52 protein-coding genes, 1 tRNA gene and 2 other annotated features (1 of these 55 running past the window's edge) are annotated in these 57,671 nt (G+C 32.0%); of the genes, 9 read left to right on the top strand and 44 right to left on the bottom strand.

Annotated features, from left to right (window positions below; genetic code table 11):
• The 6 genes from T473_RS0104520 to T473_RS16210 all read right to left on the bottom strand — a co-directional run.
• On the bottom strand, window positions 1-2,153 hold the 5' portion of the coding sequence (locus tag T473_RS0104520; protein WP_024620834.1) for a sensor histidine kinase. Its footprint begins 565 nt before the window's first position; the window shows 2,153 of its 2,718 coding nt (coding positions 1-2,153); its start codon is at window positions 2,151-2,153; its stop codon lies beyond the left edge, outside the window.
• 44 nt (window positions 2,154-2,197) lie between these two features.
• Window positions 2,198-2,758, bottom strand: a complete 561-nt coding sequence (locus T473_RS0104515; RefSeq protein ID WP_024620833.1) for a potassium-transporting ATPase subunit C — start codon at window positions 2,756-2,758, stop codon at window positions 2,198-2,200.
• An 11-nt stretch (window positions 2,759-2,769) separates the two neighbouring features.
• Window positions 2,770-4,446, bottom strand: a complete 1,677-nt coding sequence (kdpB, locus tag T473_RS16215; RefSeq protein WP_334291441.1) for a potassium-transporting ATPase subunit KdpB — start codon at window positions 4,444-4,446, stop codon at window positions 2,770-2,772.
• 62 nt (window positions 4,447-4,508) lie between these two features.
• A complete protein-coding gene (locus T473_RS20220; protein ID WP_330369371.1) occupies window positions 4,509-4,826 on the bottom strand; it encodes a hypothetical protein in 318 nt (105 codons plus the stop codon).
• Window positions 4,827-4,842: 16 nt separating this feature from the next.
• Window positions 4,843-6,528, bottom strand: a complete 1,686-nt coding sequence (gene kdpA, locus T473_RS0104505) for a potassium-transporting ATPase subunit KdpA (RefSeq protein WP_024620832.1) — start codon at window positions 6,526-6,528, stop codon at window positions 4,843-4,845.
• On the bottom strand, window positions 6,525-6,614 hold the full coding sequence (locus T473_RS16210; RefSeq protein WP_038300302.1) for a potassium-transporting ATPase subunit F: 90 nt from the start codon (window positions 6,612-6,614) through the stop codon (window positions 6,525-6,527). The genes kdpA and T473_RS16210 overlap by 4 nt, the downstream gene beginning before the upstream one ends.
• Window positions 6,615-6,989: 375 nt before the next feature.
• Here T473_RS16210 and T473_RS0104495 point away from each other — a divergent pair, with 375 nt between their 5' ends.
• Together T473_RS0104495 and T473_RS0104490 are read left to right on the top strand one after the other, a co-directional pair.
• On the top strand, window positions 6,990-7,439 hold the full coding sequence (locus T473_RS0104495) for a MarR family winged helix-turn-helix transcriptional regulator (protein ID WP_024620831.1): 450 nt from the start codon (window positions 6,990-6,992) through the stop codon (window positions 7,437-7,439).
• A 19-nt stretch (window positions 7,440-7,458) separates the two neighbouring features.
• Window positions 7,459-8,274: a DUF6544 family protein gene (locus T473_RS0104490; RefSeq protein WP_024620830.1), complete on the top strand. Its 816-nt coding sequence runs from the start codon at window positions 7,459-7,461 to the stop codon at window positions 8,272-8,274.
• Window positions 8,275-8,397: 123 nt separating this feature from the next.
• Here the strand turns inward: T473_RS0104490 and T473_RS0104485 are convergent.
• The 12 genes from T473_RS0104485 to T473_RS0104430 form a co-directional block, all read right to left on the bottom strand.
• Window positions 8,398-8,489 (bottom strand) — tRNA-Ser (locus T473_RS0104485).
• 56 nt (window positions 8,490-8,545) lie between these two features.
• Window positions 8,546-8,926: a glycine cleavage system protein GcvH gene (gcvH, locus tag T473_RS0104480; protein ID WP_024620829.1), complete on the bottom strand. Its 381-nt coding sequence runs from the start codon at window positions 8,924-8,926 to the stop codon at window positions 8,546-8,548.
• Window positions 8,927-9,040: 114 nt separating this feature from the next.
• Entirely contained in the window at window positions 9,041-10,420 is a 1,380-nt protein-coding gene (gene lpdA, locus T473_RS0104475) for a dihydrolipoyl dehydrogenase (protein WP_024620828.1), read from the bottom strand.
• Window positions 10,421-10,442: 22 nt separating this feature from the next.
• A complete protein-coding gene (locus T473_RS0104470) occupies window positions 10,443-11,327 on the bottom strand; it encodes a methylenetetrahydrofolate reductase (RefSeq protein ID WP_024620827.1) in 885 nt (294 codons plus the stop codon).
• Window positions 11,328-11,354: 27 nt separating this feature from the next.
• On the bottom strand, window positions 11,355-12,029 hold the full coding sequence (locus tag T473_RS0104465) for a methylenetetrahydrofolate reductase C-terminal domain-containing protein (RefSeq protein ID WP_024620826.1): 675 nt from the start codon (window positions 12,027-12,029) through the stop codon (window positions 11,355-11,357).
• A gap of 147 nt (window positions 12,030-12,176) precedes the next feature.
• Window positions 12,177-13,043 carry a bifunctional 5,10-methylenetetrahydrofolate dehydrogenase/5,10-methenyltetrahydrofolate cyclohydrolase gene (locus tag T473_RS0104460; protein ID WP_024620825.1) on the bottom strand — a complete coding sequence of 289 codons (867 nt, stop codon included), beginning with the start codon at window positions 13,041-13,043 and terminating at the stop codon, window positions 12,177-12,179.
• Between the two features lie 30 nt (window positions 13,044-13,073).
• The gene (locus tag T473_RS0104455; RefSeq protein ID WP_024620824.1) at window positions 13,074-13,706 is read right to left on the bottom strand and encodes a cyclodeaminase/cyclohydrolase family protein; all 633 of its coding nucleotides are present in this window, start codon (window positions 13,704-13,706) and stop codon (window positions 13,074-13,076) included.
• A 116-nt stretch (window positions 13,707-13,822) separates the two neighbouring features.
• Window positions 13,823-15,499 (bottom strand): formate--tetrahydrofolate ligase, encoded by a 1,677-nt coding sequence (locus T473_RS0104450; protein ID WP_024620823.1) that lies wholly within the window; start codon window positions 15,497-15,499, stop codon window positions 13,823-13,825.
• A gap of 478 nt (window positions 15,500-15,977) precedes the next feature.
• Window positions 15,978-16,268 (bottom strand): hypothetical protein, encoded by a 291-nt coding sequence (locus T473_RS0104445; protein WP_024620822.1) that lies wholly within the window; start codon window positions 16,266-16,268, stop codon window positions 15,978-15,980.
• Window positions 16,269-16,403: 135 nt separating this feature from the next.
• Window positions 16,404-17,309, bottom strand: coding sequence for a bifunctional enoyl-CoA hydratase/phosphate acetyltransferase (locus tag T473_RS0104440; protein WP_024620821.1), 906 nt, complete (start codon window positions 17,307-17,309; stop codon window positions 16,404-16,406).
• Window positions 17,310-17,355: 46 nt separating this feature from the next.
• Complete coding sequence (locus T473_RS0104435) at window positions 17,356-18,501, bottom strand: tetratricopeptide repeat protein (RefSeq protein WP_024620820.1); 1,146 nt, start codon at window positions 18,499-18,501, stop codon at window positions 17,356-17,358.
• Window positions 18,502-18,511: 10 nt separating this feature from the next.
• Window positions 18,512-20,296, bottom strand: a complete 1,785-nt coding sequence (locus T473_RS0104430; RefSeq protein ID WP_024620819.1) for a B12-binding domain-containing radical SAM protein — start codon at window positions 20,294-20,296, stop codon at window positions 18,512-18,514.
• Window positions 20,297-20,398: 102 nt separating this feature from the next.
• On the opposite strand from T473_RS0104430, the gene T473_RS0104425 reads away from it, so the two are divergent.
• Complete coding sequence (locus T473_RS0104425) at window positions 20,399-20,608, top strand: hypothetical protein (RefSeq protein ID WP_024620818.1); 210 nt, start codon at window positions 20,399-20,401, stop codon at window positions 20,606-20,608.
• A gap of 3 nt (window positions 20,609-20,611) precedes the next feature.
• Here T473_RS0104425 and T473_RS19020 read toward each other — a convergent pair whose 3' ends face one another.
• From T473_RS19020 to T473_RS0104405, 5 genes are all read right to left on the bottom strand, one after another.
• Window positions 20,612-20,839 (bottom strand): hypothetical protein, encoded by a 228-nt coding sequence (locus T473_RS19020; RefSeq protein WP_242825860.1) that lies wholly within the window; start codon window positions 20,837-20,839, stop codon window positions 20,612-20,614.
• 23 nt (window positions 20,840-20,862) lie between these two features.
• Window positions 20,863-21,537 (bottom strand): hypothetical protein, encoded by a 675-nt coding sequence (locus tag T473_RS16205; protein WP_242825859.1) that lies wholly within the window; start codon window positions 21,535-21,537, stop codon window positions 20,863-20,865.
• A gap of 289 nt (window positions 21,538-21,826) precedes the next feature.
• A complete protein-coding gene (argS, locus tag T473_RS0104415; RefSeq protein ID WP_024620817.1) occupies window positions 21,827-23,527 on the bottom strand; it encodes an arginine--tRNA ligase in 1,701 nt (566 codons plus the stop codon).
• Between the two features lie 160 nt (window positions 23,528-23,687).
• Window positions 23,688-24,131 carry a 2-thiouracil desulfurase family protein gene (locus tag T473_RS0104410; RefSeq protein ID WP_024620816.1) on the bottom strand — a complete coding sequence of 148 codons (444 nt, stop codon included), beginning with the start codon at window positions 24,129-24,131 and terminating at the stop codon, window positions 23,688-23,690.
• Between the two features lie 25 nt (window positions 24,132-24,156).
• On the bottom strand, window positions 24,157-26,535 hold the full coding sequence (locus T473_RS0104405) for an endonuclease MutS2 (protein ID WP_024620815.1): 2,379 nt from the start codon (window positions 26,533-26,535) through the stop codon (window positions 24,157-24,159).
• Between the two features lie 150 nt (window positions 26,536-26,685).
• On the opposite strand from T473_RS0104405, the gene T473_RS0104400 reads away from it, so the two are divergent.
• Window positions 26,686-28,131, top strand: coding sequence for an aminoacyl-histidine dipeptidase (locus T473_RS0104400; RefSeq protein WP_024620814.1), 1,446 nt, complete (start codon window positions 26,686-26,688; stop codon window positions 28,129-28,131).
• A 162-nt stretch (window positions 28,132-28,293) separates the two neighbouring features.
• On the opposite strand, the gene T473_RS0104395 is transcribed toward T473_RS0104400, so the two are convergent.
• From T473_RS0104395 to T473_RS16190, 6 genes are all read right to left on the bottom strand, one after another.
• Window positions 28,294-29,262, bottom strand: a complete 969-nt coding sequence (locus tag T473_RS0104395; RefSeq protein ID WP_029791515.1) for a polyprenyl synthetase family protein — start codon at window positions 29,260-29,262, stop codon at window positions 28,294-28,296.
• Between the two features lie 93 nt (window positions 29,263-29,355).
• A complete protein-coding gene (locus tag T473_RS16200; protein WP_242825858.1) occupies window positions 29,356-31,311 on the bottom strand; it encodes an FAD-dependent oxidoreductase in 1,956 nt (651 codons plus the stop codon).
• Window positions 31,312-31,346: 35 nt separating this feature from the next.
• Window positions 31,347-32,294, bottom strand: a complete 948-nt coding sequence (locus T473_RS0104385; RefSeq protein ID WP_024620812.1) for a 1,4-dihydroxy-2-naphthoate polyprenyltransferase — start codon at window positions 32,292-32,294, stop codon at window positions 31,347-31,349.
• A 74-nt stretch (window positions 32,295-32,368) separates the two neighbouring features.
• Window positions 32,369-33,244 carry a LysR family transcriptional regulator gene (locus T473_RS17155; protein ID WP_024620811.1) on the bottom strand — a complete coding sequence of 292 codons (876 nt, stop codon included), beginning with the start codon at window positions 33,242-33,244 and terminating at the stop codon, window positions 32,369-32,371.
• Between the two features lie 18 nt (window positions 33,245-33,262).
• The gene (locus tag T473_RS0104375; RefSeq protein WP_024620810.1) at window positions 33,263-34,303 is read right to left on the bottom strand and encodes an FAD:protein FMN transferase; all 1,041 of its coding nucleotides are present in this window, start codon (window positions 34,301-34,303) and stop codon (window positions 33,263-33,265) included.
• A 343-nt stretch (window positions 34,304-34,646) separates the two neighbouring features.
• Complete coding sequence (locus tag T473_RS16190) at window positions 34,647-35,153, bottom strand: FMN-binding protein (protein ID WP_024620809.1); 507 nt, start codon at window positions 35,151-35,153, stop codon at window positions 34,647-34,649.
• 230 nt (window positions 35,154-35,383) lie between these two features.
• Here T473_RS16190 and T473_RS0104365 point away from each other — a divergent pair, with 230 nt between their 5' ends.
• Together T473_RS0104365 and T473_RS0104360 are read left to right on the top strand one after the other, a co-directional pair.
• The gene (locus T473_RS0104365; RefSeq protein WP_029791513.1) at window positions 35,384-35,791 is read left to right on the top strand and encodes a NusG domain II-containing protein; all 408 of its coding nucleotides are present in this window, start codon (window positions 35,384-35,386) and stop codon (window positions 35,789-35,791) included.
• A gap of 37 nt (window positions 35,792-35,828) precedes the next feature.
• Window positions 35,829-36,341, top strand: a complete 513-nt coding sequence (locus T473_RS0104360) for a Gx transporter family protein (RefSeq protein WP_242825857.1) — start codon at window positions 35,829-35,831, stop codon at window positions 36,339-36,341.
• A 200-nt stretch (window positions 36,342-36,541) separates the two neighbouring features.
• Here the strand turns inward: T473_RS0104360 and T473_RS0104355 are convergent, their stop codons facing one another.
• The 8 genes from T473_RS0104355 to T473_RS0104315 all read right to left on the bottom strand — a co-directional run bounded on the left by T473_RS0104355 (window position 36,542) and on the right by T473_RS0104315 (window position 47,451).
• Complete coding sequence (locus T473_RS0104355) at window positions 36,542-37,372, bottom strand: nitroreductase family protein (RefSeq protein WP_024620806.1); 831 nt, start codon at window positions 37,370-37,372, stop codon at window positions 36,542-36,544.
• 183 nt (window positions 37,373-37,555) lie between these two features.
• Complete coding sequence (locus tag T473_RS0104345; protein ID WP_029791512.1) at window positions 37,556-39,994, bottom strand: U32 family peptidase; 2,439 nt, start codon at window positions 39,992-39,994, stop codon at window positions 37,556-37,558.
• Between the two features lie 108 nt (window positions 39,995-40,102).
• Window positions 40,103-40,663 carry a cell division protein ZapA gene (locus tag T473_RS0104340; protein WP_024620804.1) on the bottom strand — a complete coding sequence of 187 codons (561 nt, stop codon included), beginning with the start codon at window positions 40,661-40,663 and terminating at the stop codon, window positions 40,103-40,105.
• 23 nt (window positions 40,664-40,686) lie between these two features.
• Window positions 40,687-43,077: a phenylalanine--tRNA ligase subunit beta gene (gene pheT, locus T473_RS0104335; protein WP_024620803.1), complete on the bottom strand. Its 2,391-nt coding sequence runs from the start codon at window positions 43,075-43,077 to the stop codon at window positions 40,687-40,689.
• Between the two features lie 15 nt (window positions 43,078-43,092).
• Window positions 43,093-44,112 carry a phenylalanine--tRNA ligase subunit alpha gene (gene pheS / locus T473_RS0104330; protein WP_024620802.1) on the bottom strand — a complete coding sequence of 340 codons (1,020 nt, stop codon included), beginning with the start codon at window positions 44,110-44,112 and terminating at the stop codon, window positions 43,093-43,095.
• 48 nt (window positions 44,113-44,160) lie between these two features.
• Window positions 44,161-44,386: a binding site (T-box leader), on the bottom strand.
• A 186-nt stretch (window positions 44,387-44,572) separates the two neighbouring features.
• Window positions 44,573-45,367 (bottom strand): TrmH family RNA methyltransferase, encoded by a 795-nt coding sequence (locus T473_RS0104325; RefSeq protein WP_024620801.1) that lies wholly within the window; start codon window positions 45,365-45,367, stop codon window positions 44,573-44,575.
• Between the two features lie 2 nt (window positions 45,368-45,369).
• A complete protein-coding gene (locus T473_RS0104320; RefSeq protein ID WP_024620800.1) occupies window positions 45,370-46,041 on the bottom strand; it encodes a potassium channel family protein in 672 nt (223 codons plus the stop codon).
• 33 nt (window positions 46,042-46,074) lie between these two features.
• Window positions 46,075-47,451, bottom strand: a complete 1,377-nt coding sequence (locus T473_RS0104315; RefSeq protein ID WP_161627535.1) for a TrkH family potassium uptake protein — start codon at window positions 47,449-47,451, stop codon at window positions 46,075-46,077.
• 411 nt (window positions 47,452-47,862) lie between these two features.
• Between T473_RS0104315 and T473_RS0104310 the strand changes: the two genes are divergently transcribed.
• Complete coding sequence (locus T473_RS0104310; RefSeq protein ID WP_024620798.1) at window positions 47,863-48,303, top strand: Lrp/AsnC family transcriptional regulator; 441 nt, start codon at window positions 47,863-47,865, stop codon at window positions 48,301-48,303.
• Window positions 48,304-48,511: 208 nt separating this feature from the next.
• The gene (kynU, locus tag T473_RS0104305; protein ID WP_024620797.1) at window positions 48,512-49,798 is read left to right on the top strand and encodes a kynureninase; all 1,287 of its coding nucleotides are present in this window, start codon (window positions 48,512-48,514) and stop codon (window positions 49,796-49,798) included.
• 64 nt (window positions 49,799-49,862) lie between these two features.
• On the opposite strand, the gene rplT is transcribed toward kynU, so the two are convergent.
• The 3 genes from rplT to infC form a co-directional block, all read right to left on the bottom strand.
• A complete protein-coding gene (rplT, locus tag T473_RS0104300) occupies window positions 49,863-50,219 on the bottom strand; it encodes a 50S ribosomal protein L20 (protein WP_024620796.1) in 357 nt (118 codons plus the stop codon).
• Between the two features lie 65 nt (window positions 50,220-50,284).
• Window positions 50,285-50,479 carry a 50S ribosomal protein L35 gene (gene rpmI, locus T473_RS0104295; RefSeq protein ID WP_024620795.1) on the bottom strand — a complete coding sequence of 65 codons (195 nt, stop codon included), beginning with the start codon at window positions 50,477-50,479 and terminating at the stop codon, window positions 50,285-50,287.
• A 26-nt stretch (window positions 50,480-50,505) separates the two neighbouring features.
• Window positions 50,506-51,066 (bottom strand): translation initiation factor IF-3, encoded by a 561-nt coding sequence (gene infC, locus T473_RS0104290; protein WP_077065769.1) that lies wholly within the window; start codon window positions 51,064-51,066, stop codon window positions 50,506-50,508.
• Window positions 51,067-51,404: 338 nt separating this feature from the next.
• Between infC and T473_RS0104285 the strand changes: the two genes are divergently transcribed.
• Window positions 51,405-52,808 (top strand): ATP-dependent metallopeptidase FtsH/Yme1/Tma family protein, encoded by a 1,404-nt coding sequence (locus T473_RS0104285; protein WP_024620793.1) that lies wholly within the window; start codon window positions 51,405-51,407, stop codon window positions 52,806-52,808.
• 167 nt (window positions 52,809-52,975) lie between these two features.
• Here T473_RS0104285 and T473_RS18440 read toward each other — a convergent pair whose 3' ends face one another.
• The 4 genes from T473_RS18440 to T473_RS0104265 all read right to left on the bottom strand — a co-directional run bounded on the left by T473_RS18440 (window position 52,976) and on the right by T473_RS0104265 (window position 57,394).
• On the bottom strand, window positions 52,976-53,128 hold the full coding sequence (locus T473_RS18440) for a hypothetical protein (RefSeq protein ID WP_161627534.1): 153 nt from the start codon (window positions 53,126-53,128) through the stop codon (window positions 52,976-52,978).
• A gap of 333 nt (window positions 53,129-53,461) precedes the next feature.
• Window positions 53,462-55,381, bottom strand: a complete 1,920-nt coding sequence (gene thrS, locus T473_RS0104275) for a threonine--tRNA ligase (RefSeq protein ID WP_024620792.1) — start codon at window positions 55,379-55,381, stop codon at window positions 53,462-53,464.
• A gap of 53 nt (window positions 55,382-55,434) precedes the next feature.
• Window positions 55,435-55,653 (bottom strand) — a binding site (T-box leader).
• A gap of 144 nt (window positions 55,654-55,797) precedes the next feature.
• Window positions 55,798-56,400, bottom strand: coding sequence for a DUF445 domain-containing protein (locus T473_RS0104270; protein WP_024620791.1), 603 nt, complete (start codon window positions 56,398-56,400; stop codon window positions 55,798-55,800).
• 172 nt (window positions 56,401-56,572) lie between these two features.
• The gene (locus T473_RS0104265) at window positions 56,573-57,394 is read right to left on the bottom strand and encodes a putative sporulation protein YtxC (RefSeq protein ID WP_242825856.1); all 822 of its coding nucleotides are present in this window, start codon (window positions 57,392-57,394) and stop codon (window positions 56,573-56,575) included.
• Window positions 57,395-57,671: the final 277 nt, after the last annotated feature.

The raw sequence follows: 57,671 nt of genomic DNA, 5'->3' as shown, positions 1-57,671 counted from the left end.
AATTTATCATGAGTTTCTTGGTCTAAATTACCATCATTCTCTAAAATAGCTGAGCTTGCGCCGAGTATTCCAGTAAGAGGTGTCCTAAGATCGTGAGATATAGCTCTAAGAAGGTTGCTTCTCATTTTTTCTTTTTCAGAAGCTACAAGTATATCTTTTTGTTCATCAGATAGATTTTGCCTCTCCAATGCCATCGCTAACTGAGATGATATCATTTTTAAAAATAATTTATTATTGTTATTTAATTCTCCATTAATACAGGAAATTCCTATTGTTGCCAGCACTTTACCCTGAGATGTAACCGGCATATAAAAAGCTCCTGCTCCCATCAAAGTATCTGTTCCTGATCCAGCTGATTTGTTATTTACAAATACCCAATGGGCTACTGCTCTTTCATCTTCTTCATTCATAAAGGTGGACTCTAAATCAGAAGCTTCCCTCATTAAATTCCCGATCATCTTATTATTGCTATTGATAGTATATATAACTGCAGACCTTTCGAATATATTTACTATATACTCATTTACTAGTTCAACTATATTCTCTAATCCCCTCGTTGTTAAAAGTTTTTTATTTATTTCATACAATATATCTGTTCGTCTCTCCCTCGCTACCGCTACCTTAGCCTGTGTCTTTATTCTTACTGTAAGTGCACTAGTAATAAGGGCAACTAGTAGCATTATCACAAATGTTAACGGATATCCTACTTTTATTGCATTAAATGTGAAGTATGGTTCTGTAAAGAAAAAGTTAAATATTAGAACACTTAGTATTGAAGAAATAATTCCGTATATGTAACCGGTTGTAATCCTTGAAATGACTAGAACGGATAAAATATACACCATAATTATATTTTGCTCACCTATATCAAACTTTCTTAGCACTATCCCAATTAATGTTGAAAGTATTAGTAAAGCAAATGTCTTTAAATTATCTTGCCATGAAAGCTTAAATTTATAATCATGCTCAGTATTTTTTGTTTTTTCATAAGATTTATTTCTATAAGGCCTGTAAGGTAAGCTTCCTGGTATTATATGAATTTCTATACTAGGTAACAAAGATATTAACTTGTCTTCAAGGTCAATCTCAAACAAGCTCTTTAAAGTCTTTTTATTTCGGCTCTTCCCTATAACTATATTTGTAATCCCTGACAATTTTGCATATTCAGAGATTACTGTAGCAATATCATGTCCCGTTAAGTTAGTTATTTCTGCACCTAACTTTTCAGCTAAATCTATATTTGCTCTAAGTGTTTTTTGTTGTTCAATACTTAAATTTTCACTTCCCATATTTTCTACATATAATGCTGTCCATGGAGCGTGAAAAGCCTCGGCAGCTCTTGCTGTCCACCTTATACATTTTGCGCTAGATGGAGATGGGCCAATACACACCAATAACTTAGTGTTTGCCATTTTTTCTGAGAGTTTTCGCTCATTTTGATTTTCGTTACTTATTCTGTCGGCTACTTTACGTATTGCAATTTCACGGAGTAATTTCAAATTTTCTCTAGTAAAGAAGTTGCTCATAGCAGTTGTAGCACGCTCAGACCTATAAATTTTTCCTTCCTTCAATCGGTGAAGTAACTCATCAGGATCAATATCAATTAATTTAATCTTGTCTGCACGATCAAATACATAATCAGGAACTGTCTCCTGAACATTTATTTTGGTTATATCATCAACTACATTATTTAAACTTTCAATATGTTGAACGTTTATAGTTGTATATACGTCTATTCCCGCATTTAAAAGTTCTTCTATATCTTGATATCTCTTTTTATTTCTTACTCCCTTAGCATTTGTATGTGCAAGTTCATCTACCAAGATAAGTTCTGGTTTCTTTTTTAATGCTTCATTTAAATCAAACTCTTTTAATTCTATATTTCTATAATTAATCTTCTTTGGTTCTAAAGCTGATAGACCATGCAAAAGTTGCATGGTCTCAGGTCTAGTATGCGGTTCAACATATCCTACTAATACGTCTATACCGCATTTTAATTGTTCTTGTGCATCATCAAGCATTGCATAGGTTTTACCTACACCTGCTGCATATCCAAAAAATATTTTTAACCTCCCAGATTTTTTATCATTTCCTTGCTCAAGAATTTCTTCCAAGATATCATCTGGATTAGGGCGATTATCTAAATTTTCCACTGAAGTATCACTTCCTTTGATTAGTATTATATCACAACAAAAGTCTATATTAGATCATCTAGAGATAAGTTAACTTTTAGAACATTTACTGATGGTTCGCCTAAGAATCCAAGCAATCTTCTAGTAGTATATTTATCTATTGTCTCTCTTACCTTATCTTCAGAAAGACCTCTCTCTTTTGATATTCTACTTACTTGAAACTTTGCAGCTTGTAAAGTAATATTAGGGTCAACTCCACTGCCAGAAGCAGTAATTAAATCAATTGGAATTTCTTTTTTATTATTTGGATCAAATTCATGCCACCATTTAATTCTGTTTTTTACTATATTTTTCTGTTCATCACTTACAGGCGATAAATTTGTTGTTCCCATAGGTCTTCCAATTAAATACTCTCTTTTCGTAAATTCTTGGGCTATTAGCTCAGACCCGTAATCCTTTTTTGTACCATCTTTTAGTGTAACTTTTACAATGCTTCCATTTGCTTGCTGCGGAAATAAAACCTGTGCAACACCAGTCACAGCTATTGTATAAATAATCCCACATATTACTGTCATAATAAAAAAACACATAACTGCTGGTCTTAATATTTCATATACTTTTTTCATTTTAATTCACCTCACGCTAAACCACATATAATCAAAATTGTATCTATTAACTTAATCGCTATAAATGGTGTTACAAGACCACCTAAACCGTATATTAATATATTTCTCTGTAATAGTTTTTCTGCAGGAAGTTCTCTATATTTAACTCCCTTAAGTGCCAATGGAATTAAAGCAATTATAATCAAAGTATTGTATATGATTGCCGATAATATTGCACTCTTAGTACTACTTAACCCCATGAGATTTAAAGCCCTTAATTGTGGATATATACTGAAAAATAGTACAGGAATTATAGCAAAATACTTAGCTACATCGTTAGCTACACTAAATGTAGTAAGAGATCCCCTTGTCATTAACAATTGCTTACCAATTCTAACTATATCAATAAGTTTTGTTGGACTAGAATCTAGATCTACCATATTTCCAGCTTCCTTAGCCGCCTGTGTCCCAGAGTTCATAGCAACAGCTACATTAGCCTGAGCTAATGCTGGTGCATCGTTTGTTCCATCGCCAGTCATAGCTACTAGATGCCCTTCTCTTTGATACTCGCGAATTAATTCTAACTTTGCTTCAGGAGTTGCCTCAGCTAGGAAATCATCAACACCAGCTTCAGCTGCAATTGCAGCTGCCGTCATAGGATTGTCACCAGTTATCATTATAGTTTTTATACCCATTTTACGCATATCTTCAAAGCGTTCTTTTACACCCTTTTTTACTATATCTTTTAAATAAACAACTCCTAAAACAACAGTATTTTTTACAACTACCAAAGGAGTTCCTCCTGCCCCTGCAATATGTTTAACTATATCGTCGCACTCTTTAGGATAATCTCCACCCTTGGCTAAAACGTAATTTTTAACAGCTTCTGCAGCTCCCTTACGTATTTCATTACCTTGATAATCTATACCGCTCATTCGTGTTTTTGCTGTAAACTCTACAAAATTTACTTGTAGTTTAGATAGATCACGACCACGTATACCGAATTTATCTTTTGCTAGCACTACGATGCTTCTGCCTTCTGCAGTTTCATCAGCGATTGAAGAGAGTTGTGCTGCATCTGCTAACTCTTCTTCTGATACCCCTGCAACCGATATAAATTCACTTGCTTGTCGGTTACCTAGTGTTATAGTGCCTGTTTTATCTAGCATAAGTACATCGACATCACCGGCTGCTTCTATCGCACGTCCGCTTGTTGCAAGTACATTAGCTTGGTTAAGTCTACTCATTCCTGCTATACCTATTGAAGATAAAAGAGCTCCAATAGTAGTAGGTGCAAGACAAACTAACAAAGCTATTACGTTAGTTACTGAGATTGCAGATCCTGTTCCAGCTTGACTACTTGCAAAACTTGAAAATGGGAGTAGAGTTGCTGTGACAACTATAAAAATTATTGTAAGAGTTACTAATAGTATCTGTAAAGCAACTTCATTAGGAGTTTTCTTTCTAGAAGCCCCTTCAACCATAGTTATCATCTTATCTAAAAAACTCTCTCCAGCCTCAGAACTTACCTCAATAATCAACCAATCTGAAACTAACGTAGTACCACCTGTAACTGCGCTTCTATCCCCACCTGATTCACGTATAACTGGAGCCGATTCTCCTGTAATCGCGCTTTCATCTACAGAAGCCGCACCTTCTATTACATCACCGTCCATTGGAATTTGCTCTCCAGCTTTTACATAAACGATATCACCTTTTTTTAAACTGCTTGATAAAACTTCTGTATAATCATCTATATTTAATCTAGATTTTATTTTTTTGCATTTACATCTTTTCTAGCACTACGTAAGCTATCTGCCTGAGCTCTCCCCCTTCCTTCTGCAATTGCTTCCGCAAAATTAGCAAATAGAACTGTAAACCAAAGTATCAAAGCTATAGCCAAGGTATATCCTGAACCTTCGTCTTTAATCCCCGTAAAAGATAGAAAATATAGGCATGTTGTAAGTATGGCTCCTATATAAACCACCAACATTACAGGATTCTTGACCTGTAGACTAGGTGATAACTTTACAAATGATTGATGTATTGAATCTATTAAAATGTCCTTATTTAAACTTTTTTCTTTCACTTTTTTCACCCCATTATTAATGTGTTATAAAATAATCTGCTATCGGACCTAAAGCTAATGTCGGTAAAAAGCTCAATGCCGCGAATATAAATATAACCCCTATTAAAAGACCCACAAACATTGCATTACTTGTAGATAATGTTCCCTCAGTTGCTGCTACTTGCTTTTTCTTTGCTAGATTGCCTGCAAGATAAATTGTAGCTATCATCGGTATAAAACGAGCAAGCAACATAATAATTCCACCTACTATATTTGTAAATACTGTGTTTGCATTAAATCCTGCAAATGCGCTTCCATTGTTGTTAGCTAGTGAAGAAAATGCGTACAGTATTTCTGAAAATCCATGTGCTCCAGAATTTGAAATCCATTCAGCGACATCTGGTGCCATCACTGCACTTGCAGTCCCTAAAAGCGTAAGTAACGGTGGTGTAAGTACTATTAAACACACCATTTTCATATTGTATGGCTCTATTTTTTTTCCTAGAAACTCAGGTGTTCGACCAACCATAAGTCCAGCTATAAAAACAGTCAACATTACAAAAGCAATAATTCCATATAATCCACTACCAACTCCACCAAATATTATTTCACCTAGCTGCATTAAAAACATAGGTATCATACCACCAAGTGGCGTAAAACTATCGTGCATTGCATTAACTGATCCATTTGAAGCCGCTGTGGTAGCCGTAGCCCAAAGAGATGAGGCTCCTATACCGTGTATGACTTCTTTACCTTCCATATTGCCTGAATTAACTACTCCACTAAATACTGGCCCTGTAAATTGTTCACTAAAAGTAGTAGCGAAAAGCGCAACTACAAAGATTATCATCATTGTGGTAAAAATTGTCCACCCTTGTTTACTGTTCTTAACAGCTTTGCCAAAGGTTATACAAAGCGCTGCTGGTATCAATATTAGGCAAATTGATTCAATAAAGTTTGAAAGTATTGTAGGATTTTCTAGCGGGAATGTTGAATTTGAACCAAAAAAACCACCACCATTTGTACCAAGTTGTTTAATAGCTATCTGACTTGCAGCAGGTCCAAGAGGCACTGTTTTAATGGCTCCACTCTCAAGCGTAATTACATCTTTATAATGTCCGAATGTCTGCACTACCCCTTGTGAAGCAATCAAGATTGCAACTACAAAAGATAGAGGTATTAATACGTATAAAGTTACCTTAGTAATATCCACCCAAAAATTCCCTATTGTATCTTTACTATTTAGTATAAAACCTCTTATCAGTGCAAATAGTACTGCAATACCCGTTGCCGCTGACACAAAGTTTTGTACTGTAAGACCTAGAAATTGTGTTGTATACGACATTGTAGACTCACCGGAGTAAGATTGCCAGTTAGTATTAGATACAAAACTCGCTGCCGTATTGAAAGCTTGATGCCAATTAACGCCATTTAAATCCTGTGGATTAAATGGAACTAACCCCTGCATAATTTGCAAAAGAAATAAAAATATAAATCCAACTACACTAAATGCAACTACAGATACTGCATATTTTTTAGCATTCATTTCATCTTTTCTACATATTCCTATAACCTTATAAATTCCATTTTCCACTGGTTGAACTATACTAGATAGAAATACTTTTTTTCCTATCATAACCTTGTATATATAATTTCCCAGTGGAATTGATAGCCCAACTAAAATAGCTATATAAAATAGCCCTTGTAAAATTGTATAATTCATAGTTCTTCACCTCGAAATAAAACATAAAATAAGTAAATTAATAATGCAAGTCCTGTTAAACCTGCTACTGATAACATAATTCTCATCTCTTCAACTCCTTTCAATTTCCTTTACAAACCTATCTTATCAGGATTTTTATCAAGACAGTGTTCAGAAAAAACTTAGGATATAAAGAAGTTATAAAGATTTTAAATTGCTTGATTTTATTTTCAGACCATTTTAAATTAAACAAGAATTTAAACATTATTTCGAAAATTTGAACAAAAAAACCTAACCGAGATTAGATTAATTTAATATCTCTGTTAGGTTTCTAGTAATTATTTTAAATTTTAAGTTATTTAATTATTACCATAATATATTTAAAATAATTATTATATAGAAATTTTTTATATAGTCGTTGACAAAACGTAATATATTACGTATTATTTAGGTAATATATTACGTTTAAGGAGGAATTCATTTTGATTGAACAAAAAGCTTATATCTTTGGAGGTATATTTATACTAGCAAATAAACTGCAAAATCTTGGCGACAAAATTTTTGATAAGGTAACAACAAAACAATGGCTATTGATTGCCGCTATTTATAAAACATCACAAGAAGATACAACACTTACAAATTTAGCAGAGATAATTGGAAGTAGTCGCCAAAATGTTAAACAACTTGCATTAAATTTAGAAAAAGAAGGTTTGATAGAATTCAAAAACAACAGTAAAGATGCTAGATCACTGCTAGTAATTCCTACTCAATATTGCGATGAAATATTTAAAATGAGAGAGGAAAAAGAAAACGAGTTTGTAGAAGCTGTTTTTAAAGATTTTAATAAAGATGAAATAAAAAACTTTTATGTTTATATGAACAAATTAGCAGTAAATATCTATAATATGGAAAAGAATATAGATGAAAAATAAAAGTTTAAGGAGTATTACTATGAAAATATTTATAACTTTAATTATTATAATTGGTATAGTTATTATTTATTTAAACTTGCCCTACTCTCCAGTAATAAAAGAATACAGTAGACTTGTTGATAATAGCATAAACAGCGCAAGTAAAATAAATAATGTAATAACGCAAAATGATTTGAAAAAACTTCCCATTCAACTACAGAAATATATCGTTAATAACGGTTACATTGATTCAAACAAATATAATCATATAAATTTTTATTGCAAAGATGTGGATTTTGTATTAGATGAAAGCAAACCTAAGATTAAGATCGACTTTACAGTAAATCTATTTGCAGATAACTTAAAAAGATTTGCACTTATTGATTCAAAAATTTACGGTCTCCCATTTCAGGGACTAGATATATATGAAAATCAAAAAGGATTTATGAAAGGCGTTATTGCAAAAAATATAACTTTATTTAATGATAATGCTGATTATATGAATAGAGGAGAGCTAACTACTTACTTGGCAGAAGGAATTCTATTTCCATCAATATTTCTTAATGATAAATTTTCATTTGAAGAGATCGACGATTTCTCAGTTAAAGTTACTGTAAAAGACGGTAATTTAATTGAAGGTGGGATTGCTTATTTTAATAATAAGTACGAAATAACTAAGTTTGTTGTAGATAAAAGATATAATTCCTCTACTAAATCATACGAAAAATGGACTTGTGAATACGGCTTGTATAGGCTAAATAATGGAGTCAAAATACCTACAAGTTTGAAAGCTGTTTGGAATCTTAAAAGTGGCGATTTAATCTATTTTGATACTAATAATATAAATATTTCTTAATAGTACTCATAAGAAAAACAAAGAAACCAAACTACAGTTGAAGTTTGGTTTTATTTATTCCGTAGATATGTAGTTAAATCTAGCATATATAAAACGGTCTGTATCTGTTATTGACTGTCATGTTGGCGGAGAAGGAGGGATTCGAACCCTCGCACCGGTTAACCCAGCCTAATCCCTTAGCAGGGGATCCTCTTGAGCCACTTGAGTACTTCTCCACTTGTTACATGACTAGATTATATCTCATAATTCTTTTTTGGTCAACTTAATATAATTAATCTTCTAAAGTAGCCTTGTAATCATCTGCACTTAGTAGCTCTTCTATCTCTCCTGCATCTGAAACTTTAACTTTAATTATCCAGCTTTCATATGGGTCTTCATTTATGCTTCCCGGCTCGTCTTCTAATACTTCATTTAATTCTATAACTTCTCCGTTTATTGGAGCGATAAGGTCTGATGCTACTTTAGAAGATTCAACAACTCCAAAGTCTTCCCCTATACTTATTTCATCACCAACCTCTGGCATTTCAACAAATAATACCTCTCCTAGTTGATCTTGAGCAAAGTCTGTTATTCCTATATATACTGTCTCGCTATCGATTACTTTCACCCATTCATGGTCGCTTGAATATTTTAAATCCTGTTGTAATTTCATAAATTTACCCCCTAAAATAAATTCAAAATCTAGATATAAGTTTATACTATATTCTATTTAAGCCTCATTATATCATATCATTATGATAATTTTAAGCTTCGTTAATTAATTCTTTTATTTTCCGACAGAGTGTATAGCTTCCCCATTTGCATCATGAAGAGCTTCAATTAATCCTTCAGATAAACTTGGATGAGGATGAATTACATCTCCTACTTGCTGTACGGTTAACCCTAGATGTACCGCTAATGTAAGCTCTGTAAGTAGCTCTGTAGCACTAGCTCCAATTATAGATGCTCCTAAAATTCTGTCGTCTTCTCCAACTATTACTTTTACAAATCCTTGGTATTTACCTATGGTTTGAGCTTTCCCCAGACCTCTAAACTCAAATTTTCCAACTCTATACGGAATTTCTCCTTTAATTAGATCTTTTTCAGTTTTTCCAACAGAAGCTAATTCAGGTTCTGTATAAACACATCTAGGTATAGCTGTATAATTTAGCTCTCTACTTCTTCCTAATGCGTTATCTACAGCTATTTCTCCCTCTTTAGATGCTACATGTGCTAAAAACGGCGTATCTATAATATCTCCTACAGCATATATACCTTCAACACTTGTTTGAAGGTATTTATCTACTATCACTTTTCCACTTTTAGTTTGAATACCGATATCTTCTATGCCACTACCTTCAATGTTAGATTTTCTGCCTACACTTAATAGTACATATTGAGTCTCTATTTTTTTGCCATCAGACAATTCGACTGTTGCATTGTTGTCTTTTACTTCACAGCTAACTATAGAAGTACCAGTAATCATTTTTATTTTATCTCTTTTAAATTGTCTAACAAGCTGTTTTACTATATCTTTATCTTCATTGATAAGAAGTTGGTCTGCCATTTCTACTATAGTAACTTCTGTTCCCATAGATCTAAAAAATTGTCCTATCTCACATCCTATTACTCCACCACCAACAACTACCATTGATTTCGGTAATTCTTTAAGGCTTAACACATCATCACTTGTAATTATAGTCTTGCCATCATACGGAAATATACTTGGTATTACAGGCTTTGATCCTTGTGCAAGTATAATTTTATCCCCCTTGATTATTTCAATATCACCATCTGCTTTTGTGACTTCAACTGTATTTCTATCGATAATCCTTCCATATCCATTGACTAAAGAAACTTTTCTTTTATCTAGTAAAAATTCGACACCTTTTACAAGTTGATCTACTATTTTATCTTTTCTAGAAATAATAGTATTATAGTCTATCGATATATCTCCATCAATATTTATTCCGAAGTCATTGGCATCTAAAACAGTGTTAAGAACATTTGCAGATGCAAGTAATGATTTTGTTGGAATACAACCGAAATTCAAGCAAGTTCCACCCACTTTGTGGTTTTCGATAACTGTCACTTCTACATCAAACATTGAAGCTTTTAGTGCAGCTACGTAACCACCAGGACCTCCGCCTACAATCACTAATTTCATCAAATTACCCCCAAACATATCATTATAGTAAATCTGCATATTTTAATAATTCTGGAATTCTATCTTCTGCCCCAATTGTCATTATATGTATACCGTCACATAGTTTCTCTGATTTTAATTTCTTTATCAATTCAGCAGTAATTTTTAATCCCTCTGTCTTCCAGTTTTCTTTACCAACCGATTCTAATCTTTCTATTTGATCTTCTGGAACAAATATTCCAGGGATCTTTTCATTCAACATTCTTGCCATACGGGGAGATTTTAAAGGCAGCACACCACAAAGTATTTTGTAATCCATATCATTTGTAATCTCTCTAAAGTTTCTCATTACTTCTATGTCAAATACAGCTTGAGTTTGAAAGAATTTCGCTCCTGTAATTATTTTCTTTTTCATCTTCATTATCTGTAGGTTTAAATTTGAATGTCCTGGAGAAATAGCAGCTCCAAAATAAAACTCTGGAGTTCCTTTTAATTCATTACCAGACATGTCAAAACCTGATGTTAATGTTTTTCCTGCTTGTAGTATTCCTACCGAGTCTAAATCAAATACAGCTTTTGCTTGGGGATGATCTCCTAATGATGTGTGATCACCTGTAATCGCCAGTATATTCTCGATACCAAATACTCCTGCTGATAACATTTCCCCTTGTAATGCTATTCTATTTCTGTCTCTTCCTGTCATCTGAAGAATAGGATCTAATCCCATATCTTTTATTACTTTACAGGTTGCTAAGGATGTAGCTCTCATAATTGAAAGCTGAAAATCTGTGATATTAATAGCATCGACTTTTCCACGAAGTATTTCTGCACTTTCCATTACTTTTGTAAAATCGATCCCCTTAGGTGGAGCAATCTCAGCTGTAATTACAAATTTTCCATCTTCTAATAACTTTTCAAATTTACTCATATATCTCACCATGCCCCCAACTAAAATCTACACGTTTTTAGCTGTCCCCCTCTGGTTCCTATTGTCTAAACGTATTCTATTATTCTTTTTAGAGAAATCTTTAGGCCCTCTAACTTCACGTAAGTTATCTAATTGGCCAATAGATTCTAATCTTTCATATATTTTTACCCAAGCACAATCGTTATTTTCATTGACTTCACATTTGGCATTTTGTGATCCGCCACAAGCACCGTTTATAAGTCCCTTTGCACAAGCTGTCATCGGGCATATTCCTCCAGTCCATCCAAGTTCACATTTTCCGCAAGCTCTACAAGCTTCTTCGTATTTTCCAACTCTTTGAACTTCACCTATAAAAAGTGTATTGTTTACTGGATAAACTGGCTTGTTTTTTATAATTTTAGATAGTGTTTGAGTTCCATCACCACACGCCAATGAAAGCACTGCATCAGCTTCTTCTATTTCTTTCTCTATAGACTTCATATCCTTCTTTGTCTTTAGTAAATTACATGCGGGATCTAAAACCAAATGTTTTAGAACTTTTTTATCAAGCCTTTTTAAATTTTCACCCAAATCGTCAATTTCTGTCTCTCCACCGCTATTACAAGCAGCAGCACATTGATTACATCCAACTAATATTAATTTTTCAGATTTCCCAATCATCTCAAGTGTTTCTTTTATATCTTTATTTTCAGATATAATCATATTATCCCCCATGAGCCCCTAGCTTACTGTCAATTTTTAATTTATTCTTTAACCTTTAGTTTATAAATCCTATTTCCACACTATCTGTGTAATCTTTATACTATCTAGTTTAATATGAAGATAATGTTTTAACTGTACTTTATCTGTTTAATTTTGTAATTTATAAGCATTTAGTACATGTTTTGCCAGAATAGATGTAGTAACAGATCCCACACCAGCAGGTACAGGAGTTATAAGAGATGCTTTTAATGCTGCTTTTTCAGTATCTACATCTCCACATAAATTTCCTTCATCATCGACATTTATACCTACATCGATTACGACAGCACCTTCTTTTACATAGCTATCATCAATCATTTTCGCCCTTCCAACCGCAGCAACAAGCACATCTGCATTAGAACATACTTCAGAAAGCTTATCCGTTTTAGAATGGCAGATTGTCACAGTAGCATTTTCATTTAAAAGAAGCATCGATACTGGCTTTCCGACTACTAAAGACCTTCCGACTACTGTAACATTTCTTCCTTTTAATTCTACTTCATAATGTTTTAAAATCTCCACAACAGCTGTAGGTGTGCATGGTGGAAATCCACCATGGTCACATTCTACTACTTTTGCCAAGCTTATTGGGTTGAAGCAGTCTACATCTTTTTGAGGAGATACTTTGTATTTTATTTTATTTTCATCTAAATGTTTTGGAAGAGGTCTAAAACAAAGTATTCCATTTGTTGTATCGTCTTCATTTAATTGATTTAAAGTTTCTATGTATTCTTCTGTCGTTACATCTTCATTTAATACAACAACTTCAGTTTCAATACCTATTTTGCCACATCTGTTTAGCGCTCCTCTTTCATATGACAAATCATCAGGTCGCTCTCCAACTCTTACTATAGCAAGTTTTGGGGATTTTCCTGAACGTTTTATGATTTCTACTTCTTTAATCAAATCTTCACTGATCTTATCAGCTACAGGTTTTCCCTTGATTATTTGCCCTCTTGTTGAATCAAACTTCAATATACACAACTCCTCTTTTACTTCTGGATTCTATTTTATTATTATCGCCTCTACTTTTGTATAAACTTCGTCGCAAATCTTTACACCATCTTCTACTAATTCATATACTTCATTTTCAACTCTATCCACGTATTCAAGATCTTTTATTGAGTTTGTGTTTATAAACACACATAACTTTGCCGATAAAATTGCAGCTCTAAGACATTGAACACCTACTCCAACATCACTTATCAACAATCTAGAGCCCTTATCAACTAATTCTTCATGTAGCTTTATAGATTCATGACATGCTCTTACTATGTTTAAAGGAACTTCACAAGCCATTTTAAGAGTTCTCTCCATAGTTTCCTGCTTTATTTTTTTCCCTTCATCAGTTTCAGTTGGAAGTCCATAAGCTTTTGATAAAGGTAAGAAACACTCTGCATCTTCGTCAATCATCTTAATCAATCTATTTTCAAGTTCTTCTGCTTTTTTCAAAATTTCTTGTAGGCTATCTTCATACTCAGCGTATTTTTTCTTTCCTACAGTTAGGTTAGAAACCATACTGCTAAGCGCTACTCCTATTCCTCCGACTAACGCTGCTACACCCCCACCACCTGGTACTGGCTCTTTTGATGCCAATTGGCTTACGAAGTCTATACAGCTTTTATTCGAGATTTTCATTTAAATCCTCCCACTGAATATTTCATAATGTTTCTAAATTGTCAAAAAATTGTTTATAATATTATATATCTATACTCTCGAATTGTAAATGTAATTTTAAAAAGTTAATAATTGTACTAGAACAATCCAGAAATTACACCTCTTTCATCTACATCGATTTTTTCCGCTGCTGGAACTTTTGGTAATCCAGGCATCTTCATAATTTCACCAGTAAGAGCTACTATAAACCCTGCACCTGCAGAAATATTAACTTGTCTTACTGTGATTCTAAACCCTGTAGGTCTTCCAAGTTGAGTCTGGTCGTCAGTAAGCGAATACTGTGTTTTAGCCATACAGATTGGTATATCGTTAAATCCTAATTTTTCTAAATTTTCAATTTCTTTATTCGCTTCTTTCGTAAAGTCTACTCCATCAGCGCCGTAAATCTTAGTAGCAATCGAATTTATTTTATCTTTTATACTGTCGTTTATATCATATACATAAGAGAAGCTGTTCTCTTCTTCATCAATAAGTCTAAGAACTTCCTTAGCTACTTCAATTCCACCTTCTCCACCCTTTGCCCATACTTCAGATAAAGCTACATTTACGCCTAGCTTTGTACATTTATCTTTTACAAGCTTAAGTTCAGCTTCAGTATCAAGTGGGAATCTATTGATAGCTACTACTGCTGGAATTCCAAATACTTTAGTAATATTTTCTACATGTTTTAGAAGGTTTGGTAGACCTTTTTCAAGAGCGTCTAGATTTTCTTCGTTAAGAGATGCTTTATCTACTCCACCGTTATATTTTAATGCTCTAACTGTAGCTACTATGATAACAGCATCTGGCTTAATATCGGCCATTCTACATTTAATATCTATAAACTTCTCAGCTCCTAAATCTGCTCCAAACCCTGCTTCAGTAACAACATAATCGGCGAAATGCATTGCCATCTTTGTAGCTATTACTGAATTACATCCATGTGCTATATTTGCGAATGGACCACCGTGAACAAATGCAGGTGTTCCCTCTAATGTCTGAACAAGATTTGGTTTAAGTGCATCCTTTAAAAGAGCTGCCATCGGTCCATTAGCTCTAAGTTGACTAGCTGTAACTGGTTCTCCAGAATAGTTGTATCCAATGATTATCTTACCTAATTTTTCTTTAAGATCTGTAATACTATTTGCAAGACAGAAAGAAGCCATTACTTCTGATGCAACTGTTATATCAAATCCATCTTGTCTTGTAACACCATCTATTTTTTTACCCAGACCATCTATAATATTTCTGAGTTGTCTATCGTTCATATCCATACATCTTCTCCAAGTAATTCTCTTTGGATCAATATTTAGAGCATTACCTTGGTGAATGTGGTTGTCTATTAAAGCCGCAAGTAAATTATTTGCAACGCCTATAGCATGGAAATCTCCTGTAAAGTGTAGGTTAATATCCTCCATAGGTATTACTTGTGAATAGCCTCCACCAGCAGCTCCACCCTTAATCCCAAATACAGGTCCTAAAGATGGTTCTCTAAGTGCAACTATTGTATTTTTATCTAATCTAGTTAAAGCGTCTGAAACACCTATAGTTGTTGTAGTTTTTCCTTCTCCAGCTGGAGTAGGGTTTATTGCCGTTGTAAGGATCAGTTTTGCTTTCTTACCTGACCCATTGTTAAGTAAATTGTAGTCTAATTTTGCTTTATATTTTCCGTATAGTTCTATGTCGTCCTCTGAAAGCCCCAACTTTTTACTTATTTCCTTAATATGTACTGGTGTAGCCTCTTGTGCAATCTCTATGTCTGATTTAAATCCCATACCTAATCGCCTCCTAAGCTTAAAATATAAAACTATTATTAGTTCGTATTTACAATTATACTATAATATTTTAAGTTTAAATAGTAATAACTAAACTTTTATTGTATACAAAATACAAAGTATTTTTACCATCTTCTAAGGAATTTTTTAAATTATATTCTTTTTCCGGAAAGTACTTATATAAAATTAGTCTTCTATGCTCATCCCCTGTAAAACTAAGCTATTTGGTGTCGAAAAATTATTTTTGAAAATTCTGATAAATATATGTCAAAAAAGTTATATTAAAAAATTCAAAAGTAAATTATTAAATACATTTGAAATTACAATACAACTTTTCATTTTATTTTTTAAATTTTTAATCATTCTATTTATTTTCTTTATTATTTAAATGTTCGGATTCTAATTTGTAATATCTAGCAAATAAAACTACTGTTGCAATGCCCAATACTATGTATACCTTGATTTCTAAATCATAATACTATTGGTGCCTAAATTTAAATAAATAATAACTAACCTGTCCTAGTTCGCTTTTTTTAATTTCTCCGCCAAATCCAATATACTCTTCAGTATCTTTCTCTCCAAAATGATATATAAGATTCTTTTCTCTTCCCTTATACAATTCATCATTGGATGGAAGATTATCAATTTCATTTTTATCTTTTATTTTTGAAATATTTTCTGTCTGCAACTCAGGTATATAGTTTATCTGATTATATATATCTATTGAAGCAATTTGATCAAACTCACTTTCTCCTAACAATTCATCCAATTTATCTTATAGTGGATATAATTCTATATGGAATTACTGACAAATAAAAAGGTAGTATTAGCGTGTTGTACGACACTTAATACTACCTTTTAAAATATCTTTTTTATCAATCTAAGTTTATAAAATTCGTTTTATTTACTTAGTTGCTATCAAAGCCCCATAAGCTATTGAATACAGCTTAGATTCATGTGAATCAGCCCTCGATGTAAGCACTATAGGTGCCTTAGCCCCCATAACTATTCCAGCCGATTTTGAATCAGCCATATAAGTAAGAGCCTTGCCAATCCCATTTCCGACTTCAATAGTTGGAACTAGTAAAACATCAACATCTCCAGATATTTTACTCTTAAATCCTTTTACCTCGGCAGCTTCTTTCGATACTGCTAAGTCAAATGCAAGAGGACCTTCTACTATGACATCTTTCCCAAATCCTCCATTTGCACAAGCTTGGGCTAGCAAATCTGCATCAACTGTAGCCTGCATCTTAGGATTTACTTTTTCTTTTGCAGCTAAACAAGCTACTTTTACTTTACATACTCCTAGAGCTTTGGCAGCTTTTATTGAGTTTTCAAGTATTTGTTCTTTTTGCTCATAGTTTGGAGCTATATTCATACCTCCATCAGTTATAAGCATTAATTTGTGGTACTCATCTAGCTCGTATATCATTACATGGCTTAGTAGATTATCAGTTCTAAGACCGTATTCTTTATTTAATACTTCTTTTAGCAGAATTGATGTATCTAAAAGCCCCTTCATAACATAGTCTGCCTCGTTCTGAGATACCAATTTAACCGCTATCTCAGCACATTTTTGTAGATCATTTTCATCGATAATTCTTATTCCTGTCAAGTCAAATCCAATTTCTTTAGATATTTTTTCAATTCTGTCATTTTTACCAACTAATATAGGAGTTATAATGCCTCTTTCTACAGCATCCTTTATTGCCATCAAAACTTCTTCGTCGTGTGCCGCTGCTACTGAAAGTATTCCTCTATTCGTTCCTTCAAGTTGCTTAAACATATCATCTAGTTTCTTAATCAATTAAAATCCCCCCTAATATTATTTTATAATATCTGTCAGATTCTACTTATTGTCTGTATTTATTTATTTCATGTAGACAAGCTATTGTTACCTCATCTTCTGGATTTAACTCATGTGCATGTTCTACATAATATATTGCCTCACTTAATTCTCCGTTGTTGAGATATGCCATTCCTAGATTACATAAAATCTCTGGATCTTCTTTTAACTTAGCCGCTTTTTGGAAAAATTCTATTGCTCCATTTAAATTCCCTGTCTGCGCCTCTAAAAGTCCAAGCTCTACCATGGCATCTACTTGCTCTGGCTTTAGTATAAGTATCTTTTCAAAGTATTTTTTTGCATCTTCGATATCCCCAATATCTTTATAGCCAAGTCCTATCATAAATAATAAGTTCCACCAATCAGAATACTCTTCTTCCAAAGGTAATAGCTTTTCAAGTCCTTCTTTCCCTTTTCCTTGGAAAATTAGGTTGTACCCTTGTTCATACTGAACTTTAAAGTCCATCTTTCCTAGGTTTTCTTGAAGCTCAGCATAAAGATCTTCTTCAATACCTAAGCCTATGGCGTTTTCCCAAGTAAGTTTTGACTTTGTATACTGGGCTTGGTTGTAATAATGATAACCTAGATGATAGTATGCAAGAGCAAAGCTTTCGTCTATATCTACAACTTTTTCAAGTTTATCTACAGCTTCTAATAAGAATTTGCCCATAGCCTCTTCTTCAGTATCTTTTTGGTATTGTTTCGCCAATTCTTGGCATACAATTGCGTAATGGTATATTCCATCCAAATCTTCTGGAAACATCGTAATTAATGCCTTTAAATAGATCAAAGCATCTTTATATTCTCCTATCTCGAAGTACTTTCTAGACATATATCCCATGTAAGATTTTAAATCTAGGTCAGTTTTTGATTCGAGTGCCTTCAAGAATTTCTGGTATTCTTTGTTGAGTTTAAAATTACTGTCTATACCCATTATAAAAATCATTGCATCTGCAAGAGACATCGAACTAATTCTGTCTTGCGCAGTGTTCTCTTTTATTCCCTTTACAAGCACTTCATTTTTAATAGGTACATCAATGCCCCCTCGTGGTATTTCATAACCATCTAAATGGAAGTCACTATCGTCTTTTATTGTAATAAAGGCTAGTTCTTCAGCTTTGCCAAGTATATATTTTTCTATTAAAAATTTCATGAAATACCTCCTATATTTGTATGCTGTAAGCCTTGGATTTATCAAATATTTTTTTGTTTCCATACTCAAATAGCACTACATTTCTGTCTTTTATCGCTTCACTGTCTATATTATCTTTTAAATCTATCACATTGTAATCAAATACCTCAAAATGAACATACTTTATTATATTTTTAGCTGGTGTATTTTCATATTTAGGTAGATATTTTTTTAGATTATCTTCTTCTTTTAAGAATATATGACATCTGTTTTTAAAGTCATCTAGCTCTTCTCTTGCAAAGAAATTAGGAATATTTGAACTCTTTCCAAGCGATACATAGTCGTACTTTAGAATATCTCTAAATATATCCTTCTCTATACCTATTTCCTCATAGTAGAAATCAAGTAGTATCTTATACAACTGATTCTTTCCTTGAGCTAAATCAAAATATCCATTTTTATCAAAGTACGTAGCAAAAGCTTCGAAGAATTTAAATGGACTTTCACTGTAAAATTTATTTATAATATACTTCATTGAAAGTAAGAAGTTTTTAGAGTTATAATACCTTTCGAGCACATCCTCTATATCTTTTAATTTAAGTATATCAAAATAACTCATATAATCGTTATAAAGTACCTCATATGGAGGGTAATCTTTATATTTAAAACCATGCTTTTCCGCAGTTTCTCTAATGCCCGTCCCTTTTATCATTTTAAGGAATCCAAGTTGTAGCTGCTCTATATCTAAATTAAATACGTCGTTAAATGAGTTCTCAAAACTATTATAATCTTCATAAGGTAGTCCTGCAATTAAATCAAGGTGTTGGTGAATATTTCTATAGGACTCTACAGTCTTTACAACTTGCGATAATCTCTCAAAATCGTCTCTTCTTCCTACTTCCTCTAGTGTCTTATCATTTGTAGACTGAACTCCTATTTCAAACTGGAACAATCCCTCTTTGCAATCCTTTAAAAACTCGAGCATTTCGTCGTCTATCAAATAGGCTGTTACCTCGAAATGATATGTTGTGTATCCATTGTCATTTTCCATAAGAAACTTCATTATTTCCATCGCTATTTTTCGGTTTGCATTAAATGTTCTATCTATAAATTTTATTTGAGAAACTCTTGCCTCAATAAGTGCCTTTAAATCCTCTTTAATCCTGTCAGTACTAAAGTATCTAAGACCTTTCAAAGTAGATGATAAACAGTACTGACAGTTAAATGGGCATCCCCTAGATGATTCGTAATATACTATCTTATTTTCGTACTCTTCTCTATTTATATTTTTATATGGACTAGGTATAATATCTAAATTTTCAATAAGTTCCATAGGATCATTCATAATTATTTTTTCGCAGTTTTTACCATTAACTTGATTTGGATCTTTTTCTCTATATACAATTCCCTTTACTTCATCTATTTTAAGTTCTCCTTTTAGATGGCGAACTAAATCTCTAAATATTTTTTCACCCTCGCCGTAAAGTATATAATCGACAAAGTCGTATTTCTCCATTGCATTTACACTATCGTAACTAACTTCAGGTCCACCAAGTGCTATCTTTGTATCTTTAGATACTTTTTTTAGATTATCACATAATCTTACTATATCTTCAATATTCCATATATATGTTGAAAATAGTATCACATCGTAATTATGTCTATATAAATCTTTTAAAATATAGTCTAAATCGTTATTTATTGTGTATTCGCGTATTTCTATGTCGGCGATGTCTTTTACAAATTCTTTTAAATACCTTATAGCTAGGTTTGTATGAATAAACTTCGAATTCAAAGTTGTAAGTAATATTTTCAAATTTTTCACCTCTTTTTAAAATTATACTATTTTTTAACGTGTTTATGGGTTAAAATGATATATGTATAAAAAATATTATTATTTTAAGAAAGGAAGTTGATTATGGAATCAATAGATAAAGTGTCTATAGACTCACTATCGAAAAAAGACCTGCTGCTTATAATTAAAGCATTAGAATTCACTAATGAAACTACTAAGCTTGATGATTTTATCGACCTTAGAAATAATATAGTTAAAGAATTATGCTTCTTAACTAACACTACTGAAAGTGACTTTATAAATTATTTAGAAACTCACAGTAATAATATTTAGTCATTATTTTAGTTTCATAAATTTAAGTACATAATTGCCAGATTTACAATTAATTTCGATATTCAGTGCATTGTCTGTTAATGTCTTAGAAACTACATTCATTTGATTTAATATCGGATCCGAAACCGATTCTTCTTCTTTAAGATTAATTATATATCTTGGATCTACTTTTTTATCAAATACTTTTTTATCTACTTTGTAGTCTCTTAGCTTGTACAGATATTCAGACATTGAATTAACAAAAGCTAAATTATCTATACTATCATGCTGATTTCTTCGCCTAAAAGCGATAGTATAGATTTTTTTATACTTACTAGCCCTTGATCTTCCACTACTCTATCTTCCACATATACATCGTACAATACATTCAATAGTCCTTTTAAAATATCATCATCATAATCATAAGTTTTTAAATCTATATATTCATCAATAGTTTGTATAGCTTTTATCCTTGCCATCTGAAACTTTACTATATCTTTTTTCTCAAGCTCTAAATTAAGTCCTATAACATGTTCCTTTGTCTTCTGTAATAAATCTTTATACTCAATGCTCTTGTCATCTATTATCAAATGGATTAACGAATTGTACATCACTGAAGACAATAAGTAATCAAAAAACTTTTCCTCTATCTTAAAATAGTTTACATATTTTGTTATTAAATCTGTGACTTGTTCTTCACTCTTTTTAATATTTGTATTTGCAAGTATCAAAGGAATTAAAATATTTAAAATATTGCTTTTTAAACATTTGTCTCCGTAGTATCTATAGTAAATCAGCTCGCCTTTTAAACGATTTTGATCAACGTATACATACCTTTGTGTCTTGTCATCTACTAGCGATTTTGTGTTAATTATGATTATATCTTTAATAATCTTATCATCTATATCAAAAGAATTTATGTACGCATTTTTTATTAATACTTCTTTCATAAATTTCGCCATCCTTATCAATATCATATAATCAATTTTTAAGTATTTCTTCACAATCTGCAAATTTATATTTTCAAAAAAAAGAGACAGCTATTGAGCTGTCATTATATAGGGGGATAGTAGTGTACAAAATTCATGTAATCTACTATCTATCTCTTATTATACGACACCATTTTTTTATATGTAAAGTATCATTTTTCGACATCCCCCTATTATGCAGTTGTATCCCTATTAATCTCAACGATTCTAAATTTATTTTTAACATTACTTAAAAATTAGTTTTTGAGTTTTACATTTTCTCTGGTGCCTTCATTCCAAGTAAGTCAAGAGCATTCTCTATAGTTTGTCTAGTAGCTTCTACTAAAGCAATTCTTGCTTTTTTTAGTTCGACATCATCCACTAATATTGGGTTATCATGATAAAATTTGTTAAATGCTTGTGCTAAGTCTAAAACAAATCTCGTCACAATATGAGGTTCATTCTTTCTAAGAGCAGATAGTATATTTTTATTAAATGATTCTATTTGCTTTAATACTTCCGAACTTCCTTCATCAACTAATAAATCAAAGTTTATATCTGCTGAAACTGGGTCACCGTATTTTCGAATAACTGAACAACATCTAGCATGAGTGTACTGAACATAAGGCCCTGTTTCTCCTTCAAAACTAAGTGTTCTCTCCCATGAGAATGTATAGTCTTTTATTCTACTGTTTGATAATTCTTGGAATATTACCGCTCCAACTCCAACTTGCTTAGATATCTCCTCTACATTTTTAGCATCTGGATTTTTAGCAAGTATTATATCTTTAGTTTTATCTACAGCTTGGTTTAGTGCATCCTCTAAGAATACTACTCTACCTTTTCTAGTTGACATAGTTCCTTCTTCAAGCGAAACCATACCAAATTGTACATGAACTAGATCTTTTGCCCATTTGTTTCCCATTAGTTCTAATATTTTAAAGCATTGTTGGAAGTGAAGTGCTTGTTGTGATCCAACAACGTATATACATTTATCAAAATTGTAAGTTTCTTTTCTATATATTGCAGCAGCTAAGTCTCTAGTCATATATAGAGTTGAACCATCATTTTTAGTGATTAGAGCTGTAGGTATATTGTAAGGTTCTAGATCTACTATTTTTGCTCCTTTTGAATCTTCAAGTAAGTTCTTTTCATTAAGAGTTTTTATAACGCCGCCCATCTTATCAGAGTAGAAGCTCTCTCCAGCAAGTGAATCGAATTGAATATCTAATAAATCGTAAACTCTATCGAACTCTTTTAAACTTTCATCTCTAAACCATTGCCATAACTCTTTAGCTTCTTCATCCCCATTTTCTAACTTAGTAAACCACTCTCTAGATTCATCTTCTAACTCTGGGTGATTTTCTGCTTCTTCATGGAACTGAACATAAAGTTTTAAAAGCTCTGGTATTGGATTCTCTTCAACTACTTTTTTGTCACCCCATTTTTTAAAGGCGACAATTAGTTTCCCAAATTGAGTTCCATAGTCACCAAGATGGTTTATTCTTATAGTTTTATATCCTTGTGATTCGTATAATTTGTATATAGCATTACCTATTACTGTTGTTCTAATATGCCCTATATGGAATGGTTTTGCAATATTGGGTGAAGAGTACTCAACTATTACAGTCTCATCCTTTCCTAAATCACTTCTTCCATAGTCTTTTTTCTCGCTAAGAACTTTATTTATAACTGTCTCAGCAAGTTGAGTTTTGTTTACAAAAAAGTTTACATATCCACCAAGGTTAATTACCTTCGCTACTGCCTCTGTAAGCTCTATTTCTTTAGCTAAGTCCTCAGCTATCATATTTGGTGCTTTTCTAAATATTTTTGCCAATTTAAAACATGGAAATGCGTAGTCTCCCATATCTTTATTTGGAGGAACTTCTATCAATTCCTTAATTTCTTCTAGTGTTAAATCTTCAATTTTAGCCTTAAGACATTCTGCTACAGCTAGTTTAAAATCCTGCATCTTTTTGCTCCTCTCGCAATTTTATCTATACTTTATTAATATTTAATAAATTTAATTCTGTTTGATTAAATACATTCTATTTATAACAGTAAATCTCCACCTATAACATGTTAAAGCAAATTAATTCTTTTTTCAAGTATTTCCGTATTTGATTATTGTATCAAATATCTTTTTCACTTATAACAGATATTCCATTTTGCCTAAGTATTGATGCTGTTACACCTTGTCCTTCTTTTTTTACTCCAGAAAATGTCCCATCGTATACAAGACTAGATCCACATGATGGGCTTCCCTCTTTTAAAACAGCTTCTTTACATTTATATAATTTTGCTATTTTAAGAGTCTCTTCTGCTCCTTTTACAAAACAAGACGTAACATCTCTGTCTTTATTGCTAAAAACTTTACCCTCTCCCATTAAAACTGATTCTCCACCCTTGCCTACTATCTCAGATGGGTCTCTTGGAGTTGTGAGCCCGCCCAGTTGTTCTGGGCAAACTATTATATACTCTTTATCTTTTAAATACGTTTTTAAATTTTCATTGCTATTATTATCTCCATTGTATTTACAATTTACTCCAAGTAAACATGCTGATACTAATATCATTTTTTTCCTCCATATTTACCATTCATTATTTAAAGACTACTATAGTTACACCTATGCCACCTTCACCGTACTCACCAGGTCTTTGAGATTTTATATGTTTATTTTGTCTAAGGATGTCCTGAAGCCCTTTTTTAAGTACTCCTGTACCGACACCATGTATTATTGTTGCTTTTTCGATACCTGATACGTATGCGTCATCTAAATACTTCTCAACGGCCATTATAGCCTCTTCAAGGTTCATACCTCTAAGATCAACCTCGTTCTTTACTCTTCCTGATTTTGACTTGATTATATTTCTAGTAGATTTTGTAACTACTGAATTAGTGCTCTTCTCAACTTTTTTAAGAGATTTAAATGGTAAAGACATCTTCATTATACCTATTTGAATAACAGCCTCTTTTTTATTTTTATCTATTGATACCACTGTTCCCTCTTGATTTAATGTTATAACCTTGACTTCTTCTCCTGTTTTTAGATCCTTTATCTCTTTATTAGATAGTTTTGGAACAATCATACTCTTTACTGAAGGTTGTAAACTTCCCATGGAGCCAGTAAGTTCTTTTTTAAGTTCTTCGATTTTTCTATTTTTTTCCTGAGAAGCTCTCTCGTTCTCTAATCTTCTAAGTTCCTTAACAATTTCATCTACTTCTTCTTTAGCTTGCCTTACTATAGAGAATGCTTCTGATCTAGCTCGTTCCATCATTTTTTCTCTTTGAGCAGAAAACTTTTCTATTCTTTCATCATAAACGACTTTTAAGTTTTCTATCTCGAGCTTCAATCTCTTAGCTTCCAATCTATCCGATTCAGCTTGAATTCTATTTTTCTCTACGTTTTGAAGTACATCCTCTAACGCTATATTATCAGTGTTTATAAACTCTTTGGCTTTATCTATTACAAAGTCGCTTAGTCCCAATTTTTTAGAAATTTCAAAGGCATTTGACTTCCCTGGTATACCAATAAGAAGTTTATATGTTGGGCTTAGCGATTCTAAGTCAAATTCAACTGCCGCATTTTCTACTCTGTGTTTTGTAAGAGCGTAGTTTTTAAGTTCACTGTAATGTGTTGTCGCTATACATTTTGCTCCCATTGCATTTACAAATTCAAGTATAGAAATTGCAAGAGCTGCACCTTCAACTGGATCGGTTCCTGCGCCTAACTCATCAAATATAACTAGAGAATCCGATGTGATTTGGTCTAGTATATCTACTATATTTGTCATATGAGATGAAAATGTAGAAAGACTCTGCTCTATACTCTGTTCATCGCCAATATCTGCAAATATATTATCATAAACACACATGCTACTTCCAAAATCAGCAGGTATATGAAGTCCACTCTGTGTCATCAGTGCAAATAGTCCCACTGTCTTTATTGTGACAGTTTTACCTCCGGTATTCGGGCCTGTGATTACAAGAGTATCAAATTCGTCTCCTAAGTACACAGTATTAGAAACTACATTATCAGAATTTATAAGTGGATGTCTTCCATTTTTTATATTTAAGTACTTTTCTTTATTAATTTCTGGTTCAATTCCTCTCATTTGAATTGAAAGCTTTCCTTTTGCAAATATAAAATCAAGTTTTCCTAAGATCTCTTGATTGGAAATTAACTCCTCACTTATCTCACCGACATCATTTGAAAGTTCTGCTAAAATCCTCTCTATCTCTTCTTTTTCTTTGAGCTTAAGCTGTCTTAGCTCATTGTTCATATCTACAATACTCATTGGTTCTATAAACAAAGTCGCACCAGAAGATGACTGGTCGTGTATTATACCAGCCACTTGAGATCTGTACTCAGCTTTAACTGGAACAACAAATCTATCATCTCTCATAGATACTATTGCATCTTGTAAATACTTTTGATAAGTCGACGAAGTTATTATGGAATTTAATTTCGACCTTATAGATTGATTCTTTTGAAGAATCTTTCTTCTAATATCTCTTAAAGTTGTCGATGCGTTATCTGATATTTCAATTTCACTAATTATAGAATTAAATATCTTATCTTCGACTTCTCTAAACGCATAAAGAGAATCAGACATTCCTTGAATTATAGGAAATTTAAAATCTTCTTCTTCTGAACTCGATAAACTTCTCTTTACATTTCTAGCTGCTTGTAAGTTTTTGGCAATATTTAACAAACTGCCAGCATCTAAAGTTCCTCCAATATTCGCTCTTTTGACTTTATCTTCAATATCGTCAATACCACTTAATCCTACAGCTCCTCTTTTAATAAGAATTGATTGTGCTTCGCTGGTTTCTTCTAACATATATCTAACTTCTTCTGTCTTTGAACTCGGAATTAATTTTTCTATATATTTTAAACCTAGAGAAGAGGAAGCTTTTTGCTTAAGTAATTCTATTATTTTATTAAATTCTAGGACTTTCATTGATCGTTTGTTCATAATATCTCACCATCCTCATTCTTTTTCGATAATTTTACATTTATTTTTTTAACAAACTTCTATTTGGGTATATTTATAATATACATTTTGTATTATACTATTTATATAGCTATTTTTATACTATAAATTAAATTAAAGGAGATGTATTTTATGTCAAGTATACTAAATGGTCTAAAGCCTCAAAACGTTCTTAAAAACTTTGAAGCAATTTCACAAATTCCTAGAGGATCTGGTAACGAGAAACAAGTAAGTGATTACTTAGTTAAATTCGGTAAGGATCTTGGTCTTGAAACTGTACAAGATGAAGCTTTAAACGTAGTAATAAGAAAACCAGCCACAAAAGGTTATGAAAATGCTCCTGGTGTAGTACTTCAAGGTCATATGGATATGGTTTGTGAAAAGGAAAAAGATGTAGAGCATGATTTCGAGAAAGACCCTATTAAATTGAGATTAGATGGGGACATGCTTTATGCAACCGGAACAACTCTTGGTGCAGACAACGGTATTGCTGTTGCTATGGCTATGGCTATTTTAGAAGACGACAATGTTGAGCATCCAGCGCTAGAAGTATTAGTTACAACTAATGAAGAAACTGGTATGGATGGAGCTGCTGCATTAGACCCAAGTCTTATAAAAAGTAAATACATTATCAATATAGACTCTGAAGAAGAAGGATTTATCCTTGTAAGCTGTGCTGGAGGTAAAACTTCTGTAGTTACTTTACCAGTTGAATACACTAAAGCTTGCCCTGACAAAAAAGCTCTAGAAGTTGAAGTTAGTGGACTACTTGGTGGTCACTCTGGTATGGATATAGTTTTACAAAAAGCTAATGCTAACAAATTAGTTGGTAGACTATTAAATCTTTTAACTGTAGACTTTGATCTTGCAACTATTCAAGGTGGAACTAAACACAACGCTATTCCTCGTGAAGCTAGCTGTGTAATATTAGTTGACTCTAAAGATGTTGACGAAGCTAAAAAACAAATCGGTGATTTAGAAGCTACATTCAGAAATGAATACAGCACTGCTGATCCAGGTTTAGTAATAAAAGTTAAAGACGCTTCTGCTGAAGAAGTTATGACTGCTGATAGCAAATCTAAGATAATTCAAATGGCTTGCTTAATTCCTCATGGAGTTCAATCTGTGAGCATGGAAATAAAGGGTCTAGTAGAAAGTTCAACAAACTTTGCTATTATAGATAACCAACATGATACTATAAGCTTTATGAGTGCAATAAGAAGTTCTGTAATTTCTCTAAGAGAAGAAATAGCTAATAGAGTTCAACTTCTTGCTGATGTACTTGGTGGAACAAATGTAATAAACGGTGTTTACCCAGCTTGGGAACACAGAAAAGGTTCTACTCTAGAAAAAATAGGTTCTGATGTTTATAAAGATTTAACAGGAAAAGAGCCAATAATAACTGCACTACATGCAGGTCTTGAGTGTGGATTACTCCTTGATAAACTTCCAGATGCTGAAGCTATATCAATAGGACCAGATATGTCTGATGTTCATACACCAAATGAGCATATAAGCTTACCATCTGTTGCTAACATATGGGAATACTTATTAGCTTTACTAAAAGCTATAAAATAATATTTCTAAAAAACAGTTCATATTATATGAACTGTTTTTTATTTTGTCAATTAAGCATTCATATTATTCTTTAAAATGTCTAATTAAATTTAATCTTTAAAAGAATTTATAAAAATAAAAAAAAGAACCTACTTTCATAAAAAGCTAGCAGGTTCTTTCATATTAATACGTCCTTATTAAAAGCTTTTCAACGACTTCTAATAGTATCTGTTTATATTCATTTTCGGGAAGCTTATTAATGTCTTTAAATGCCTTTTTAGTGTATTTCTCTGATATCTTAATAGCTTCTTTTATACCATGATTGTTTTTTACAACTTCTACAATTTCTTTTATTTCTTCCTCTGTGTATTCATCGTCTTTTAGTAGACTTTCAAATTTTTTCGGATTATTTTTTATTGCCAATAGTAAAGGAAGTGTGTAAAGCCCCTCCTTTAAATCATTTCCTGCATTTTTTCCAAGTTGTTTATCAGTAGCTGTATAGTCAAGAATATCGTCTATAATTTGAAATGCCATCCCAATATTATGACCAATATTCCAAAATAGTCTACATGTTTTTTTATCACATGCACTCTCTGCTGCTCCTATATAAAAGCTCAATGAAAACAGCTCTGCTGTCTTACCTGATATTATTCTAAAGTACTCTTTTATAGATAAATTTCTATTAAATACTGAATTTAATTGATTGATCTCACCTAAACATATTTTAGACATAACCTTTGTATCCACATCTATACCTCTCTCGATAGATGATGTAGTTGCAAGAAGTCTAAAACAAATACAGAACAAATAATCTCCTATATAAACAGCGTAGTTTTTACCGTACTTTGATTGAACTGTCTCTTTACCCCTTCTAAACTCAGCTTCATCTATGATGTCATCGTGTACTAATGTCGCCATGTGAAACATTTCCATTACAGAAGCTAGTGTCTGAGCTCTCTCTTTGTTGTAATCTCCAAATCTGGATGCTATTAGAGTAAAAGCTGGTCTTAGCATTTTGCCACCAGAGCTAGCCAATTCAATAATACTATTTTCAATAATCTTATCGTTACACTTTGCATTTTTCTTTATTATGTCTGTAACTTCTTCTATCTCTCTGTCTATTATGGGATAATCTCTCCAGAATTTACTCAATGTAATCCCTCACTTTACCTTGCTTCTTTTTGTTTGTCTATAAGTTAAAATTAGGGATACATTTTAACAAACATATCCCTATATTCTTTTCACTTATACATATCTTACATGTTGTTTTAAATAATGTAAAGTATAACTAGATCTATTTCCCGCTATGCTCTTCATATATAGGTCTTCTCTTGCCCATCCAGAAGTCACTGAACTTCTGACTGATCCACGCATCAGATAGTAATCTACGCCAAATGTTTTACCTGCACCAGACATAAGAGCTATACTACCGAATGTAAACCACAGTATATCCCATCCAGCCATAGCTGTTAATATAAAGTTTAGAGTCATAAATGCTGAAGCAGCTGATGCTAAGAATGTAAATAGACCTATTATCAAACAAGCCCCAATAGCAAGCTCAGCTAGAACTACAATTCTTTGGAACCAAACAGCAACTTCTGGATTAGGCATAAATACTTTCATTATTGCTTCATAAAAACCGGGAGTCTTTGAAAGTATTGGAGTAACTGTAGCCACTGCTGAATCCGCAGCCTGTGATGCTCCGGAAACTGCATCGTGGAGCCATGGGAAAGGCATTTTTACATTTCCAGAAAGAACCCAGCTATCCGGTCCTATAGTTAACAATTTTGATGTAAGGGTTCCAATATAATCAAATACCCCATTTGCTCCTTTGGCAGCAGTAAATGCTCCAGCCCAAGTTTCCTCACCTACTAACTTCTTAGAAGCTTCAATGATCCATAAAAATCCTATATAAAGTCTTAATGGCACTAACCAAAGTCTATTTCCTTTAGAAGACAAATGGTTACCCATAATACTTCTTCTTTCTTTCATTCCGAAAAACTCGTGTAATAAGTACTTGTAAACAGCGTGAATATCGTTAACACTAAATAGATATTTCATATTTACAATATGCTTCATAAGCATAGCAAAAAAGCCTGATAATTTAAGTCCCATCAAGTTTGCAACACAGTATCTTCCACCGACAGATACCATAAATCCATGGTACTTAGGATTAAAATCTTCGTGCTCTTTACCATCTATAGATGCCATTATATTTTTGGCTGCTGTAACACCTGTTTGTTCAGCTGCCTCGACTATTTGTGGGTTACCTTTTCCTTCTTCAACTTCTACCCAAGATAAATCACCTATAACGTACATATTTTCTTTGCCTTCTATTTGCATCTTCTTGTTTGTCTTATATCTATTAGCTCTACCTCTTTCTACTTCAAAATCGTTTAAGTCTGCATTTGCCTGTATACCACATGTCCATATCAGTGTCTCTGTAGGTAGAATAGTACCATCTTTTAATTTTATGTACTCTTTATCGACTTCAACGATTGGTGAGTTTTTCATAACCTCAAACCCATGCTTAATCATATAATTTTCAGCTTTATCAGCTTGGTCTCTATCAAGCATATTTAGTATTGTACCCATTGCTTCAACAACAAGTAATCTTATTTCTTCTTCGTTTACTCTGTACTCCTTAGCTAAAGTCTTCTTCCATTCTAAAAGCTCTCCAGCCATTTCTATACCAGTAAAACCAGATCCTGCTACTATAAAAGTAAGCATTCTTCTTCTTTTTACTTCATCTTTTTCATAAGAAGCTCTTTTAACTATGTCTTCTATGTGTGATCTAATTATAAGTGCATCATCAAGCGACCACAGCGTAAACCCATTTTCTTTAACTCCAGGCACTCCAAAGAATGCTGGTTCACTTCCTATACCTATCATTAGGTAATCAAACTTGTATTCTCCATCTGATGTTTTAACTACATTGTTATCAGAGTCTACTTCCTCAATATTATCTACTACAACTTTAACTTTAGTCGTAGAGAATATTCTGTACAAATCTATTTTTACAGAATCCTCTGGGACCCTACCTCCTGCTACCTCATGAAGTTCTGTCATCAATGTATGATATGGATGTCTATCTATAAGAGTGATCTCTACATCTTCATTTTTCTTATAATGCTTTGCAAGTTTCTTAGCTGCATGTACACCAGCATATCCAGCTCCTAGTATAACAATTTTCGTTGACATATTTCTCCCCCTCTTCTTATTGTATTAGTTTTGAATTACATTAATATCATCCCGATTAAAATACACAATATATATGTAAATCCTAGCAAAGTAAAATTCTGAACAGCTGTAACAAAAGTTTCTGACTTAACTGGATTTTTTTCTAATTTATTTATATTTTTGTTTATAACTATAATTGTAAGTAGTGCAAATATACAGCTTACAGGAAGCACTTTTGTAAAAACACCTAAAAGCATACAAACATATGCACTATAATATATATATCTGTACAAGCGCAGTGCTTTTTCCCTACCAATATAATAAGTAAGTGTAAATCTATTAACTTTTATATCATCCTCTAGGTCGCAAATATTATTTGCCAGCATTATATTAGCAATTCCAGCGACTAATGGCATAGATATTAAAAGTATTATAAGACCTTCAAGTAAATCAAACTTTGCAGTCAATATATATCCATTTAGATATACTCCAAAAAAATCTTCATTATAAATACTTGAGTATATAGTTAGAAAAGTTATAAAAAATCCCATAAAAAAACCTGAAAAAGCTTCTCCAAAAGGAGTTCTAGATATAGGTACTGGTCCAAATGTATATATAATTCCCATAAAAAAACACAGTGCTCCTATTACTAATATTAATAAATTTGTTCTCACTGTTAATAAAATTCCAAAAATAATCGCTACAGCCACTAGTGTTAGTATTATAAAGCTACCTTTCTTCTTAGAAATATTAAAAATGAACATGGGATTATTGCCATCGTAATTATCCTCAAAGTGCTTTAATTCATTTTTGTAGTCAAAGTAGTTATTTATAGCTGTTGTAGCCATATCAAAACATATCATCGATATAAACATTATAAGTAAATTTGCAGTGTCTAACTTTTGATACCTAAACAATGTAAATAGTATTCCAAGCATAAATGGCGTTATACTAGCAATTTTAGTTGGAAGCTCGACGTATTTAATAAATCCTTTTATTCCCATAAAACCACCTTCGCATAATACTTCTTTCGTTATCAATTTTTGCACAATCTCTTTTAATTACTTAATACTTTTTCTTATACAATACTTTTTATTGAAGATTCAATTAGAATCTCTTCCAAACTATCTCTAAATTGTCTTATACTGTCCTTCATTTTACTGTCAATATCTTTTCTATATGTGACATATAAATTATAATGCCATTCGTATTCGCTTGCATCTAAATTCACAAGTGATTTTGACTCTAAATCATCGCTTATCGCCAGACGCGGTAAAATCCCTATACATTCATTGCTGTATACATAGCCTTTTAGTATCTCTAGGGAGTCAGTTCTGAGTACTATATTTTCATACTTTACTTTAGCATTGATCTTGCCCGCGGTCTCAACCCTATCGTTTAATAGCGCTATAGGCATGCTGTCTATTTTAGATTTATCAATTTTATTATGGCTTACTAGTATCATCCTATCTGTACCCACATGGTCAGAAATCAAATCAGGATCACATATACATGAACAACCAACTGCTAACTCCGCTCTATTATTTAACAGCATTGCATTTTCGTTAGCTATATAATCATTATTTATATATACATCTGTTTCGCTGAAGATATTTATGATGCTGTTTGAAACTTTATTTACTACGTAGTTAGCATATATATTTGAAATACTAATCTTAATTTTTCTTTGATCAGGGCTTTCTGACCTCATGTCCTGTAAAAGGTTATCGTACTGCATAATTATTTCCTTGGCGTATTCGTAGAGAATCTCTCCTTTTTCAGTCAACTCTACCCCTCGATTGCTTCTCTCAAATAATTTTTCACCAAACTCATTTTCAAGTTTAAATAGCTGATTGCTAAGAGCTGGCTGAGATATATGAAAGATTGCAGCGACTTTTGAAATACTCTTAATTTGGGCAACTTCATAAAAATACCTAAGAGTGCTTATTCTCATTACAATCCCTCCAGTAGTTTAGTTTGCAAGTTTAAAATCATCTTTTAACAGCTTAAATTTACCTTTAAGCCCACTAGTTATATAAACTTGTTTATCATTTGTAACAAACACAGCCTCCACATTTTTCATATCATCAACCATTCTTAAACCATCTTCCAGACCTTTTGTAAATATCAATGTAGACAAAGCATCAGCATTTATCGATTTATCAGCAATAATTGAAATTCCAGATATATTAGTATCAAAAGGATACCCTGTTTCTGGATTTAGTATATGGTGGTATTTAACACCATCTTTTTCTATAAATCTCTCGTAAATTCCTGTAGTGACAACTGTTTTATTTTTGACCTCTAAGCTTCCTAAAGCATTTCCTCTAAGTTCGACAGGGTCTTGTATTCCTATAGTCCATCCCTTATCTTCTGATTTAGATCCCATAGCAAATATATTTCCACCCAAATCTACTATCGCCCTTTTTACTCCGGCCTCTTTTAAAACCCTTACAGCTTCGTCTGCAGCATATCCTTTTGCTATACTTCCTAAATCGAGCATCATGCCTTTTTCTTCTAGATAAACTTCTTTAGTATACTCGTTTATCTGGACTTTATCGTAATCGATAAGTTTTTTTGCATTGTCGATCTCATCTTTGGTCGGAACCTTTGCTTCTGGAAGTCCTATACTCCACAACTTAACTAATGGTCCTACTGTAATGTCGTAATCACCATTTGATAACTTTGAATACTTAAGTCCTGAAGATATAATATCGAAACTTATATCACTCATTTTTACAGGCTTTATACCAGCATTTTTATTTACTTTATCTATCTCTGTTCCTTCCTTGTTAATGCTCACAATATCATCGATCTCTTTAAGCTTATCGAATACCTTATCCATTACCTCGTCGCTTTGATGATCGTACAGTGTAACTTTGATTACAGTACCCATAAACATCTCTGTTTTAGAGACTGGTTCTTTACTATCCTCTGTATTTTTTGTAGAACATCCAGTAAAATAAACAACTAGGAGCAAAGTTAATAAAATTGTAAGTAAACTTTTTTTCATAATCTTTTCTCTCTTTTTTGTAATTTTTTATTCAATTTTTAGTTTTACTAAGTAATTAATGCTTTATATTCAATTTGCTGGTTCAAAATTTACTGATTTCTGTCAGTTTATTTATTATGTAAATCCAATCATTGTTAATTCTTTATTTTTTTAATGCGTACTTCTACCTGTCTTGATGATTCAAATTATTATTGACTGTTTGAAATGTACTATTGGAATGTTGTTTGTTATATAAAATTATATAATCTTTATACCCAAAAATACATTATTAAAACGCATCAACAATAAAATAACAAAACTACTAATATGAAAAATTAGTAGTTTTGTATATAAATCAACTTTATTATTCAGCTGCTTCAACTTCCATTAATTCTTTTTCAGTTTTTCCATTTCCTGCATTTTCGACAGCTTTAGCAAATAATTGCTTAGCTTTAGAAGTTGAACCTGTTGCACCAGTTACGCCATCAATCTCTCCTGATTGTGCTTTGACAACTTGATCAGCTATCTGTACTTCGTATTCTTGAGGGTTAGTTCCAGAAACTTCTTTCATCTTTTTATTGTACTCTTCATCGTCCTTTTTATCACCTTTATCGGAAAACTCGAGATACTTAGCTTCAGATATTTTTCCATCTTTAACTACTATAGTAGCAGTAGCTTTAAAGCCTTTATCATCTGCGTCTTTTGTTTCAGCTTCATAAGTTCCATCTTTTAACTTAGATTCATTATCCTTTGGAGTTGAAACTTCAGTTTTTTGATCATCCTTTGACTCTTCTGCAGGCTTGCTTGAACAACCCACCACTGAAATAGATATTATTCCTGCACATAGTACTGATAAAATTTTTTTGTTCATGAATGAATCCCCCTACAATTTTTAGTTTTTATAGTTATATATATTAGTTCTCTTGAGTAAATTATACTCTAAATTGTTAAAAAAATGTTAATAGTATTTATTTATACTACATAGTATTTTTATATTGCAACTATTAATAAATATTAACATATTGATATTTTTTCACATTTCATTTAAAATTCAATTTAGAAGAGTTTTAAGTTTTTAACTTTCACAACGGGGAGAATAACATGAAAATAATAAAGAAAATGGATATTGTTATCATAGTGTTTTTAATTGTTTTATCATTTGTTCCAAATATTATTTTTGCTAAGTCTTTTATATCCGCAAACTACGATTCCACTTATGTCAGCATAACATTAGACGGAAAAAATTATGACAATATTCCTCTTTCATCTTTTAAAGGTGAAAAAGTCATTGAAATAGAAGATAAAGAACATAAAGGATACAAAAACAAAATCTTAATTAAAGACAACACTGTTAAAATGATCGAAGCAAACTGCAGTGATAAAGTTTGTATAAGACAGGGATCTATATCAAAAGTAGGTCAAAATATAGCTTGTCTTCCACATAAACTTATAATTGAGATTAAAGGAGAGGAGAAAGATAGTTCTGACGATTTAATACTATCTCACTAAATATATGAGAACTAATAAAACATCTAAAATGATTTACATGTCGCTATTAGTTTCAATGGCACTGATACTCTCTTTAATTGAAAAAACAATACCAGTACCATTTATAACACCTGGCGCAAAGTTGGGACTAGCGAACCTAATCATAGTTATTTCAGTATATACACTGGATAATTACAGAGAAGCATTTACAGTACTTATTTTACGATTACTTCTTTCAACACTACTTGGCAGCACCGTTTCTGCCCTTTTGTACAGCGCTACAGGTGGAATACTGAGCTTCATAGTTACTATTTTAGTTAAAAAACTTGGTGGAAAATATGTATCAGTGATAGGCGTAAGTACCTCGGCTGCAGTTTTTCACAATATAGGTCAACTGTTTGCTGCCTCATTAATACTCGACAACTTTGGCGTATTTATTTACCTGCCAATACTATCGATAGCTGGAATAGGAACAGGATTTTTTATAGGATTATCAGCAAATTATATACTAAATCATCTAAAAAAACTTCCACAGTTTAGAGAGAAATTATCACTAGAAGAAAGTCTATAATTTTAAGTATTAGGCTTTTTCTATTATATAGATGGCTATCTCTGTTGTATAAGTACTTCTTAATAGAATTCGTATTGACTTCATGATTTTGTACTTTACTATAAAATAGCTTACAGTTTTTAAGAAGATTATAAGCTATTTTTTGCGCAAAAAACTGCCTCAAATAATTTTTACTTTTGAGACAGTTTTTTATATTTATTCTATTTCATAGTAACATTAATTGCCTTTCTATTAGCGCCCCTTTTATACTTCACATCAGGATATCCTAGCACGACAGTAGTTGCTATTGCCTCCCCCTCTTTTAATCCAAGTTTTTCTTGAAGCTCAGGAATAAATCCTACAGCTCTTAGGAAAAATCCTATATGACACATTCCTAATCCCTGTGTATTAGCCATAAGCTCCATATTTGATGCTGCTAATCCTCCATCTATACGGGCAAATACTCCACTTTGAGATTCATCTACTACTACTACTATTGCCATTGGTGCGTTGTAAAAAAGCATGTCTTCTCCAGTTTCTATGTAATCGTCATACATTTTCTCAAACTTCTTCTTGTAAACTGCCGAAGACTTCATTGGCTCTTTGTCACCGTGGTTTACAGCCAAGTCGTGAAGACCTTTCATAGCCATAACTTTTATATCTTCTAACTCTTTATCTAACACAATATATCTAGTAGCTTGTTTGTTACTTGCAGTTGGTGTGTATCTTCCTGCTTCTAAAATATTATCTAATTTCTTTTTTTCTACTTCCTTATTTTTGAAATGTCTTATACTTCTTCTAAATTTTATTGTGTTTAACATATTTTCTGGATCTATATCGAATGTAGCTTTATTGTACTCTACTACTTCATCTTTATTGTAATCAATCATTTCTACAGCATCGACTGGACAGACAGAAACGCAATGACTACACTCTATACATATTCGGTTCCTTACAACAGGTTTTTTATCCTTCATAATAATAGCTGTAGGTAGACACTCTGAAGCACAAGATCCACAGCCTATACACTTATTTTCATCGATTTTAATCAATTTAAATCCCCCCTATAATTTTTTGAGTAATTGTTTTTCTACAGTTCTAATTTTTCGCTTATACCTCTCATAGTCTCCAAAGCTAACTCTACAAACTCTAATTCTATCCCAACTTCTTCGATGCTTTTCATCACATCTCTATTAGCACCAGCTATAAATTTTTTCCCAAATTATACTAGGGGATTAATCTATCCCCTCATAGTAATGTCCTTCCATTATGCCACTTTTTTCTAAATACTTATATAATTGAGTAGATTTGCTATCCAGCTTGTTGTCATTTTCAACAACATCTAAATAAGCTTCTACAATCTCTTTTATCTCATGAACGCTTTCAAATGTAAAATCTAACCTAAATACCGATATTCCAGTTCGGCTCAATTTATCTAAATCATCTATAATGCACAGAGGTTTTGAATTATATATAGTGCTTCTACAGTACATATCTTGCTGAACCTTAAAGTTCTCGCCATCAGCACTCTCTAATGCGTATCTACTTTGAGAACATATTGCACATCTTTTATCCCTCTTACATGCTCTTGCTACAACTCCCATAGGACAGTATTCTGTTATCATCATTGGTATATAAGCGTACACAACGGCTTCTGCTTCTACATCTGTTAGTTTTAGAGTTTCCTCTATTTCATCTAGACTCATTTCAACAGACATACATACTGATTTTACATTTTGGCCGTTAAAGTAATTTAATGATTCACTATTAAATGAGTTTAGATAGTAATCTACATACTTTTCATTTTTATCAAAAACACCAAGTGATCCCCATGTACTTACTTGAACGCCTATTTTATCAGTAGTCTCTTTGAATTTAGATATTAAATCAAATTCGCCATTTCTTATAATCCTTGGAGCTGAGTATACTATTTTTTCTCCTGATTTTTCTGAAATCTTAATTGCCTCTTCTAAGGTATATATATCTTCATAGTAAATAATGTCCAAGTCATATCCTAGAACTGCATTTAATTGATCTAAGTTTTTAACTTTTACTCTCAATTTACTGGCTTTTCCACTATCTCTATTTGCAGATTTTGTACTGTATTCAATATTCTTATCTTTAAATTTTCTACCTTGTACTTCTGATCTCTTTTTACTTAAAAGCTCGATACATTCTCTTCTCATTTTGTTCAAAGCACTTATAGGCATACTTATGTTATTGTCAAGATCAATATTTACATTGTGCATAATATACGGTGTATTTCCTAGTTTTACAAGTTGGGACTTTACTTTATCTTCGCTAAGTGCAACTTTTATAGCCTCTTCCACAGGAATATCCCCTTGAATAGTAGCTGAATTTCCTATTAAGTCCTTCATAGTAATAATAGGTATTTTCCCTAGCTTTAACTCAATTTCTGCCTCTACTGGTATCTTTACAAACTCTTTGTCATCTTTAAAAGTTTCTTTAACTTTCTCCAAAAGTTCTCCATCAGAAGTCTTAAATATCTTTTGGTTTCTCTTTGCTTCACCTATAAAGTCTAGCTCTATGATTTCACCTTTGTATCCTTTATCAAAAATTTCCTTGTCCTTAATTATTCTACCAATAGTTCCTCCACCTAAATTTATACCGTCCCCTTTTTTTAGAGTCCCTTCAAGCATCAATCTAAGCCTCTTTGACTTTCTATTGCAATCCATTACTTTTCCGATATAAAGGCCTTGGTTATTTGGTTTTTCCCTATTCATAAGGTCGTCTCCAATATCTCCAAGTAAATGGCCTTTTGTAAATCTCCTATTAAATATCGTATATAAATTTTCCATTGTATTTTCAGATACATGGAAATCTCCATTTTCTAGATATTCATTAACAGCTTGTCTGTAACTAGACACTACTGTAGCTACATACTCAGGTTTCTTCATTCTACCTTCAATCTTAAGTGAATAAACACCTGCATCTATAACTTTATCTATATCTTCTATTGAATTTAAATCTCTCGTGCTTAATAGATAATCTCCATCTTCATTTATTACTTTTCCAGTCTCTATATCTATAAGCTTGTACTTCTGTCTACAAGGTTGTGCACATCTTCCTCTATTACCAGATCTATTCCCAAGCATACTGCTCATTAAACATTGTCCTGAATAACATACACATAGAGCTCCATGCACAAATACTTCTATATCTACATCTGTATTGTCACAAATATGCCTAATTTCACTTACGTTTAGTTCTCTGGCTAAAACGACTCTATCAAATCCCAAACTACTCAAATATTTTACATCTTCTAAAGAATGTGCAACCATCTGAGTACTAGCATGTATATCAAAATCTGGAAGAAGCCCTTTAACTAGTTTTGCTATGCCAATATCCTGTATTATAAGCGCATCCACATCAATATCGTATAAAAATTTTATATATTCTATGAAATCTTCTACTTCTCTCTGTTTGATAAGTGTATTTACTGTTATAAATACTTGCACGCCTCTAATATGGCTATACTTTACTGCTTCAATTAATTCTTCCCTATCAAAGTTGTTTGCCGATGCCCTCGCACTAAAGTCTTTTCCACCCAAATAAACAGCATTTGCACCATTTTGTACAGCTGCTTTTAGAGCTTCAAATGACCCTACTGGAGCGAGCAATTCAATGTCTTTTGTTTTTTTATTAGTTTTCATATTACCTGCTTCCATATCAATTTATTATACAGGAAAGAGCTATCTCCTTAACTTGAGACAGCTCCCTCCCATTTCTAAAAATATTTTTACTAATGTTACTTTAGCTTATTATTTATTCATCGAGTTTTCTAATTCAGTGAATTTTAGCTGCAACTCATAAGCTTTATTTTGGAATTCAGAGGCTAGTTTATCAGAAATCTTCGCTCTTTCCTTTGCTTCTGCAACTTCTTTTTCTAATACTTCGTACTTGTTCTTGAATTCATCATTGCTGGCATTATTGCCCTTATTCTCTTTAATAGATATTATACTCTCATTAAGTTCTCTAATCTCGGAATCTTTGTTTCCACATTCTTCTGATTTTGAATTTAATTTCGCCTCTAATTCAGCTATCTGTTTTTTTAAATCTTCATCAGCAGAGTCAGTATTTTTACTAAGTTCTTCATTTTCTTTGACCAAGTTGTCGTTTTCACTTGAACATTCAAATAGTAGGTTAGCGATGTTTAATGCGGTTAAAATTCCTGCTTGTGACAGACTTAACCTAGGATTATGCTCAACAATTTTTCCCATCTCTTGATCTACAAAATCAGCTACTTTTATCATATACGACTCAGAATTATCTCCTACCATCGTATACTCAGATCCATTAATTTTGACTACTACTTTATTCATACTAATCCCCCTTACACTTGGCGTTAGTTTGATCTTAAGTTGGCGTCTAGTTTATCACTCAACTCACTCAATATCTTGTCGTGCACCTTAGCTACATCTTCATCAGTCAAAGTTCTATCTTTACTTCTATATGTTATAGAATACGCTATTGACTTGTATCCTTTTTCTATTTGATCTCCTGTATAAACATCGAATAGTTTGAAGTCTTCAACTAAACCTTTACCATTTACACTTATTATATCATCAATCTGTTTTACATAAATACTATCCTTAACTACTAAGGCTATATCTCTTGAAGTTGATGGATATTTTGGAAGCGGCTTGTATAACACAGTATTGTCAGAGTTATCAAATACAAAGTCTGTCTCTATTTCTGCAACATACACTCTTTGACCTAAGTCGTAATTTTCTATTACATCAGGATGTAACTCACCTAATGTACCAATATTTTTGTTGTTATATACTATTTTAGCACATCTTCCCGGGTGGAAAGTAGTATTATTATTTTCTGGTTCAATTTCGTATCCTTTAAACCCAACTTTTTCTAATATAGTTTCTACTATTCCTTTTAATGCAAAGAAGTCTTTTCCTTTTCCATACATTCCTATACAAAGTCTACCAAATTGTTTTGGCTCCACATCAGCTTCTTCAAATGTATGTCCGTATTCAAATGCTGATAGTTCTTCAACTCTATGAGAGATATTTGTGGCTACTACATCTAACATATTTGGTATAAGAGTTGTTCTCATTACAGATGTCTCTTCACCAAGTGGATTAAGTATTTTTACAAAATTATGTTTAGAGCTATCTTTTGGCTCATTTATTTTTTCAATTCCTTTTGGACTTACAAAAGAATAAGTAAGTATTTCATCTAATCCTAAAGCAGTTGATGTATCTTTTATTACATCTCCAAACTTTTGTTTGTCAGTTTTTATACCTAGTGTTGGATTTCCCTCTAGCTCTAGAGCAGGTATTTTATCGTAACCGTAAATTCTAGCTATCTCTTCAACAAAATCTGCTTCTTGATCCATATCTAATCTATAACTTGGGACTTCTGCCAAGATTTCATTTGATGGTGTTAAAATACATTTAAATTCTAACGCTTCTAGAATATCAACCATTTCGTTAACTGATATTTCAATTCCTATTAGCTTGTTGATTCTATCAACACTTACAGTTATGCTCTTAGATTCATGCTTTGTAGGATATTCATCTACAACGCCTTTTAAGACCTTTCCTGCCCCTAATAGTTCGACAAGTTGAGCGGCTCTATCTACTGCTAAAGATGCTAAGTCTTGATCTATCCCTTTTTCAAATCTTGAAGAAGACTCAGTTCTAAGACCTAGTCTTTTAGATGTAGCTCTGACATTTTCTGCTTTGAAATTCGCACTTTCAAATAATATTTCAGTTGTATCATCTGTAACTTCTGAATTAGCTCCTCCCATAACTCCTGCAAGTGCAAGTGTACGCTCGCCATTTGTTATAACAAGCATATCCTTATCTAATTCTCTCTCTGTATCATCTAGAGTTACGAATTTTTCTCCCTCATTAGCATTTCTAACTATTATTTTTCCAGTAGAGACTTGTTTTAAATCAAATGCGTGCATTGGTTGCCCCATCTCTAACATAACATAATTTGTAATATCTACTATGTTGTTTATAGGTCTTACACCTGCCTCAATAAGCTTTCTTTGCATCCAGTACGGAGAAGCTTCTATCTTAACATCCTTAACCATTCTAGCAGTGTATCTTCTACATAAATCTGGATTTTCTATATTTATATCGAATTTTATCTCTTCTTCGCTCTCTTCTACAACTACTTCTGGGTACTTTTTCTTCTTACCTAGTGTAACTGCTGCTTCTCTTGCTATTCCTAGTATACATCTACAGTCTGGTCTATTTGAAGTAATCTCAAACTCTATAAGAGCATCATTTAACCCAAGGACTTCTCTTACATCTTTACCTAGCTCATATGAATCTTCATAATCAAGTATTAAGATTCCATCTTTACTATGTTCTTTTACATAGTGAGGATCTATTCCTAGCTCTTCAGATGAACACATCATCCCCTCTGAGACTTCCCCTCTGAGCTTACCAGTCTTTATTTTTACCCCACCTGGAAGTTTAGCTCCATGTACTGCAACAGGAATATAATCTCCCTCAGATACATTTTCGGCGCCAGTTACTATTTGTATAACTTCTTTACCTATATCTACTTTTGTAACTATAAGTTTATCTGCATTTTCGTGTTGCTTTATCTCAAGTATTTTTCCTACTAAGACATTTTCAATATCTTCTCCGTAGAAATCCACTTTTTCAACTTTACTTCCTGACATAGTCATCTTGTCAGCGAATTCATTTACATCTATATCTATATCAACGTAGTCTCTTAGCCATTTTAAAGGTACTAACATATAAAAACCTCCCGATTAAAATTGATTTAAAAATCTTTTATTATTTTCGAATAATAATCTTATATCATCTATCTCGTATTTAAACATTGCAAGTCTTTCAACTCCAACCCCAAATGCAAATCCACTGTAAACTTCTGGATCTATCCCACAGTTTTTAAGTACATTAGGGTGAACCATACCACAACCTAATATCTCTATCCAACCTTCTTGTTTACATGTAGGGCAACCTTTCCCACCACATTTAAAGCAAGTTATATCAACTTCTGCACTTGGCTCTGTAAATGGGAAGTTGTGAGGTCTAAATTTAGTCTTAGTATCTTCTCCGAATAATTTCTTTACAAATGCGTCGAGAGTCCATTTTAATTGCGCCATAGTAACATCTTTTCCAACTACCATACCCTCGATTTGGTGGAACATTGGAGAATGTGTAGCATCAGGAGTATCTCTTCTAAAACATCTTCCTGGAGAAATTATCTTTATAGGAAGCTCAGAGCTTCTCATAGTTCTTACCTGAACTGGAGATGTTTGAGTTCTAAGAAGTAAATCATCACTTATATAAAATGTATCTGTCATATCTCTAGATGGATGATCTTTTGGTGCATTTAACGCATCAAAGTTATTGCCAATTGTATCCATTTCAGGACCTTCTGCTATTGAAAATCCCATACCGATAAATATTTCTGATACTTCATCTATAATTTGAGTAATAGGGTGTCTTTTACCTATTGCATGTTTTTTACCAGGTAAAGTAACATCTATAACTTCTTTTGAAAGTTTCTCTTTTTTAACTATCTCTTTTAATTCATCTTTCTTTGTAGCCAAACTATCTTCTATTACATCTCTAACTTCATTTCCTACTTTACCTATTACAGGTCTCTCTTCCTCAGATAGTTTTCCCATTTCTTTAAGTATTGACTTTAATTCACCTTTTTTGCCCAGGTACTTTACTATAAGGTTTTCAACTTCGTCCATACTGCAAACTTCTCTAATTTCTTTCAAAGCTGCATCTTGTAAATCTAGCAGTTTTTGTTGCATGAATATCACCCTTTCTCTTTTTTTGTATAAAAAAAGCCCCTCATCCCAGCTAGGGACGAAAGACTATAGTTTCGCGGTACCACCCTAGTAGTTTTACAGACTTTCGCAAAACCACTCGAAGAACTTAACGCGTTCAGACGTGAAAGCTTACTCGTTTTCAGCTTACATACTCCAGAGCGAATTTCTTTTGAGTTCTTAGAAAACACTTCCAGCTTATTGTGTTTATCTCTGTACTAAGTTTAAACAAAATACTTATCTCTTTCACAGTATTTATATAGTATTACATTAGTTAATAATTATACCATTAATTTTTATTTTTTCAATAGAATGGAATAATTACGATTAACCCTATTATATTAGTTTATTATTTTTTTGTTCCTATAAATAAAAAACGACACTACTACTTAATTCAGAAAAGAAAATTTGTGTATAATGTCATTTTATATTTTAGATTATTTATTTAGACTAAATGTTTTTTTATCTCGTACATCAATATCGCAGAACTGATTGCCGCATTAAGCGATTCTGCACTTCCATACATTGGTATTTTAACCAAAGTATCTGACTTTGAAACTAAATAATCACTTATGCCATTAGCTTCATTTCCTACAACTAAGGCTACTTTTGATCCATAGTCAACTTTATCATAGTAGTTATCAGTATCCAAATAGCTAGAAACTAAGTTGAAATTTTCTTCATTTAAATAATCTACTACTTCATGTTCATCAGCTAAGATAATTTTCATTGTAAATACAGAACCCATTGTAGATCTGATTACCTTGGGGTTGTATATATCTACACTGCCTTTTAAAACTACTACTGCCTCAACTCCAGCAGCATCTGCAGTTCTTATAATTGTTCCCATATTACCTGGATCTTGGACTCTGTCCAAAACTACGATAAATTTTTCATCTGATAAACAATCTTTTAAATTTTTAGGTACAAATTTTCTAACACCTATAATGCCCTGAGTATTTTCAGTATCCACAAGCTCATTAAAATTTTTATTTGATGTCTTGTATATATCAACTTTTCTAGATTCAAATTCTTTAAGTAATTTTTTGTGTTCTTCTTTACTTTCAAAATCTTCGTTTATAAATATATACTCTATATATGAATTAGACTCTACAGCAAGTGTAAGGATACGAAATCCCTCCACAATAAATTTAGACTCTTTATTTCTATTCTTTGTTTTCAGTAGTGACCTTGTGTATTTTAATTTTTCATTGTCCCTACTTTCAATCATTTTAATCATTATTATCGTCTCCCATGCATACTGTGACTCTCTGAAGTAATTTCACTGATTTTTGAATTTTGTCCAATTACTACAAGTATACTTCCTAACTCTAGTTTTTCCTCAGGAGATGGAGTTACATTTATATCGTTTCCAGTTTTTATTGCGAGTACAGTTATCTCGTATCTAGCTCTAAGTTCTAGATCAACTAAAGTCTTCCCTATCCACTTACTAGGAGTTACTATCTCAACTATCGAATACTCTGGGTCAAGCTCTATATGGTCAAGTATATTGTCTGAAACTAAGTTGTGTGCAACTCTTACTCCCATATCTCTCTCTGGGAAAACAACTCTATCAGCACCTATTTTGTAGAAAACTTTTGCTTGAAGCTCATCCTTAGCTTTGCAAATTATCTGTGGAACTCCCATTTCTTTTGCAATAAGAGTAGCCATTATAGATGCTCTTATATCAGATCCTATAGAAATTACCGCTACATCGAAGTTCCCAAGCCCAAGAGATCTAAGAGCTTGCTCGTCTGTAACATCTACAATAACCGAATGAGTAACTTTATCAGAAAGATTTTGTATTATATCTTTGTTTTTATCAATTGCCATAACTTCATTTCCAAGAAGACTTATAGTAGTCGCAACAGAACTACCGAATCTTCCGCATCCAATAACAATATATTGTTTCATTTAATGTTCCTCCACATAAATAACTAATTTATTTTATCCTACTATTATTTTACCATCTGGATAGCTTATCGGTTGATTTTTTTTACGGCCAAATGATAATACCGCCATAAATATAGTAAGCGATCCAACTCTACCCATAAACATACATAAAATAATCAATAATTTACCAAATAGATTTAGGTTTGCACTACCAGCCAAACTACTTCCGACAGTTGCCAAAGCAGAAACAACTTCAAACGCCGATGCTGTTAGGTTAAATCCAGGCTGTGTCATCGATATAAGCAATGTTCCTGTAACAGCTGCTGAAATACCGACAATAAATATACCCAAAGATTTTTTTACAACAGATGGTGCAATTCTTCTTTCGTATACTTCTATATCTGATTTCCCAGTTATAAAGCTCTTTACAGTAAGTATAAGCACAGCTAGTGTAGTCGTCTTAATACCACCACCAGTTGACGCCGGTGATGCCCCAATAAACATCAGGATAATAATAACGAATAAACTGCTCTCATCCATTGCAGCCAAATTAAGCGTACTAAATCCAGCTGTTCTAGATGTTACTGATTGGAATAACGATGCTAGTAACTTACCTTTCATTCCAAGTGGTGCTATCGAATCTGGGTTTTTATATTCTATTATAAATATCAGTGCCATACCCACAAAGATAAGTGTCACTGTTGATATTAGTACTAATTTTGTGTGTAAATTAAATTTAGAAAACTTTCTTTCCTTCGCGATGTTTAACATTACAGGGTATCCAAGACCTCCACATATTATAAGAATAGATATTGTAAGAGATACTGTGGCATTGTTTACATATGATGTGATCGATGTAAATTCACCAGATGTAGATCCCATTAAGTCAAATCCCGCATTACAGAAGGCCGATATCGCATGGAATACACTGAACCATGCTCCTTTCACTACACCGAATTGTGGTACAAAAACAGTCGACAGTATAAGTGCTCCTATAATTTCTATTGAAAATGTTATAAGAACCACATACCTAACAAGCTTAACAAGCCCTGATAAGTCAAACTGATTAAGAGACTCTTGTATAACTAGTCTTTCCTTTAAGTTTATCTTTTTTCTTGTAAAAATTGCAAACATCGTGGCGACTGTCATAAATCCTAGCCCACCAACTTGTATAAGAGTTATACATATAATCTGCCCAAACAAATTCCAGGTTGTGCCTGTGTCGACTACAACTAGTCCAGTGACGCATACACAAGAAGTAGCTGTAAACAAAGCATCTATAAACCCAACACTTTCACCACTCTGTGTAGTGATAGGCAATGTCAATAAAAGACTTCCTATTAGTATCACAGAAGCAAATCCAATAACGATTATCTGAACTGGTTTCATTTTATTTGCTAATGATAGAAGTCTTTTTACCAATTTATTCAATTTAACGCCCCTCCTAATTTCAATTATGTTGAGGATAAATTTCGACTTTTTTAGCCCCTTCCTTCAACCATTACTATATTATATTACAAAGGTTCTCTAAAAACAATACGATGATTCTCCTACTATATTATTTAACTTCTATTTAACATATATGTATACAATTTTGTAAATTTCAAATGTTTGAACATCTTATCTTAAGTTGAGTTTATGTATAATTTTTGATACTTCGCTTATTATTCTAACTCCAATTTGCTAAATGCTTCTAGTATTGATGCTTTGACAATAAGATTATATTATCGTATTATTATATTAAATTTTTGAAGAATAAAAAACTTCACAATAACAATAAAAATCTATAAAAGTTTGTTTTTTAAGTAAATCTCATAAATGTACAATTACGGGAGGAAAATTATGTTAGATAGCATTGATAAGCAATTAATTCTCTTACTTCAAGAAGACTCTAGAATCTCGATAACGGATCTATCATCTAAAGTAAATTTAAGTAGACCAAGTGTTAATGAACGTGTAAATAAATTAATTGAGAAAGACATTTTGAAAAGGTTTTCTACTCATGTTTCACCAGAATCTGTTGGCTTAAATGTGAGTTTCTATATTCATATTAGCGATATTAAAGTATCTTTTAATAAAATATGTGAGATTTTACTTTCTAAAAAATGTATTACTGAAGTATATGCTGTTACTGGAAAATTCAACTACATAGCAAAAGGCTCTACTAAAAATATTACTGAAATGAATGAACTCTTAGAAGAATTAATGCCATACGCACATATAAATACATCGATCATCTTAAACTCTCCATTGGAGAACAGTATTATAACTCCTGTCGATTAATCCTTTTTAAGTACTCTTTTTCAAAGAGTATTTTTATTATGCATATTTTTCGTAAAATAATCTTTAATTTGTAAAAAATTATTGTCAAAATAATTCAAATTTTCATATTAGCATGTTACTTTATTTTCTATAATAGACTTAATCAAGTAAATCAAGTGTATCAAGACTTGTATTCTATAAATATATTTAAAATTTAGGAGGTAATTAAATGTTAGATAGAAATTTTAAATTAGGGATGTATTATGCTTTAGAACTCGACTTTAAGGATCCTTTAAAGAAATTTAGATCAAGATTTTATATGTTGGAAAACAAAATATATATGGATGGTAACTCTTTGGGGCTTTGCTCAAAAGACGCTTTAGATTCGCTTAATAATATGGTAGATCAATGGAAAAACCATGCAATAGGAATTTGGAATGTTGAAAATAGTCGTTATTTCCGCTACTCAGATGTACTTGCAGAACTTTTGGCTCCACACATAAATGCTTCACCTATAGAAATATGTATTACAGGAACGACAACATCTACAATTCATCAGACAATTTCAACTTTATACAAGCCCACTGATAAGAAGTATAAAATACTTGTTGATGACTTAAACTTCCCTACAGATAGATACGCTGTAGACAGTATTGTACGCCTTAAAGGTCTAGAAATTGAAGATACAGTAAAAGTTGTAAAAAGCCCAGACGGTAAATTTATCGATGAAAATGCAGTTATAGAAGCAATGTCAGATGATGTCGCGTTAATTCTTTTACCAGCAGTACTATATCGTAGCTCTCAACTCTTAGATATGAAAAAACTAACTGATGCAGCTCATAAAAAAGGTATAATTATAGGATGGGATCTATGCCATTCTATCGGTTCAGTTCCACATGATTTTGAAGATATTCAACCTGATTTTGCTGTTTGGTGTAACTATAAATACCTTTCTGCTGGGCCTGGTGCTACTGCTGGAGTATATTTAAATAAAAAATACTTTGGTACTGTTCCTGGATTAACTGGATGGTTTGGAAATAAAGATGAAACTCAATTTTTATTAAGACGTACATATGAGCCTGAGTTAAATGCTACTAGTTTACAGACTGGTACTCCAAATCTTTTATCTATGGCTCCACTTGAAGGATCACTTAAGATATACAAAGAAGCTGGACTTGATAATTTACGTGAAAAATCTCTACATATAACTGCTTATTTAATGTATCTGATAGATGAAAGACTTGTTAAATACGGTTACAGTTATGATAATCCAACTGATGATAATATTCGCGGTGGTCATGTTTCACTTGTACACGACGAAGCATATAGAATATCTTTTGCATTAAAAGCTAAGAATATTGTACCTGACTATAGAGAACCAAACGTAATTCGTCTAGCCCCTATAGCACTTTACAATACTTATGAAGAAGTTCACACGCTTGTTGATGTGCTAGAATCAATAGTCGCTACAAAATTCTATGAAGAGTTTAGTGAAGAACGTATACTAGTTTATTAAATAAAAAACCCTAGAGCCGATGTTCTAGGGTTTTTTATAATGATACCAATCATTCACTTTATAGTTAAGCTAATTTTGATTTAGCTGTCTCTGCTAATTTAGCAAATCCTTCTGGATCTTGTATAGCTAATTCAGATAACATTTTTCTGTTAACTTCTATGCCAGATAATTTTAATCCATTCATTAATCTTGAATAAGATATACCATTCATTCTAGCAGCTGCATTTATTCTTTGTATCCAAAGTTTTCTGAAGTCTCTCTTCTTTAACTTTCTACCTATATATGCGTTCTTTAATGCTTTCATTACGAAAGTATTCGCTGGTCTATATAATTTGCTTCTAGATCCTCTGAATCCTTTAGCAAGCTTTAATATCTTTTTGTGCTTTTTACGGGCATTCATAGCCTTTTTTACTCTTGCCATCGTTATTACCTCCTTTATGTTTTCCTTATGTTTATTATTTTCTTATAATGTGTATTAATCCGATCTTAGTATGGTAATAATTGAGCTATTCTTTTAGCATCTCCATCACTTACTAGAGTAGATTTTCTTAAGTTCATTTTTCTTTTAGCAGATTTCTTAGTTAATATATGTTTCTTGTAAGCTTTAGCTCTCTTTAACTTTCCGCTTCCTGTTTTCTTAAGTCTCTTTGCTGCACCTCTATGAGTTTTCATTTTAGGCATGGTGTTTCCTCCTCTCGATTAAACATCTATTTTTTTGGATCTATAATTACAACCATATTATTTCCCTCAAATGCTGGGGCTTTTGTTGGTTCACCAAACTCTTTAACTATATCTATAAATTTAAGCATAACTACTTTTCCTAAATCTTTATGTCCTAGTTCTCTTCCTCTAAATCTAAGTTCAACTTTCACTTTATCCCCTTTTTTAAGGAATTTAATAGCGTTATTGGCTTTAGTATTTAAATCATTTTCCTCAATACCTGGTCTAAGTCTTACTTCTTTAAGGCTCACTATTTTTTGCTTTTTCTTAGCTTCTTTTTCTTTTCTAGATTGCTCATATCTAAATTTTCCATAGTCCATTATCTTACACACTGATGGTTTTGCATTTGGTGAAATTTGAACCAAGTCCAAATTTTGCGCATCTGCCATAGATTGTGCTTCATTTAAAGCCACTATCCCAAGTTGATCTCCATTAGATGATAAAAGTCTTACCTCTTTGTCTCTTATTTGCTCATTGATTGCTAACTCTTTGCTAATTGTTAGACACCTCCGTTTTTTTATATAAATAATGGCGAATGATATAATCATCCGCCATATAAGTCTCTAAATAATAAAGCTCTAAAATTTACACATTAGGCTTTAACTTATATATACCTAGCTAACTTTCGTCGCAAGGTGAGAAGCGGACTTCTTCTTTATTTCTTATCCTTATATACTATACCATCTATAGTAAATATGTGCAAGTTTTTTTGTTTTATTTTATTTTTTTGTTTTATGCACATTAATCATTGTAATTCTTCTCTTTTATTATCCCATATTTCACGCAAAAAGTATATGCCTTAAATTACCAATGAAAATAATAATAAAATATCTTAAATATGGAAAATATAAAGACATCAAATAATTAATAACCTGAGGTGTTTAAAATGAATATGTTAAATAATTTTTTCAAAAAAATTAAAAACCCTGTGCCAGCATTTGCACAGACCAAGTTAGAAAAAGAAGAAAAAAACGACGACGCTTACTCAACACATCCCAAAACTACATTTAAAGATGTTGCAGGACTTGAGGAAGTTAAAGAAGAGTTATTCGAAATAGTCGATTTTATGAGATCACCTGGCAAGTACAAAAAAATGGGAGCAAAAATCCCTAAAGGGGTATTATTTTATGGTCCTCCAGGAACAGGTAAAACGCTACTTGCTTCAGCTGTAGCTGGAGAGACTAACTCTGCCTTTTTCAATATTACTGGTTCTGAGTTTGTTGAAAAATATGTCGGAGTTGGCGCAAAGAGAGTTAGAGCTCTATTTGAAAAAGCGAGAAAAGATGCACCTAGTATTATATTTATAGACGAGATTGATGCTATTGGTGTAAAAAGACATATGGAAAGCAATAATGAAAAGGACCAAACATTGAACCAATTGCTCGTAGAGATGGATGGCTTTAACAAAGATTCAAATGTATTAGTTATAGGCGCTACAAATAGAATGGACTTACTCGATGAAGCATTAATTAGACCTGGAAGATTTGACAGACATATACACATGGGCGCTCCAAACTATCACACAAGATTCGAGATATTAAAGGTACATACAGATAACAAGCCTATTGATAAATCTGTAAATCTTGAAACTTTAGCTAAAAAAACACACGGCTTTAATGGTGCCCATTTATCAAATATAGCTAATGAAGCTGCTATATTCGCTGTTAGAGAAAATAGTGAACATATTACTTCTCTACATTTTGATAAAGCTCTAGAAAGAGTTATTGCAGGACTAGAATCTAAAAGTTCTTCATTAATAGATAGAGAAAAGAAAATTGTCTCATTCCATGAGTCAGGCCATGCTCTAGTAAGTGACATGATAGGTATAACCCCTATACAAAAAGTTTCCATTGTTCCTAGAGGCCAGGCTCTAGGGTATGTACTTCAACTTCCTGATGAAGATAGATACATCTATACTAAGGATGAACTTATAGGAAAAATCAAAATCCTACTTGCTGGTAAAGCTGCCGAAGAGATTATTTTTAATCATAAATCTACAGGGGCGAAGGACGATCTAAAAAAAGTTACTGAAATTGCAAATCAAATGGTTTGTGAGTACGGAATGAGCGATCTCGGGTTTATGACTATCGACGGAAATGATAAGACTTTTATGTCTGAAAGGATACAAATTGAAGCTAATAAAATAGTTGAAAATTGTTATAACGAAACTCTTGAATTGCTTACTAGTAATAGAAACGACCTCGATATTTTAGCTAATCATCTATTCGAGAACGAAACTATGACTCACGAAGAGCTTAAGTCTTTAATAAGAAAAGAAGCAGCAAATTAGATTTCAAATAATGTATCTAAATCTAAATTAATTGTATTTTAATTTAAATAAAAAAAAGAAGTTCAAGAACAATTATTATAATTTTCCTTGAACTTCTTTTATATTTTATTTTTATTTCACTAATTGCAATGCCACCTCTATTAATCAATTTATTTACGGTCGAGAATTTATTTTATCACTATATAATCTCTGACTTTGTAAGTAGGATATATAGTCCCTACCATATTTTCTGGCTGAATTACAAAGATTAAAAGAAGCAATATTATAGCTGGAAAAATTAATGATTTAGTTGAATCTACTATTTTTCTTATGTTTTTCATTATGTCCACTTCTCCTCTACTTTTTTTGGTATTAACTTAGTATTATACCATAATTTCACTTATAAATTATAACTAATTTAATTAGTAAAAGTGGACAAATTTTTGTATTTATTTTTTATATGGTAACCTATTAAATTATTTCTATATATACCTAATACCCTCCTATTCCCTATGTTATATAATAAATAGTTTAATTTCTAATTTAAATATTTGTACTGGCATTCTTAATTATTTGTATTTAAAAAGCTGCGTACACTTTGTTAGTTTAATTGTAAACTAACATATAAGTAATACACAGCTTTTTAGTATATAAAATATGTTCTAGCGAGTTAATTAATCAAGTTCTACATTTTCTCTTGATGCAACTTGATTGTTTATATTAGAGATAAATTCATCTAAGCCTATGTTTCCTAGCTCACCTTTATCTCTTGATCTAACAGAGATGTTTTTCTCTTCAACTTCTTTTTCTCCTACTATTATCATGTAAGGAACTTTTTCAAGTTGAGCTTCTCTTATTTTAAATCCTATCTTTTCTGCTCTATCATCTAATTCTACTCTTATATTTTGCTTGTAAAGAGTGTCTTTTATTTCATTAGCATAGTCTATATATTTATCAGATATAGGTAGTACCTTAACTTGAGTTGGTGATAACCAAACTGGGAATTTACCAGCATATTGCTCTATAAGTATACCTATAAATCTTTCTATACTTCCAAGTGCAACTCTGTGGATCATTACTGGTCTGTGTTTTTCACCATCTTGACCTATATAAGTAATATCAAATCTTTGAGGTAATTGCATATCTAATTGGATAGTTCCACATTGCCAACTTCTTCCTAAACAGTCTTTTAAGTGGAAGTCTATCTTAGGTCCATAGAAAGCTCCATCCCCTTCATTTAGTATATATGGAAGGTTTAATTCCTCTAAAGCTTCTCTTAGTCCGTTTTCTGCGTTTGACCATTCTTCATCGCTACCCATTGAGTTATCAGGTCTAGTAGATAACTCTAAGTGATATTCAAATCCGAAAGTTTTGTATAGCTCATCTATAAGTGCAACTACACCTTTTATTTCGTCTTTAATTTGCTCTGGTAACATGAATATATGCGCGTCATCTTGAGTGAATGCTCTAACTCTCATAAGTCCGTGAAGTGCACCTGATAACTCATGTCTATGAACTCTACCAACTTCTCCAACTCTCATCGGGAAATCTCTGTATGAATGTTGTTTATGGTTGTAGAATATAAGTGATCCTGGACAGTTCATTGGCTTTATTGCATAATCTTCATCATCTATTTGTACAGTGTACATATTTTCTTTGTAGTGAAACCAGTGACCTGAAGTTTCCCAAAGTTGTTTATTTAATATTATTGGAGTTTCTATTTCAACGTACTCATATCTCTTGTGAACTTCTCTCCAGTACTTCATAAGTTCATTTTTAAGTTCCATACCTTTTGGTAAGAATAATGGGAATCCTGGTCCCTCTTCTGGCATCATAAATAGGTCTAATTCTTTTCCTATTTTTCTGTGGTCTCTTTTTTTAGCCTCTTCTAATAAATGTAGGTACTCTTCTAAATCTTTGTTCTTCTCGAAAGATATACCGTAAATTCTTTGAAGCATCTTGTTCTTTTCATCTCCACGCCAGTAAGCTCCTGCTATACTTAAAAGTTTTATAGCTTTAACTTTCTTAGTTGATGGAAGGTGTGGCCCTCTACATAGATCTACAAAATCGCCTTGCTTGTAGAAAGAAATTATTTCACCTTCTGGAAGATCAGATATAAGCTCTACCTTGTAGTCTTCACCATATTTCTTCATTAGCTCGATAGCTTCGTCTCTAGGAAGTTCCATTCTCTCTGGCTTTAGATCTTCTTTAACGATCTTTTTCATTTCAGCTTCTAATTTTTCTAGATCTTCTGGGACAAGTCTATGCTCCATATCCATATCGTAGTAGAAACCGTTTTCTATACTTGGTCCTATAGCAAGTTTAACCTCTGGATATAATCTTTTTAATGCTTGAGCTAGTATATGTGCAGATGTATGTCTAAATACATCCTTCCCTTCTTCATCATCAAACTTAAATAAGTTAAGTTCACAGTCTTTATCTAAAACGTAGTCTAAACCTACTAATTCTCCGTCTACTGATGCTGCTAATATATTTCTAGCTAAACCTTCACTTATCGATTTAGCTACATCCATAACTGAAATTCCACTTTCGAATTCCTTGATTGATCCGTCTTTTAATGCAACTTTTATCATAGTAATTCCTCCTGTTTATATTTATATAAATCAAAAAATCGCCCCAAATATATATTTGGGGCGACAGTAATATCGCGGTTCCACCCAAGTTGACATACAGCTAACTGCAGTCCTCTTGTTGACTATAAGGTAGTCATCCGAATGCTTTTACAAAGCTACTCACATTCCGCTCCAAGGTAGTTTTCGAATAGACCTATCAAATGGGCTTTCAGCCACGACCCAAGTTCTCTAAAAATGGTTTCTAATCTACTTTTCCTTTTCATTGCATATTATCTTAAATGTTATTTCAAATTGTATCAGAAAAAATTCCAGTCGTCAATAATATTTATTTATATTTTTACATTTTTTTTAAATTTAATTCAATTATTATATTATTTATATTATTTTTTAGCAATTTTAAATAATTTTATTATAACCTACATAAAAGCAACTATTAGTCCTTGAACGATTCCTATTAAGAATCCTAAAACAAGTCCTAAGAACTCTATATGCTTTAATTCTTTTTTTGCTACACTTATTATTAGATCTTCTAAAACTAATAAGTCGAGTTCATTAATTTTCTCTTCAATCATTTCTTGAATATTTATGCGCTCACTAGCCTTTGCCATCATTCCTTTACTTAAATCGTCTATGCTATTTTTTACCTCTTCTTCTACCATATCATTAAGATAGCCCTCTATAAGTTTTTTAATACTTGATGGCACATATGAAAATTTTTCATTCAGCAGAACACTAATCCTAGATTTTATATAAATCACTACTTCATCTTTATCATCTTCTGTAATTACGTTGTCTAGTATTTCATCAAGTGATATAAATTCTTCCTCAACTATTATAGCTATGTTAGTTGCAATTTCTTCTCTTCTTTTTGGTATTAGCCCTATTATTTCTATATTCAAAATTGGAATTTTTATAGGTTTAATTGGCCTAAATATAAGCCTGATTGCAACGACATTGGTGATATATCCAATAACCCCACCTATAGATGCCAATATTAGTATTTTTATCAAATTGTCCATGACTAACTCTCCTTATCTTTTGTATACTATCTGTTTACATAATGCTACTATACAATTATAAGCCATGTGACTGTAATTAAAAAGGTTTAATTTATTAGAATAAGATTAAAACACAAGTCCTTTCACTTGGAAGAAATAAAAATGGATCGATTACTAGTTTATTCTAGAACTATTAATTATTAGTTATTATATCTACCCTATTTTCAAATATAGACTTCAAAGTATCTATAATCTCTTTTGAAGAGTTGCTATTTAATGTATCCATTACTTCAATCTTTCTTGGGCATAGTGAAAGAAGAGTACTTATTAAAAAATCTTCGTAGTTTAAGTTTTCTCTGATAACCATATTTATAATATCTTCATCATCTATACTATCTATTTTGTCACCATTTTTATCGTAAAGTACGAAGCTGTTATCCTCCATTATATGGACTTTTAACAGATCAATTTTTACATCTTGAGTATCTATAAAGTACTTAAGCACTCTTATAAATTCTTCGTGATCTCTGTTTATTAAGTATTCCTCCAAAGAAATATCAGCTATTGCAGAGATATATTTTATAAATTCCTTCATCCTAAACTTTATAAATCCGTCGATATTTATGTAATCATTTTCTAAAATATAATTACTTACCCTCATAAATATTGTCTCTCTGATGAATACTTCTTTGTTGCTAAATATTTTTAATGAATGCTCGTAAATATTGTCAATTTCCTTTGGATATGCTTTTCCATATTGGCTTTGTATATAATCTCTTAAAACCTCACCCCTCATAATTTTTATAATTTTATTAGTTACTCTCTCTGTTATTTCATCTAGATTTAGACCCTCACTACTAAAAACTTTATCGTCTATAACTTTTCTAGCTATAACTTCATTTTTTCCCGAACTAGTTACTACCTCTACTATCCCATTTGTATATATTAATTTATTATTGATGTTGTTGCTATAAAACTTCTTATCCGAAATTTTATCTTTGCTTATCAACTTCATCGCTCCCTTCTTGTCGGCCATCTCTGCATTATTGTAGTGTTATTTTTATAATATGAAAAAAGTTAATTTTAGTGCAGTATAAAACTTAGTAACTATAAAAATAATATAAGATATTCTTACAACTCATTATCATTTTTTACAAACCAGACTAATTTTATACAATATTATCAAAGTTAATAAATAAATCTAAAATATCACTTATAATTTTAATAAATTTATACATTTTTTGATTTAGTATAAGATACATAAAAATTTTATTAATTATAAATTTATAAAT

Origin of the sequence: Clostridioides mangenotii TR (genome assembly GCF_000498755.1) — a bacterium.
GTDB classification, from domain to species: domain Bacteria; phylum Bacillota; class Clostridia; order Peptostreptococcales; family Peptostreptococcaceae; genus Metaclostridioides; species Metaclostridioides mangenotii_A.
Note: the sequence above shows the minus strand (reverse complement) of the source record. Positions and strands in the feature narration are given on the sequence as shown.

Bases quoted from the DNA above. Each gene is read 5' to 3' on its own strand.
- T473_RS0104515 (WP_024620833.1), bottom strand. From the start codon at position 2,758: ATGAAAAAAGTATATGAAATATTAAGACCAGCAGTTATGTGTTTTTTT.
- kdpA (WP_024620832.1), bottom strand. From the start codon at position 6,528: ATGAATTATACAATTTTACAAGGGCTATTTTATATAGCTATTTTAGTT.
- T473_RS16210 (WP_038300302.1), bottom strand. From the start codon at position 6,614: ATGAGAATTATGTTATCAGTAGCAGGTTTAACAGGACTTGCATTATTA.
- T473_RS0104490 (WP_024620830.1), top strand. From the start codon at position 7,459: ATGAAAATATTTATAACTTTAATTATTATAATTGGTATAGTTATTATT.
- gcvH (WP_024620829.1), bottom strand. From the start codon at position 8,926: ATGAAATTACAACAGGATTTAAAATATTCAAGCGACCATGAATGGGTG.
- lpdA (WP_024620828.1), bottom strand. From the start codon at position 10,420: ATGAAATTAGTGATTGTAGGCGGAGGTCCTGGTGGTTACGTAGCTGCA.
- T473_RS0104470 (WP_024620827.1), bottom strand. From the start codon at position 11,327: ATGAGTAAATTTGAAAAGTTATTAGAAGATGGAAAATTTGTAATTACA.
- T473_RS0104465 (WP_024620826.1), bottom strand. From the start codon at position 12,029: ATGATTATATCTGAAAATAAAGATATAAAAGAAACACTTGAGATGATT.
- T473_RS0104455 (WP_024620824.1), bottom strand. From the start codon at position 13,706: ATGAAAATCTCGAATAAAAGCTGTATAGACTTCGTAAGCCAATTGGCA.
- T473_RS0104450 (WP_024620823.1), bottom strand. From the start codon at position 15,499: ATGGGATTTAAATCAGACATAGAGATTGCACAAGAGGCTACACCAGTA.
- T473_RS0104435 (WP_024620820.1), bottom strand. From the start codon at position 18,501: ATGAAATTTTTAATAGAAAAATATATACTTGGCAAAGCTGAAGAACTA.
- T473_RS0104425 (WP_024620818.1), top strand. From the start codon at position 20,399: ATGGAATCAATAGATAAAGTGTCTATAGACTCACTATCGAAAAAAGAC.
- T473_RS19020 (WP_242825860.1), bottom strand. From the start codon at position 20,839: ATGTCTGAATATCTGTACAAGCTAAGAGACTACAAAGTAGATAAAAAA.
- T473_RS16205 (WP_242825859.1), bottom strand. From the start codon at position 21,537: ATGAAAGAAGTATTAATAAAAAATGCGTACATAAATTCTTTTGATATA.
- argS (WP_024620817.1), bottom strand. From the start codon at position 23,527: ATGCAGGATTTTAAACTAGCTGTAGCAGAATGTCTTAAGGCTAAAATT.
- T473_RS0104410 (WP_024620816.1), bottom strand. From the start codon at position 24,131: ATGATATTAGTATCAGCATGTTTACTTGGAGTAAATTGTAAATACAAT.
- T473_RS0104405 (WP_024620815.1), bottom strand. From the start codon at position 26,535: ATGAACAAACGATCAATGAAAGTCCTAGAATTTAATAAAATAATAGAA.
- T473_RS0104400 (WP_024620814.1), top strand. From the start codon at position 26,686: ATGTCAAGTATACTAAATGGTCTAAAGCCTCAAAACGTTCTTAAAAAC.
- T473_RS16200 (WP_242825858.1), bottom strand. From the start codon at position 31,311: ATGTCAACGAAAATTGTTATACTAGGAGCTGGATATGCTGGTGTACAT.
- T473_RS0104385 (WP_024620812.1), bottom strand. From the start codon at position 32,294: ATGGGAATAAAAGGATTTATTAAATACGTCGAGCTTCCAACTAAAATT.
- T473_RS17155 (WP_024620811.1), bottom strand. From the start codon at position 33,244: ATGAGAATAAGCACTCTTAGGTATTTTTATGAAGTTGCCCAAATTAAG.
- T473_RS0104375 (WP_024620810.1), bottom strand. From the start codon at position 34,303: ATGAAAAAAAGTTTACTTACAATTTTATTAACTTTGCTCCTAGTTGTT.
- T473_RS16190 (WP_024620809.1), bottom strand. From the start codon at position 35,153: ATGAACAAAAAAATTTTATCAGTACTATGTGCAGGAATAATATCTATT.
- T473_RS0104365 (WP_029791513.1), top strand. From the start codon at position 35,384: ATGAAAATAATAAAGAAAATGGATATTGTTATCATAGTGTTTTTAATT.
- T473_RS0104360 (WP_242825857.1), top strand. From the start codon at position 35,829: ATGTCGCTATTAGTTTCAATGGCACTGATACTCTCTTTAATTGAAAAA.
- T473_RS0104345 (WP_029791512.1), bottom strand. From the start codon at position 39,994: ATGAAAACTAATAAAAAAACAAAAGACATTGAATTGCTCGCTCCAGTA.
- T473_RS0104340 (WP_024620804.1), bottom strand. From the start codon at position 40,663: ATGAATAAAGTAGTAGTCAAAATTAATGGATCTGAGTATACGATGGTA.
- pheT (WP_024620803.1), bottom strand. From the start codon at position 43,077: ATGTTAGTACCTTTAAAATGGCTAAGAGACTACGTTGATATAGATATA.
- pheS (WP_024620802.1), bottom strand. From the start codon at position 44,112: ATGCAACAAAAACTGCTAGATTTACAAGATGCAGCTTTGAAAGAAATT.
- T473_RS0104325 (WP_024620801.1), bottom strand. From the start codon at position 45,367: ATGATTAAAATGATTGAAAGTAGGGACAATGAAAAATTAAAATACACA.
- T473_RS0104320 (WP_024620800.1), bottom strand. From the start codon at position 46,041: ATGAAACAATATATTGTTATTGGATGCGGAAGATTCGGTAGTTCTGTT.
- T473_RS0104310 (WP_024620798.1), top strand. From the start codon at position 47,863: ATGTTAGATAGCATTGATAAGCAATTAATTCTCTTACTTCAAGAAGAC.
- kynU (WP_024620797.1), top strand. From the start codon at position 48,512: ATGTTAGATAGAAATTTTAAATTAGGGATGTATTATGCTTTAGAACTC.
- rplT (WP_024620796.1), bottom strand. From the start codon at position 50,219: ATGGCAAGAGTAAAAAAGGCTATGAATGCCCGTAAAAAGCACAAAAAG.
- rpmI (WP_024620795.1), bottom strand. From the start codon at position 50,479: ATGCCTAAAATGAAAACTCATAGAGGTGCAGCAAAGAGACTTAAGAAA.
- infC (WP_077065769.1), bottom strand. From the start codon at position 51,066: ATGATTATATCATTCGCCATTATTTATATAAAAAAACGGAGGTGTCTA.
- T473_RS0104285 (WP_024620793.1), top strand. From the start codon at position 51,405: ATGAATATGTTAAATAATTTTTTCAAAAAAATTAAAAACCCTGTGCCA.
- T473_RS18440 (WP_161627534.1), bottom strand. From the start codon at position 53,128: ATGAAAAACATAAGAAAAATAGTAGATTCAACTAAATCATTAATTTTT.
- thrS (WP_024620792.1), bottom strand. From the start codon at position 55,381: ATGATAAAAGTTGCATTAAAAGACGGATCAATCAAGGAATTCGAAAGT.
- T473_RS0104270 (WP_024620791.1), bottom strand. From the start codon at position 56,400: ATGGACAATTTGATAAAAATACTAATATTGGCATCTATAGGTGGGGTT.
- T473_RS0104265 (WP_242825856.1), bottom strand. From the start codon at position 57,394: ATGAAGTTGATAAGCAAAGATAAAATTTCGGATAAGAAGTTTTATAGC.